The sequence below is a fragment of the Gordonia sp. C13 genome (assembly GCF_023218005.1).
GTDB classification, from domain to species: domain Bacteria; phylum Actinomycetota; class Actinomycetes; order Mycobacteriales; family Mycobacteriaceae; genus Gordonia; species Gordonia namibiensis.
Map to the genome: position 1 here is coordinate 1 of NZ_JALPSY010000015.1, position 57,671 is coordinate 57,671.

Annotated in this window: 46 protein-coding genes and 1 pseudogene (1 of these 47 running past the window's edge); 27 read left to right on the forward strand and 20 right to left on the reverse strand. The window is 68.8% G+C overall.

Annotation, left to right across the window (positions count from 1 at the left end; genetic code table 11):
• A pseudogene (locus M1L58_RS13260) lies at positions 1–366 on the forward strand (hypothetical protein); the annotation flags it as partial.
• A 494-nt stretch (positions 367–860) separates the two neighbouring features.
• Here M1L58_RS13260 and M1L58_RS13265 read toward each other — a convergent pair.
• Together M1L58_RS13265 and M1L58_RS13270 are read right to left on the reverse strand one after the other, a co-directional pair.
• Entirely contained in the window at positions 861–1,718 is an 858-nt protein-coding gene (locus M1L58_RS13265) for an alpha/beta fold hydrolase (protein WP_248659230.1), read from the reverse strand.
• A gap of 32 nt (positions 1,719–1,750) precedes the next feature.
• Positions 1,751–2,071 (reverse strand): ArsR/SmtB family transcription factor, encoded by a 321-nt coding sequence (locus tag M1L58_RS13270; protein ID WP_248659231.1) that lies wholly within the window; start codon positions 2,069–2,071, stop codon positions 1,751–1,753.
• Between the two features lie 93 nt (positions 2,072–2,164).
• Here M1L58_RS13270 and M1L58_RS13275 point away from each other — a divergent pair, with 93 nt between their 5' ends.
• Genes M1L58_RS13275 through M1L58_RS13295 form a run of 5 tightly spaced genes read left to right on the forward strand, consistent with a single transcriptional unit; the run spans position 2,165 to position 7,095 of the window.
• On the forward strand, positions 2,165–3,796 hold the full coding sequence (locus tag M1L58_RS13275; RefSeq protein ID WP_248659232.1) for an ABC transporter substrate-binding protein: 1,632 nt from the start codon (positions 2,165–2,167) through the stop codon (positions 3,794–3,796).
• Positions 3,793–4,869: an ABC transporter permease gene (locus tag M1L58_RS13280; protein ID WP_248659307.1), complete on the forward strand. Its 1,077-nt coding sequence runs from the start codon at positions 3,793–3,795 to the stop codon at positions 4,867–4,869. The genes M1L58_RS13275 and M1L58_RS13280 overlap by 4 nt, the downstream gene beginning before the upstream one ends.
• A complete protein-coding gene (locus M1L58_RS13285; protein ID WP_374112716.1) occupies positions 4,866–5,732 on the forward strand; it encodes an ABC transporter permease in 867 nt (288 codons plus the stop codon). Before M1L58_RS13280 ends, M1L58_RS13285 begins: the two co-directional genes overlap by 4 nt.
• Positions 5,729–6,487: an ATP-binding cassette domain-containing protein gene (locus M1L58_RS13290; RefSeq protein ID WP_248659233.1), complete on the forward strand. Its 759-nt coding sequence runs from the start codon at positions 5,729–5,731 to the stop codon at positions 6,485–6,487. Before M1L58_RS13285 ends, M1L58_RS13290 begins: the two co-directional genes overlap by 4 nt.
• Positions 6,484–7,095 carry an ABC transporter ATP-binding protein gene (locus tag M1L58_RS13295; protein WP_248659234.1) on the forward strand — a complete coding sequence of 204 codons (612 nt, stop codon included), beginning with the start codon at positions 6,484–6,486 and terminating at the stop codon, positions 7,093–7,095. Before M1L58_RS13290 ends, M1L58_RS13295 begins: the two co-directional genes overlap by 4 nt.
• A gap of 84 nt (positions 7,096–7,179) precedes the next feature.
• On the opposite strand, the gene M1L58_RS13300 is transcribed toward M1L58_RS13295, so the two are convergent.
• Together M1L58_RS13300 and M1L58_RS13305 are read right to left on the reverse strand one after the other, a co-directional pair.
• Complete coding sequence (locus M1L58_RS13300; RefSeq protein WP_248659235.1) at positions 7,180–8,136, reverse strand: R2-like ligand-binding oxidase; 957 nt, start codon at positions 8,134–8,136, stop codon at positions 7,180–7,182.
• A gap of 102 nt (positions 8,137–8,238) precedes the next feature.
• The gene (locus tag M1L58_RS13305) at positions 8,239–10,368 is read right to left on the reverse strand and encodes an MMPL family transporter (protein WP_248659236.1); all 2,130 of its coding nucleotides are present in this window, start codon (positions 10,366–10,368) and stop codon (positions 8,239–8,241) included.
• Positions 10,369–10,599: 231 nt separating this feature from the next.
• On the opposite strand from M1L58_RS13305, the gene M1L58_RS13310 reads away from it, so the two are divergent.
• Positions 10,600–11,727 carry an NDMA-dependent alcohol dehydrogenase gene (locus tag M1L58_RS13310; protein ID WP_248659237.1) on the forward strand — a complete coding sequence of 376 codons (1,128 nt, stop codon included), beginning with the start codon at positions 10,600–10,602 and terminating at the stop codon, positions 11,725–11,727.
• A gap of 33 nt (positions 11,728–11,760) precedes the next feature.
• On the opposite strand, the gene M1L58_RS13315 is transcribed toward M1L58_RS13310, so the two are convergent.
• Both M1L58_RS13315 and M1L58_RS13320 read right to left on the reverse strand, forming a co-directional pair.
• Positions 11,761–12,336 (reverse strand): ion channel, encoded by a 576-nt coding sequence (locus tag M1L58_RS13315; protein ID WP_248659238.1) that lies wholly within the window; start codon positions 12,334–12,336, stop codon positions 11,761–11,763.
• Positions 12,333–14,324 (reverse strand): M13 family metallopeptidase, encoded by a 1,992-nt coding sequence (locus tag M1L58_RS13320; protein ID WP_248659239.1) that lies wholly within the window; start codon positions 14,322–14,324, stop codon positions 12,333–12,335. The genes M1L58_RS13315 and M1L58_RS13320 overlap by 4 nt, the downstream gene beginning before the upstream one ends.
• An 85-nt stretch (positions 14,325–14,409) precedes the next feature.
• Here M1L58_RS13320 and M1L58_RS13325 point away from each other — a divergent pair, with 85 nt between their 5' ends.
• The 4 genes from M1L58_RS13325 (at position 14,410) to M1L58_RS13340 (ending at position 18,893) form a co-directional block, all read left to right on the forward strand.
• Complete coding sequence (locus M1L58_RS13325; RefSeq protein WP_248659240.1) at positions 14,410–15,870, forward strand: dihydrolipoyl dehydrogenase family protein; 1,461 nt, start codon at positions 14,410–14,412, stop codon at positions 15,868–15,870.
• 119 nt (positions 15,871–15,989) lie between these two features.
• Positions 15,990–16,733 (forward strand): FadR/GntR family transcriptional regulator, encoded by a 744-nt coding sequence (locus M1L58_RS13330; RefSeq protein WP_248659241.1) that lies wholly within the window; start codon positions 15,990–15,992, stop codon positions 16,731–16,733.
• The gene (locus tag M1L58_RS13335; RefSeq protein ID WP_248659242.1) at positions 16,733–17,452 is read left to right on the forward strand and encodes a sterol desaturase family protein; all 720 of its coding nucleotides are present in this window, start codon (positions 16,733–16,735) and stop codon (positions 17,450–17,452) included. Before M1L58_RS13330 ends, M1L58_RS13335 begins: the two co-directional genes overlap by 1 nt.
• A 49-nt stretch (positions 17,453–17,501) precedes the next feature.
• The gene (locus M1L58_RS13340; RefSeq protein WP_248659243.1) at positions 17,502–18,893 is read left to right on the forward strand and encodes a hypothetical protein; all 1,392 of its coding nucleotides are present in this window, start codon (positions 17,502–17,504) and stop codon (positions 18,891–18,893) included.
• A gap of 25 nt (positions 18,894–18,918) precedes the next feature.
• Here the strand turns inward: M1L58_RS13340 and M1L58_RS13345 are convergent, their stop codons facing one another.
• Positions 18,919–19,671: a pirin family protein gene (locus tag M1L58_RS13345; RefSeq protein ID WP_248659244.1), complete on the reverse strand. Its 753-nt coding sequence runs from the start codon at positions 19,669–19,671 to the stop codon at positions 18,919–18,921.
• 188 nt (positions 19,672–19,859) lie between these two features.
• Here M1L58_RS13345 and M1L58_RS13350 point away from each other — a divergent pair, with 188 nt between their 5' ends.
• A complete protein-coding gene (locus M1L58_RS13350) occupies positions 19,860–21,497 on the forward strand; it encodes an NTF2-like N-terminal transpeptidase domain-containing protein (protein ID WP_248659245.1) in 1,638 nt (545 codons plus the stop codon).
• 37 nt (positions 21,498–21,534) lie between these two features.
• Here the strand turns inward: M1L58_RS13350 and M1L58_RS13355 are convergent, their stop codons facing one another.
• Together M1L58_RS13355 and M1L58_RS13360 are read right to left on the reverse strand one after the other, a co-directional pair.
• Entirely contained in the window at positions 21,535–21,984 is a 450-nt protein-coding gene (locus M1L58_RS13355) for a DUF3054 domain-containing protein (protein ID WP_248659246.1), read from the reverse strand.
• 6 nt (positions 21,985–21,990) lie between these two features.
• Positions 21,991–23,148 (reverse strand): lysylphosphatidylglycerol synthase transmembrane domain-containing protein, encoded by a 1,158-nt coding sequence (locus M1L58_RS13360; RefSeq protein WP_040537146.1) that lies wholly within the window; start codon positions 23,146–23,148, stop codon positions 21,991–21,993.
• 76 nt (positions 23,149–23,224) lie between these two features.
• Here M1L58_RS13360 and M1L58_RS13365 point away from each other — a divergent pair, with 76 nt between their 5' ends.
• Genes M1L58_RS13365 through M1L58_RS13375 form a run of 3 tightly spaced genes read left to right on the forward strand, consistent with a single transcriptional unit; the run spans position 23,225 to position 26,472 of the window.
• Positions 23,225–24,505, forward strand: a complete 1,281-nt coding sequence (locus tag M1L58_RS13365; protein WP_248659247.1) for an AI-2E family transporter — start codon at positions 23,225–23,227, stop codon at positions 24,503–24,505.
• On the forward strand, positions 24,502–25,764 hold the full coding sequence (gene macS, locus M1L58_RS13370) for a MacS family sensor histidine kinase (protein WP_248659248.1): 1,263 nt from the start codon (positions 24,502–24,504) through the stop codon (positions 25,762–25,764). Before M1L58_RS13365 ends, macS begins: the two co-directional genes overlap by 4 nt.
• A gap of 12 nt (positions 25,765–25,776) precedes the next feature.
• A complete protein-coding gene (locus M1L58_RS13375; protein WP_248659249.1) occupies positions 25,777–26,472 on the forward strand; it encodes a response regulator in 696 nt (231 codons plus the stop codon).
• 43 nt (positions 26,473–26,515) lie between these two features.
• On the opposite strand, the gene M1L58_RS13380 is transcribed toward M1L58_RS13375, so the two are convergent.
• The 4 genes from M1L58_RS13380 to trmB all read right to left on the reverse strand — a co-directional run bounded on the left by M1L58_RS13380 (position 26,516) and on the right by trmB (position 33,003).
• Positions 26,516–27,862, reverse strand: coding sequence for an MFS transporter (locus M1L58_RS13380; protein ID WP_248659250.1), 1,347 nt, complete (start codon positions 27,860–27,862; stop codon positions 26,516–26,518).
• Positions 27,863–28,050: 188 nt separating this feature from the next.
• Positions 28,051–31,302, reverse strand: coding sequence for an MMPL family transporter (locus M1L58_RS13385; RefSeq protein ID WP_248659251.1), 3,252 nt, complete (start codon positions 31,300–31,302; stop codon positions 28,051–28,053).
• A gap of 229 nt (positions 31,303–31,531) precedes the next feature.
• Positions 31,532–32,218 (reverse strand): NYN domain-containing protein, encoded by a 687-nt coding sequence (locus M1L58_RS13390; protein ID WP_248659252.1) that lies wholly within the window; start codon positions 32,216–32,218, stop codon positions 31,532–31,534.
• Positions 32,215–33,003, reverse strand: coding sequence for a tRNA (guanosine(46)-N7)-methyltransferase TrmB (gene trmB / locus M1L58_RS13395; RefSeq protein ID WP_006868799.1), 789 nt, complete (start codon positions 33,001–33,003; stop codon positions 32,215–32,217). Before trmB ends, M1L58_RS13390 begins: the two co-directional genes overlap by 4 nt.
• A gap of 191 nt (positions 33,004–33,194) precedes the next feature.
• On the opposite strand from trmB, the gene M1L58_RS13400 reads away from it, so the two are divergent.
• The 8 genes from M1L58_RS13400 to M1L58_RS13435 all read left to right on the forward strand — a co-directional run bounded on the left by M1L58_RS13400 (position 33,195) and on the right by M1L58_RS13435 (position 43,497).
• Positions 33,195–34,070, forward strand: a complete 876-nt coding sequence (locus M1L58_RS13400; protein WP_248659253.1) for a hypothetical protein — start codon at positions 33,195–33,197, stop codon at positions 34,068–34,070.
• Positions 34,067–35,545 carry a hypothetical protein gene (locus M1L58_RS13405; protein WP_248659254.1) on the forward strand — a complete coding sequence of 493 codons (1,479 nt, stop codon included), beginning with the start codon at positions 34,067–34,069 and terminating at the stop codon, positions 35,543–35,545. The genes M1L58_RS13400 and M1L58_RS13405 overlap by 4 nt, the downstream gene beginning before the upstream one ends.
• Positions 35,542–35,988: a DUF6802 family protein gene (locus M1L58_RS13410; RefSeq protein ID WP_308221812.1), complete on the forward strand. Its 447-nt coding sequence runs from the start codon at positions 35,542–35,544 to the stop codon at positions 35,986–35,988. The genes M1L58_RS13405 and M1L58_RS13410 overlap by 4 nt, the downstream gene beginning before the upstream one ends.
• A gap of 184 nt (positions 35,989–36,172) precedes the next feature.
• Positions 36,173–37,999: a phosphoenolpyruvate carboxykinase (GTP) gene (locus tag M1L58_RS13415; RefSeq protein ID WP_248659256.1), complete on the forward strand. Its 1,827-nt coding sequence runs from the start codon at positions 36,173–36,175 to the stop codon at positions 37,997–37,999.
• Positions 38,000–38,061: 62 nt separating this feature from the next.
• A complete protein-coding gene (locus M1L58_RS13420) occupies positions 38,062–39,069 on the forward strand; it encodes an esterase-like activity of phytase family protein (RefSeq protein WP_248659257.1) in 1,008 nt (335 codons plus the stop codon).
• Between the two features lie 124 nt (positions 39,070–39,193).
• Positions 39,194–40,021 carry an ABC transporter ATP-binding protein gene (locus M1L58_RS13425; RefSeq protein WP_006868805.1) on the forward strand — a complete coding sequence of 276 codons (828 nt, stop codon included), beginning with the start codon at positions 39,194–39,196 and terminating at the stop codon, positions 40,019–40,021.
• 21 nt (positions 40,022–40,042) lie between these two features.
• Entirely contained in the window at positions 40,043–42,589 is a 2,547-nt protein-coding gene (locus M1L58_RS13430) for an ABC transporter permease (RefSeq protein ID WP_248659309.1), read from the forward strand.
• 95 nt (positions 42,590–42,684) lie between these two features.
• A complete protein-coding gene (locus M1L58_RS13435; protein WP_248659258.1) occupies positions 42,685–43,497 on the forward strand; it encodes a hypothetical protein in 813 nt (270 codons plus the stop codon).
• 128 nt (positions 43,498–43,625) lie between these two features.
• Here M1L58_RS13435 and M1L58_RS13440 read toward each other — a convergent pair whose 3' ends face one another.
• Complete coding sequence (locus M1L58_RS13440; protein WP_248659259.1) at positions 43,626–44,387, reverse strand: class I SAM-dependent methyltransferase; 762 nt, start codon at positions 44,385–44,387, stop codon at positions 43,626–43,628.
• Between the two features lie 68 nt (positions 44,388–44,455).
• Between M1L58_RS13440 and M1L58_RS13445 the strand changes: the two genes are divergently transcribed.
• Positions 44,456–45,604, forward strand: coding sequence for a glycosyltransferase family 4 protein (locus tag M1L58_RS13445; RefSeq protein ID WP_248659260.1), 1,149 nt, complete (start codon positions 44,456–44,458; stop codon positions 45,602–45,604).
• Here M1L58_RS13445 and M1L58_RS13450 read toward each other — a convergent pair.
• Together M1L58_RS13450 and M1L58_RS13455 are read right to left on the reverse strand one after the other, a co-directional pair.
• Positions 45,570–47,285 carry a hypothetical protein gene (locus M1L58_RS13450; RefSeq protein WP_248659261.1) on the reverse strand — a complete coding sequence of 572 codons (1,716 nt, stop codon included), beginning with the start codon at positions 47,283–47,285 and terminating at the stop codon, positions 45,570–45,572. The genes M1L58_RS13445 and M1L58_RS13450 overlap by 35 nt on opposite strands.
• A gap of 15 nt (positions 47,286–47,300) precedes the next feature.
• The gene (locus M1L58_RS13455; RefSeq protein WP_006868811.1) at positions 47,301–48,236 is read right to left on the reverse strand and encodes an HpcH/HpaI aldolase/citrate lyase family protein; all 936 of its coding nucleotides are present in this window, start codon (positions 48,234–48,236) and stop codon (positions 47,301–47,303) included.
• 111 nt (positions 48,237–48,347) lie between these two features.
• On the opposite strand from M1L58_RS13455, the gene M1L58_RS13460 reads away from it, so the two are divergent.
• Positions 48,348–49,538, forward strand: coding sequence for a polysaccharide biosynthesis protein (locus M1L58_RS13460; RefSeq protein WP_374112718.1), 1,191 nt, complete (start codon positions 48,348–48,350; stop codon positions 49,536–49,538).
• 56 nt (positions 49,539–49,594) lie between these two features.
• A complete protein-coding gene (locus M1L58_RS13465; protein WP_006868813.1) occupies positions 49,595–50,065 on the forward strand; it encodes an SRPBCC family protein in 471 nt (156 codons plus the stop codon).
• Between the two features lie 3 nt (positions 50,066–50,068).
• Here the strand turns inward: M1L58_RS13465 and M1L58_RS13470 are convergent, their stop codons facing one another.
• Positions 50,069–51,271, reverse strand: coding sequence for a DUF3068 domain-containing protein (locus tag M1L58_RS13470; protein ID WP_248659262.1), 1,203 nt, complete (start codon positions 51,269–51,271; stop codon positions 50,069–50,071).
• A 44-nt stretch (positions 51,272–51,315) separates the two neighbouring features.
• On the opposite strand from M1L58_RS13470, the gene M1L58_RS13475 reads away from it, so the two are divergent.
• Entirely contained in the window at positions 51,316–52,617 is a 1,302-nt protein-coding gene (locus M1L58_RS13475; protein WP_248659263.1) for an acyltransferase family protein, read from the forward strand.
• On the opposite strand, the gene M1L58_RS13480 is transcribed toward M1L58_RS13475, so the two are convergent.
• From M1L58_RS13480 to M1L58_RS13490, 3 genes are all read right to left on the reverse strand, one after another.
• Positions 52,533–56,921, reverse strand: a complete 4,389-nt coding sequence (locus tag M1L58_RS13480) for a DUF3367 domain-containing protein (protein ID WP_282578687.1) — start codon at positions 56,919–56,921, stop codon at positions 52,533–52,535. The two genes, M1L58_RS13475 and M1L58_RS13480, sit on opposite strands and share 85 nt — an antisense overlap.
• An 85-nt stretch (positions 56,922–57,006) precedes the next feature.
• Complete coding sequence (locus tag M1L58_RS13485) at positions 57,007–57,207, reverse strand: DUF2613 domain-containing protein (RefSeq protein WP_005196483.1); 201 nt, start codon at positions 57,205–57,207, stop codon at positions 57,007–57,009.
• A gap of 181 nt (positions 57,208–57,388) precedes the next feature.
• A protein-coding gene (locus M1L58_RS13490; RefSeq protein WP_248659264.1) for a universal stress protein crosses the window boundary here: on the reverse strand, positions 57,389–57,671 show its 3' portion. The gene runs 275 nt beyond the window's last position; 283 of the gene's 558 nt are visible here — the last part of the coding sequence; the start codon falls outside the window, past its right edge; it ends in the stop codon at positions 57,389–57,391.

Genomic DNA, 57,671 nt, shown 5'->3' on the forward strand with positions numbered 1-57,671 from the left:
GACAGATGCAAGGCGAGAACCGCCCCGACGTCGTGTCCATGGTCGACGTCGAATCGTGGGGCGGGACAGATCACCGGCGACAACAGCGACCCGATCAACCGGCTTGTCTGGGGCCTCAGCGACTGGCGCGGCCCCCAAGTCCACGGCAAGCCGCGGCGCGTGATCGGCTACCTCAACCCCCATGACGCCCATTTCTGGCCCACCCGCCCCCCGATCGGGTTCGTCGTCCCCTCCTACGGCTCACGGCCGAGGTTCACCGCCGACACCCGCGACCTGGCCGCACAGATGATCGCCCACCAGTACACCGACGGCCAGGGCTACGGAACGGCCTCCCCGAGGGCTACGGCACGGTCCGCTGCGACATGAACACCGCCAACGGCTACGACCCGAACAGCTACGCGCCGCCACCGGAATCGAACACGCGGCACGATCACCCGCCCGGTGGACCCGGGCCGCACCCGGCCCACCTCGACCCTCCCCGTTTGTCACCCCCACCCCCTACGGATCGCCCGCACGCGGATGACGGCATCGAGCAACTCGACACCGACGGCCGCGGCGACTTCGGCCGCCGCGACGCGGATCGCAATGTAGTCCAAGGTGAGGTCTATTGCGGCGGAACGGGAATGAGTCGGTCGCGCAGGTCGACGGTCACGGTCGACTCGGGGTTGGGAACCCGGTGACGGCCGGTTTCCGGGCACTGGACCTCGGTACCCCGGTAGGTCAGCACCGTGTGACCCGGTGGGATGGTTCGACGGCGTGCGGCAAAGCCGTTCCCGCGGAACCGCTTCCTTCCGGCTCATCGAGTTCTATCAGCAGGAAACGTATGGGGTGGAAGGAAAAGGCGCAGCGGGACCGGGCGGTCAGCGGGTCAGGAAGGAGGTGACCGTCGCCTCGAACGCTTCCTTGGCCTCGATCATCACCCAGTGGCCGCATTTCGGAAAGATATGCAGCTCGGCGTCGGGGATGAGGCGCATGGGGACCATCGCCATGTCGGGCGGGCTGACGCGGTCGTCGCGGCCCCAGGTGAGGAGCGTCGGGCAGGCGACCTTGTGCATCGACGCCCAATAGGGAGGAGTGTCGGAGGCGGCCATGAACTGCTGCTGCATCTCGAAAGCCGCTGAGCCGTACATCATCTGGGCGGTCTTCTGGGCGTCCGGGTTGATCGCGGCTTCCCAGCGCTCCTCGATGAGCTCCTCGGTGACGAGGGAACGGTCGAAGACCATGGAGTTCAGCCAGCGGACGAGCTTGTCCTTGTCGGGGGCGTCGGTGAACTCCTGCAGGAGACGCAGGCCCTCGCTGGGGCTGGGGCTGAAGACGTTCGGGCCGACGCCGCCGATGGTCACGAGCTTCTCGACACGGTCGGGCTTCTTGATCGCCAGGTTGACGCCGACGACGCCGCCCATCGAGTTGCCGATCATCGGGGCCTTGTCGATGCCGAGCGCATCCATGAACCGGATGACCGAGCCGCCGGCGGTGAGGACCGGGTGACCTTCGACCGCGTCGCTGACGCCGAAGCCGGGGAACTCGATCACGTAGCAGTGATGGGTCTGCGCGAAGTTGCCGAGGTTGCCGCGATAGTTGCGCCAACCGGTGACACCGGGGCCGGACCCGTGCAGGAGGATCAGCGGTGGCGCATCGGCGTCACCGGCCTCGTGGTAGCGCAGGGTGCCCTGGTCGGTCGTCAGTTCCCGTTTGGTCGCATCGTAGGAGACATCCACGCGACTAGACTAGAACGTGTTCTAATACGTTGTCACGGGTGTGCGTGATCGTGCCCGTGACCTGCGGAGATGTGCCCGACTCCGATGATGTCGTGGAGGATGCGATGCACGATCGCATCGCCGACGACCTCGTAGTGGACCCTCCGGCCGACCTTCTCCGACCGCACCCACCCCTGGTCGCGGAGTGCCCGGATCGACTGCGAGGCGGCGTTCTCGGTGATGCCGATCGCGGCGGCGAGCTCGGCGACCGTCGAGCCCGGATGTGCGTGCATCTCGGCGACGAGACGCAGGCGCGTCGGGTCGCTGAGCAGCGTGAAGCGCGCGGCCCATGAGTCCGCGTCGAAATCGGCCATCCGTGCCTCCTCTGCTCGTCCCGCCCCCCGAATTACACCACCGGGCATGAATGCCGGGGTCGAGTGGCGACCGATGTATGTCTGGGAGAACATATGTCTGTGACGACACGTATAGCCCACCGGCCCCTCGGACGCCGCGGACGGCCGGTGATCGTCGTGGTCGCGGCGATGGTGCTCGCCGGAGTGGCCCTCGGCGGATGCGCCGGAGAGCAGGATGCCGCGACGTCGGATCAGATCGTGCTCGCCGAGAGCCAGGACCTCGGCCAGTTCAACCCGATGCTCGGTTACGGGCAGTTGGGTGTGTCGCCGATCTACGACGGACTGTTGGTTCCCGCAGCCGACGGCGACGATCGCGTCCCCGACCTCGTGCCCGCGCTGGCCGCGTCGGCGCCTGAACGCATCGCGCCGCGGACCTGGCGGGTACCGCTGAAGGACGGCGTCACCTTCTCCGACGGCACCGCCTTCGATGCCGCCGACGTGGTCGCGACCTACCGCGCCGCGGTCGACCCGAAGGTGGCGTCGGGTATCTCCACCGACTTCGCGCCGATCGTATCCATCGAAGCCGATGGGCCGCAGGCGATTAGGCTGACCATGAACACCGACGCCGACCCCTCGCCGTACCTCCTTCTCGGCATCGTCCCGTCGGAGAAGGTGGAGGCCGCCCCCGCTGCGAGATGGGCACTGAACACCGAACCCGTGGGAACCGGCCCCTATCGCCTCGAATCCCTCGACCCCGACCAGGAGGTCCTCGTCGCGCGTGACGACCGTCCGGAGTCGCCCGCGGTGCGCAAGATCGTCTACACGCATGTCCCCGACGACAACTCTCGTGCGCAGCTCGTGCAAACCGGCGAGGTCGACGGGGCGGGCCTCCCGCCGCGGCTTGCCGATGGGTTCGTCGACCGTGCGGGAGTCGACGTCGCCGAGGTGGCATCGGCCGACTGGCGGGGAGTGTCGCTGCCGGCCCGCAACGCCTTCACCGCCGACCCCGCTGCGCGCCTGGCGATGAACATCGGCGTCGACCGGGACGCGCTGGTGGACGACGTGCTGCTGGGTAAAGGCGAGCCGGCGAGCACCCCGATCGCAAAGGTCTACGGCGACGCCTTCGACGCCGACGCCCAGTTCGCGCACGACCGTTCGCGGGCTGAGTCGATCCTCGACGACGCGGGCTGGCGCACCGGTTCCGACGGCATACGCGCCCGGAACGGGGTTCGCGCGTCGTTCCCGCTGCTGTACAACGCCGAGGACACCCTGCGCCGCGACCTGGCGGTCGCCTTCGCCGCGTCGATGAAGAAGATCGGCGTCGAGGTGCTCACACGCGGCACCAGCTGGGACGAGATCGACACCAAGATGGACACGGCCGGTGCGCTTCTCGGCGGAGGTGCGACCCCCTACAGCATCGATTCCCAGGTGTACGACGCCCTGCACACCCGCGTGCCGGATTCGTCGCCCTACTCCAACCCGGGCAACTTCACCGCCCCCGGGCTCGACGAAATGCTCGACGCTGCAAGGGAATCGGCGACAGGACCGGAGAACGACGAACGGTACCGACGTATCCAGCAGATATACGCACGCCAGCCGTCGCAGGTGTTCCTCGCCTTCGTCCACCACACCTACGTGGCCCGCAGCACGGGGTGGAACCATGATGCCCCGATCCTCGAACCCCACTCGCACGGCGTGACCTGGGGGCCGTGGTGGAACCTGCCATCCTGGGCGCCGGCGTCGTGACCACGCAGATCCGGTCGGACGCCGAGCGGCTCGCGGCGATCCCGCGTCCCGGTTCGGAAAGTCCGGTCGGCACAGGCAAACACGCACATCGCCCGGGTCGTTCTCGGATCGCCATCCAACTTCTCGGTCGTCGGTTCCTGGTGATGATCCCGACCGTGCTCCTCGTGTCGCTGGGGGTGTTCGCGGTCGCCGCGGCCTCGCCGTTCGACCCGCTGACGGCGCACCTCGGGGACAGGTACCAGTCGGCGACGCAGGCGCAACGGGACGCCGTGACGCAGGCATACGGGCTCGACGACCACTGGTTCACGGCCTGGTGGAAATGGTGGGGCGCGGTGTTCCGGGGAGACCTGGGGTGGTCGTCGACCATGCGCCAGCCGGTCGCCGAGGTGATCGGTCAACGGCTCCCGTTCACCGTCGGAATGTCGTTGGCGGCGTTGCTGTCTGCGGCGGTGATCGCCATCGTCCTCGGTGCGGTGGTCGGCATGCGGCGCGGCGGCCTGCTCGACCGTGCCTGCACATCTCTGGCTGCCATGCTCGCCGCGACACCGCCGTTCGTCGTGTCTCTTCTGCTGGTCAGCGCTTTCGCGGTGGGGCTGGGTTGGTTCCCGACCTCGGGCGCACGGCGCCCGGGTGACGACTATTCGCTCGACGGGCTGCTCACGCACGCGGTGCTGCCCTACCTGGCGTTGACCATCTCGATGATTCCGTGGTTGCTGCTGACGATGCGATCGGCGGTCGTCGACGCTGCGGTGTCCGACGCGGTGCGGGGTGCACGTGCCCGCGGCGTGGGTGGGTGGCCGTTGCTGCGCGGTCACATCGTGCCGGTGTCGGTGCTGCCGACCCTTGCGCTTCTCGGAACACGGCTGCCGGAGCTCATCGCCGGCGCCGCCATCGTCGAAACCGTCTACGGTTGGCCGGGACTCGCCGAGGCGCTCGTCGATTCCGCGGTAGCACTGGACTTCTCGCTTCTCGCGCCACTGGCCGTCGGGTCCGCGGTGCTCGTCCTCATCGGGTCGGCGCTGTCGGATGCGACCGCCGTCTGGATCGATCCGCGGATCGGGTTACGCGCATGACCGCGGTCCACCAGCCGATGACTTCCGAGGTGAGTCGTTGGGCCACGGTTCGCGAGCGCTTCACTCTCGTCGCGCCGTGGATCGTGCTCGGCGTGATCGCGCTCCTCGCCGTGGGCTGGCCTCTCGTCGCCGGCGATCAGACCGCCGACTTCGCACAGGCCTTGCACGCCCCCGGTGGCGGCGCACTGCTCGGTACCGATCATTCCGGCTACGACCTCGGGGTCCGCACTGCGGAGGCGCTGCGCATCTCGTTGCTCATCGCCGCCGCCTGCGCGGTCCTGGCCACCGTCCTCGGTGTGCTCATCGGGATCGCGTCGGTCACCGCCGGCGGGTGGGTCGACGCCATCGTCATGCGCGTCGTCGACGGCGTGAACGCACTGCCTCACCTGGTCGTGGGGGTTGTGATCGCGGCGATGTGGCGCGGTGAACCGGTAGCGATCATCGCGTCGATCGCGCTGACACATTGGCCAGCCGTGGCGCGGGTGGTGCGCGCCGAACTGCTCGAGGCGACCTCGGCCGGGTGGGTGGAGACCGCGCGCCTGGCCGGTGCATCGCGGACCTTCGTCGCGGCCTGCCACCTCCTGCCCGCGGTGTCCGGTCAGATGCTGGTCGCCATGACAGTCCTTCTCCCGCATGCGGTGTGGCACGAGACGGCGCTGTCTTTTCTGGGGGTTGGTCTCTCGCCCGATGCGGCGAGCCTCGGCACCCTCGTCGGGCAAGCTCGCGGCGACGTCCTCACCGGCGCCTGGTGGACGCTGGTGGTTCCCGGTGTGGCGCTGATGGTCACCGCGCTCGCGTTCTCCTGGGCCGCCGCCTCGCTACGGCGCGCCACTCTTCCGCCGACCGGGGAGGTGTGGCGGTGAGTGCTCGGCTCGAGGGCGTGACCGTCGACGTGACCGCCCGAAGCCGCGAACGGGTCCGGGTCCTCGACGACGTGACGATCGATCTGCCGACCGGCTCGATGACCGCCCTGGTCGGCGAATCCGGGTGCGGGAAGTCGATGGTCGCGGCCGCGCTCTGCGGGCTGCTGCCGCCCGGGTCGAGTGTGGCCGGGCGGCTGTCCCTGGGCGACGATGCTTTCCTCGACGACGAGATCAGCGGGCGCGACCCACGCTGGCGGGCGTTGCGTGGACGCCGGGTCGGGCTGGTGCCGCAGTCGGCGGCGACCTCGTTCACGCCGGTGCGCACGCTCGGTCCGCAGCTCGACGAGGTGATCGCCGGCCTCGACGGCCCACGCGACGCCGTCGAGCTGTGCCGAGCGGTGCATCTCGATCCCGACGCGCTGGATCTCTACCCACACGAACTGTCCGGGGGCATGGCGCAACGCGCCGCGATCGCCGCAGCCCTGGCCGGTGATCCGGACATCCTGGTGGCCGACGAACCGACGTCCGCCCTCGATCCCGACCTCGCCGCTGCGATCTGGGCACTCCTCGCAGACACGGCCCGACGCGGCGCCGCCGTCCTGGTGATCACCCACGACATGGACGCGTTACGAACGGGTGGGTGCGATTCCGTGGCGGTCATGCGTGCCGGCCGGATCGTCGAGCAGCGCACTGCCGCCGACCTCGCGTCGTCCGACGACGAGTACGTCGCCGCCTTCTTCGAGCCGGTCGCATGACTACGACACTCGTCGGCAGCGGCCTGACCGCACGTTTCGGCGACCGTGAGGTGTTCACCGATCTCGAAGTCGCCGTTGACGCGGGATCGATCACCGGGGCCGTCGGACGCTCGGGGAGCGGTAAGACGACGTTGCTTCGCATCCTCGCGGGGCTCACCGAACCCGCGGCCGGCACCGTCGAGCAGCGCGGTCTGGAACCACGGCCGGGGACCATCGGACTGCTCGCGCAGCATCCCCGCGTCGTAGCGAACCCGCGCTGGACCCTGCGGCGGATCGTGGCGGAACCCGCCGCGATCGGGCGACGGGACTGCGACACCGAGGCGATCGCCGCACGCGTCGGCCTCGACCCTGCACTCCTCGACCGGTTCCCGTCGCAGGTCTCCGACGGTCAGCTCCAACGTGCGTGCGTCGGACGGCTACTGGTCCAAGCTCCGAAGTTCGTGCTGTGCGACGAACCGACCGCCATGCTCGACCCCATCTCGGCGCGGGCCGTGATCGGGCTGCTCCAAGAGCTGGTCGACGACGGCGCCGGGATGGTGCTGGTCAGCCATCAACGGCGGATCATCGAGGCGCGGTGCGACCGGGTGGTGGATCTCGACGCGAGGTGACGGCTGGTTTCGATACGGCTCGTCGCAGGCTCCTCGCCTACTCAACCAGCGGGAGACGTCGCCTACTCAACCAGCGGAAAGGTCTCACATCTGCAATCGCACCGCGTCGTCCTCGCCCATGGCGTCTTCGAGGACCTCGGGGGAGTAGTCGACGTCGATGTCGGCGACCGAGCGTCCGCGGGCGGATTCGATGGCGGAGAGTCGGCGTTGGGCGCGGTCGGCGGCGTAGGTGAGGAACTCGTCGTTGTCGAGGCCGAAGGGTTGCTCGTCGAACTGCTGGTTGACCCAGTCGATCATGCCGAGCGCCAGCGGGAGGAGCTCGTCCATGCGTTCACCGACGGTGGCCCACAGCGAGTCGTCGGCGGCGACGTGCCGGCGGCAGGTGAAGGTGCCCCACGCCATGTGGCGACGCTCGTCGTCGCTGATGAAGCGGATCAACTTCTGCATGCCGGGGAAGATGTCGTAGCGCGTGCAGACCTTCTGCCAGGCGTGGTACCCCGTCAGCGCCAGGCTGCCCTCGATGACGTGGTTGTAGGTGACGCTGGCGCGAATCTGGTTGCGTGGCGACGCGTCGTGCTCGAGGGCGTGCAGCGACTCCGGCAGCTCCTCGTAGAACAGCCGGCGATAGAAGGGGTTCTCCGCGACGAACGCCTGGAGGTCGCTGCGTAGCCCGACCGAGTCCATCCACATCCGGAAGACCTGGGTGTGCTTGGCCTCTTCGAAGCAGAACTGGGTCAGGTACATCACGTCGCCGAAGCGCCCCTCGGCGGCCATCGCCTTCATGAAGGGCTGAATGTCCTCGGTGACCGCTTCCTCGCCAGCGATGAACTGACTCACGAGATACGTTGCGCTACGGCGCTGCTCGTCGGTGAGCTCGGCCCAGTCCTGCGCGTCCCGCGAGAAGTCGATCGCTACGGGGTCCCAGAACCGCGAGTTCCCTTTGATGAAGAGACGCAACGGAAATGAGTCCCAGTTGAGACCTCCTTGTCGCAATGACGAGAAGTCCTGGCGGCCCTCTTCCTTGTGCTCGATAAGGGTCATGAGATCACCAGCCAACTGCCGAAGAGAATATGAATACCTGACGCTAACGCTTTCCCTTGCGAACAGTGTCGGGTTCAGTGAATTCGCTTGCCGTGGCTAATGTTACGCCTTGTCGAGAACGGGCTCCGACGTCGTGTCCTCGTCCTCGGTCTTGGCCAGTGCACTCGGCCACCAGATCTTGTGACCGATGTCGAGGGTCAGCGCGGGCACCAGGAGGGTGCGCACGATGAGCGTGTCGATGAGGACGCCGAACGCCACCAGGAACGCCACCTGAGCAAGGAACAGCAGCGGGATCACGGCGAGCGCGGCGAAGGTCGCCGCCAGCACGACACCGGCCGAGGTGATGACTCCGCCGGTCGCGGTGAGGCCGCGGATCATGCCGATGCGGGTCCCGTGCCGGAGCGCTTCCTCGCGCACGCGGGTCATCAGGAAGATGTTGTAGTCGATGCCGAGCGCCACGAGGAACACGAAGGCGAACAGCGGGACCACCGGGTCGGCGCCGGGGAAGCCGAACGGACCGTTGAACAGCAGCGCCGCGACGCCCAGCGTCGTCGCGAACGACAACACCGTGGTCGCCAGCAGGATCGCCGGCGCCAGGACGCTGCGGAGCAGCGCCACCAGCACGAGGAACACCACGATCAGCACGATCGGGATGATCAGGTTGCGGTCGTGGATCGACGCCTCACGGGTGTCGAGATCGATGGCCGTGGTGCCGCCGACCAGGGCGTCGGCATTCGGTACCGAGTCGACCGCCGAGCGGATGTCGGAGACCGTGTCCTGCGCGGCGAGCGACTCCGCGTTGTCGGTCAGCGTCGCGGTGATCGCGACCTTGCCGTCGACCACCTTCGGGGCGTCGCCCTCGGTGATGAACGAGGCGTTGGCGACGCCGTCGGTCCCGCGAACCACGTCGAGGACGGCAGGTCCGGCCGCCTGATCGGCGATGACGTAGGTGGGTGTGCCACTACCGGCGTCGAAGTGCTCGGCCTGGATCTCGGCGCCCTCCACGGACTCGACGGTGCCCATGAAGAAGTCCGTCGAGGCGATGCCGTCGGCCTTGAAGGTCGGGGCGAACGCGGCACCGATGAGCAGCATGATCAGCGTGCCCGCCCAGATGGCGCGCGGCTTGGATGCGACCGTGTCGGCGATGCGCTTCCACAGGCGGTGGGTGGCGCCGCTGTCGGCCGAGGTCTCCGGCGCGTACTTGGGGCGCAGCGGCCAGAACGCGGTGCGGCCGAGCAGAGCGAGCGCGGCGGGCAGGAACGTCATCGACGCCAGGAACGACGCGACGATGCCGATCGCGGCGACCGGTCCCAGGCTTTTGTTGGAGTTCAGATCCGACAGCAGCAGACACAGGACACCGGCGATGACGGTGCCCGCCGACGCGGAGACCGGCTCGATCGTCGCGCGCCATGCCTGCTTGAGTGCGGCGTACTTGTCCTCGGTGGCCATCAGTTCCTCGCGATAGCGGGACACGAGCAGCAGCGCGTAGTCCGTCGCGGCGCCGAAGACGAGGATGAACAGGATGCCCTGGCTCTGGCCGTTGAGGTCGAGCACGCCCTGCTTGGTCAGGAAGTAGACGAGTCCGGATGCGAGTCCGAGGGCAAAGACCGCGGAGATGACCACCACGAACGGCAGGATCGGGCTGCGGTAGACGACGATCAGGATCAGGATCACGACGGCTCCCGCGACCAACAGCAGCAGACCGTCGATGCCGGCGAAAGCCTCGCCGAGGTCGGCAACCTGGCCCGCAGGACCGGTGACCGCGACCGTCAGACCGTCCGGTGCGTTCGCCAGCTTGTCGCGCAGGAGCTCGACCGTGTCCGCGGGCTCGTCGTTGCTCTGGATCGGGACGAAGACCTGGGCGGCCTGGCCGTCCTGCGACGGGATGGGCGGGGACACCGCCGGGCCGAAACCGGGTGTACCGGCCAGGTCGGAGGTGGTGGTGCGCAGGAAGTCGAGATCGCCGGGGGTGATCCCGTTCGAGCGTTCGGCGATGACGATGGCGGGGATCTCGTCGGTGTCCTGGAAGTCGGCCAGCAGATTCTGGACCTGCGTCGACTCGGCCGAGGCGGGGAGGAACGAGCTGTTGTCGTTGCTCGCGACGCTCGCCAGCTTGCCGGCGAACGGACCCGTGATGCCGCCGACAATCAACCAGCCCAGAAGGAGAAGAGCGGGGATCAGCCAGCGGAGCCTGCGGGTGGGACGGGGACTCGAAACGGTCTTGTCCGGCATTGGGTCATCGTTCCATGAGTCCTCCGTGCGCGCGGAGGAAGGGCTCGAGGGCGGTCGCATGCAGCCGATTCGGCGCCGAGCGCGCGCCGGATCGCCGCGCAGGCGCATGGCACGGATCACGTCAAATGGCTGCGGCAATCGGACATGTGGACCAACATGTGACCTACGTCGCATAAGCAGACGGCGATATCTGATGGCCCTGTCTCGGGGCAGCGCGAGCGAGGAGTACATGTGAAGACCAAGGGTGCAGTTCTCCGGAATCCGGGCGAGAAGTGGCAGATCGAGGAATTCGAGCTCGGCGACCCGGTGGCAGGCGAAGTCCAGGTGAAGCTCGTCAGCTCGGGTCTCTGCCACAGCGATCATCACCTCCGCACCGGTGACAGCCCGGCGCCGATGCCGGTGCTGGGCGGACACGAGGGTGCCGGCGTCGTGACCAAGGTCGGCCCGGGTGTCACCCGCCTCAAGGAGGGTGACCATGTCGTCACCGCGTTCATCCCGGCATGCGGAACCTGTGAGCCGTGTTCGCGCGGTCAGCAGAACATCTGCGACGAGGGCGCGCGCCTGCTGACCGGCTTGTCCATCTCCGACGACACCAACCGGGCACACACCCATGACGGACTGCCGCTCGTGCAGATGTGCATGCTCGGCACGTTCGCGCCCTACATCACGGTCAACCAGGCGTCGCTGGTGAAGATCGAGGACGACATCCCACTGCAGGCCGCAGCCCTACTCGGATGCGGTGTGGCCACCGGTTGGGGTTCGGCGGTCGAGATCGGCGGCACGCATGCCGGCGACACGGTGGTGGTGGTCGGCATCGGCGGTGTCGGTATCAACTCGGTCCAGGGAGCCGCGGCAGCCGGTGCACGCAACGTCATCGCCGTCGACCCGGTGCCCTTCAAGCTGCAGATGGCCGAAAAGCTGGGTGCGACACACACCTTCGCCTCCATGGAGGACGCGCTCGAAGCCATCGGGGACATCACCTGGGGCCGGATGGCCAACACCACCATCCTCACCGTCGGCGAGATCGACGGCTCGATGATCGCCCCCGCTCTGGCCCTCACCGGCAAGGGCGGCCAGGTCGTCGTGGTGGGCATGGGCAACTTCCAGTCGATGGACGCCCAGATGAACCTCTTCGAGCTCACCCTCCTGCAGAAGCGGGTCCAGGGTGCGATCTTCGGTGGTGCGAGCCCACGGACCCAGGTCCCGGCCCTGCTCAACGAATACCGCGCGGGCAAGCTCAACCTCGAAGATCTGGTGACCAACACCTACCGGCTCGACCAGATCAACGAGGCCTACGACGACATGCTGGCGGGCAACAACATTCGCGGCATGATCGTCTACGGGGAAGACGATTACTGATCGTTCTCCGACGCGCTGATCAGCGACGCCAGGTCACCCTGCGGTGGCCTGGCGTTTCTGATTGATCAACAGGTTGAGGAAACGGAGACCGAGCCCGAGGAGTATCAGCGTGCTGGCCATCTGGATCGACACCGCGATCCGTGCCCCCTGCGAATCCGCTGCGATGTCACCGAAACCCGTTGTCGTGAACACTGTCAGACAGAAGTACAGCGCGTCGACGCGGGTGAGTTGCGCGTTGAAGCTCCCCGGATCGTATTCGGAGAAAAGGAAGTAGGTGGCGGCGAAGGCGGTGACGTAGAACGTCGCCAGGGCCACGAGCATCTCCATCGCGGTCGCGACCGGGTGTACGGAGCGGGCGAACCTGTGCACCTCCCACAGGCAGAACGCGGTCAGAAGCCCGGCGCCCACCGTCATTCCGAGAATGTTGAGATCGCTCGCCTTGTTGATCGGCAGCAGGAAGTAGCCGATCAGCAACACGACCGCGGCACCGATGGGTCGAAGCAGCGCCACGGTCAGGTCGCGGCCCTTCGCGATGGTCACCGGTGGCGGCGCCCCCGGTGCCGGGGCGCCGTCGGGCACGCCGCCGTCGGCACCGGATGCGTCGTTCACCAGATCCGGACCCGCTGGTCCTGCTCGAGATACAGTGCGTCCCCGGGCTTCACGTCGAAGGCCTCGTAGAAGGCGTCCATGTTCCGCACGACACCGTTGCAGCGGAACTCTGGCGGCGAGTGCGGGTCGATGGACAGACGGCGGATCGCCTCGGCGTCGCGGGTCTTGGTGCGCCAGATCTGCGCCCAGCTGAAGAACACGCGCTGGGTCCCCGTGAGCCCGTCGATGACCGGCGGTTCGGTGCCCTCCGTCGCGATCTCGTACGCCACGAGTGCGATCGAGAGTCCGCCGAGGTCGCCGATGTTCTCGCCGATGGTGAAGTCGCCGTTGACCTTGTGCTCCGGGTCGAGGCCCGTCGGGGTGAACTCGCCGTACTGGTCGATGAGCTTGCGTGTACGGGACGAGAACTCGGTGCGGTCGGTGTCGGTCCACCAGTCGACGAGGTTGCCGTCGCCGTCGTACTTCGCGCCCTGATCATCGAAGCCGTGCCCGATCTCGTGACCGATGACCGCGCCGATGCCGCCGTAGTTGACCGCGTCGTCGGCCTCGGGGTCGAAGAACGGGGGCTGCAGGATGGCGGCCGGGAAGACGATCTCGTTCATGCCCGGGTTGTAGTAGGCGTTGACCGTCTGTGGGGTCATGAACCACTCGTCGTGGTCCACCGGTCCGCCGATCTTGGCGAACTCGCGGTCCTGCTCGAACGACGAAGCGCGCGCGACGTTCCCGATGAGATCGCCACGGTCGACGCTCAGCGCGCTGTAGTCGCGCCACTTGGCCGGGTAGCCGATCTTGGGGGTGAACTTCTCGAGCTTGGCGAGCGCCTTCTCCCGGGTGTCCGGGGTCATCCACGGGAGTTCGGAGATGTTGCGGCGGTAGGCCTTCACCAGGTTGGCGATCAGCTCGTCCATGCGCGCCTTCGCCTCTGGCGGGAAGTGCTTGGCCACATAGAGTTTGCCGACCGCGAAGCCCATCGCGCCCTCGACGAACCCGACGCCGCGCTTCCAGCGGTCGCGGATGGTCTCCGCGCCGGTCAGCGTGCGGCCGTAGAAGTCGAAATTCTCGTCGACGAAGTCCGACGACAGGTACGACGCGGCGGAGCGGAGCAGTCGCCACGTCAGCCAGGTCTTCCACTCGTCGAGCGAACGAGAGGTGATCAGCGCCGACGCCCCCGACACGAAGGAGGGTTGCGCGACGACGACCTCGGCGAAGGTCGGGTCGCCGGTGGTGCCCAGTCCGCCCAGCCACTCGCCGATCGGGAAACCGTCAGCGGCGGAAGAGAACTCGTCCAGCGTCATCAGGTTGTAGGTGAGTTCGGCGTCGCGGCGCTTCACCACGTCCCAGTGCTCGGCCGCGATGGCGGTCTCGAGGTCGAGGATGGTGGCGGCGCGGGCGGCCGCGTCGTCGAAGCCGGCGAGGGCGAACATCCGCTCCACATGTGCCACGTAGGCGGTGCGGGTCTCCGCGTGCTTGTCCTCGCGGTAATACGACTCGTCGGGTAGGCCCAGTCCGGACTGGGTGACGTGCACCAGGTAGCGGTCGGACTTCTTGGCGTCGGTGTCGACGTAGTAGCCGAACAGTCCGCCGGCGCCGTGGCGTTGGAGCCGCCCGATGCGCCGGGCGAGTGCGTCCACCGAATCGATGGCGGCGATCTTCTCGAGCTCGCCGGTGATCGGGCCGATGCCGAGCGCCTCGATGTGGTCGGTGTCCATGAACGAGGCGTAGAGGTCGCCGATCTTCTGCGCGTCGGAGCCGCTCGCGGGGCTCGACTCCGCACACTCGGTGATGATGTCGCGGACGTTCTCCTCGGAGTTGTCGCGCAGCACGTGGAACGCTCCGTCGACCGAACGGTCGTCGGGGATGACGTGCGACTCCAACCACTTGCCGTTGACGTGGGCGAACAGATCGTCCTGGATGCGGACGGAATCGTCGACCCACTCGAGGTCGAGTCCGGACTTTAGATCGGTATTCGAAGCAGTCACGCGCTCCATCCTGTCACCGGATCGGCGATCCGTCAGCAGCGTTCGGTACCGGCGAAATCACGCGAGGTCCCGGTGAGGTCCCTACGGTGGATCCATGGTGGAAGAAACCAGCTACGACGTCGTCGTGATCGGCGGCGGGCCGGTCGGCGAGAACGCCGCCGACTATGCGATACGGGGCAGCGATCGCACCGCTGCGATCGTCGAACACGAACTGATGGGCGGGGAGTGTTCCTACTGGGCCTGCATGCCGTCCAAGGCGCTGCTCGGACCTGGGAACGCGCTCGGCGAGGCGCGGGCGCTGGGCGGGTCCCGGGAACGGGCGTCGGCGTCGAACCCGGAACCCTCCGGCGTACTCGAGTGGCGCGACACCGTCACCGGCCGTCTCGACAACAGCAGCACCACGCACGACGACACCGGTCAGGTGCGATGGGCCAACGGTGCCGGCATCGAGGTGATCCGCGGCCACGGGCGGATCGTCGGGGAGAAACAGGTCCAGGTCGGTGACCGGCTCCTGACCGCCCGCGAGGCGGTGGTCGTCGCCACCGGGAGTACCGCATCCGTCCCACCGATCCCGGGATTGCGCGAGGCGCTGCCGTGGACCTCGCGCGACGCGACCAACATCCTCGACATCCCGGAACGGGTGGTGGTGCTCGGTGGTGGGGTCGTGGCCTGCGAGGCCGCGACGTGGCTGCTCGACCTGGGGGTGCGCAGTCTCGTGATGGCGATCCGAGGAGACCGGCTGCTGCCGAAGATGGAACCCTTTGTCGGAGAACGGGTTGCCGACGCGCTGCGGGAACGCGGCGCCGACATCCGCTTCGGGACGACGATCGAATCCGTCGAGAGGTCCGACGCCGCGGCCACCGGATACGGACGACTCCACGGCGGCCCGGCGGTCGTCCGGCTCACCGGCGACGGGGCCGGCGAGCTCACCGTCGACGAGATCCTAGTCGCTGCCGGAAGGGCGCCTGCGACAACCGATCTGGGACTGGACTCGCTGGGGTTGGAGGCCAAGGGGCCGCTCCGGGTCGACGATCACCTCACGGTGCCGGGCCATCCCTGGCTCTACTCGGTCGGGGATGTGAACGGCCGCAACGCGTTGACCCACATGGGCAAGTACCAGGCGCGGGTCGCCGGCGACGTCATCGCCGCGCGGGCCGAGGGTCGGGAGCTCGACGGCCCGCGGTACGTCGCGAGTTCCGACCATGCGGCGGTGCCGCAGGTGGTGTTCACGCGACCGGAGATCTCGTCGGTCGGGCTCACCCGACAGCAGGCGACCGAGGCCGGCATCGACGTGCGTGTCGCCGAGGGCGCGATCTCGGTGGCCGGGTCGTACCTGTTGGGGCCCGACTACTCGGGGTACGCATCGCTGGTAGTCGACGCCGCGAGGGACGTTGTCGTCGGTGCGACCTTCGTCGGCTCGCAGACCGGTGAACTGGCGCACTCGGCGACGGTCGCGATCGTCGGCGAGGTGCCGCTGTCACGGTTGTGGCACGCGGTCCCGTCGTATCCGACGGTCAGCGAGGTGTGGCTGCGGCTGCTCGATCAGCTGCGCTGACCTGCGCAGAACCGCGACTCCACTACTCGGAGACGGCGCTTCTGCATCCCGGTCGCGACATTGGCTGTGAGTGGTCTGACCACTTGACCACCTGGCCGACTGTGGTTACGGTCACAGGTATGCCCTTCCAACCGGTGACCCAGCAGAGCGCGCCCGAGATCGTCTTCGACCAGATCGTCGAAGGTGTGCTGTCCGGCGATCTGGCCGCCGGTGAGGCGCTCCCCAGCGAGCGGGAACTGGCGCGAATGCTGGGGGTCTCCCGGCCGACGGTCCGCGAGGCGCTCAAGCGGGTCGCGGCGTCGGGGCTCGTCACCATTCGGCAGGGTGACGGCGCGCGGGTCCAGGACATCGCCCGGACGGGCGGCCTCGACCTCCTGCCGCGTCTGCTCATCCGCAGCGGTGCGCTCGTGCCGAGTGTCGCGCGGTCGATCGTCGAGGCGCGCGCCGTCGTCGGCCCGGAGGTCGCTCGCCTCGCGGCGCAGCGTGCCTCCGACGATCACCTGGTCGCGATCCGATCGGTACTCGACCGTCTCGCCGTGGAGCCCGAACCCATCGGTCAGCAGGTCGCTGCGCTGGAGTTCTGGAGCGCCGTCATCGACGCAGCCGACTCGATCGCCTTCCGGCTCATGTACAACTCGCTGCGCGCCGCCTATGAGCCCGCGGTCCCCGCTCTCGCCGGGGTGCTGGAGCCCGAGGTCGGGAACATCCAAGGCTACCGCGCACTCGTCGACACCATCGCTGCACACGATCCCGAACGTGCCGAGGTCGCGGCCCGCGCTCTGCTCGAACCCGCGACGTCGGCACTACTCGCACTGTGCGAGGCGCTCGAAAAAGCAGAAACCACACCGGGGGAGGGACACTGATGTCCGCAGACGAGATCGACATCCGGGCACGCCGACAGGTGGCGGCCGAGGAGCGGAGAATGCGGTCGCGGCACTCGATGTCGTTGCGCGACGCCTCCGCCGAGTTCATTCGACATCCGTCGCCGTGGATCATGGCGGCCTTCCTCGCCACCGCGCTGGTGGCAAGGATGTGGCTGGGCGGCTGGGGTCTCGCCGACCTGCTCGTCCCGGTGGTCATGGTCGCGAGCTTCCCGCTGGTGGAGTGGCTGATCCACGTGTTCGTCCTGCACTGGCGCCCCAAGCGACTGGGCCCGGTCACCATCGACCCGCTGGTCGCGCGCAAACATCGTGAGCATCATCGCGACCCCCGCGACATCCCGCTCATCTTCATCCCGTGGCAGGTGCTGATCGCGGTCGTGATCGCCGCCGTCATCGTCGGGTTGTTCGTCTTCGCCAGCGTCGAGCGTGGGCTGACCTTCCTGGTCGTGCTCCCGGCGATCGGGCTGGTCTACGAGTGGACGCACTACCTGATCCACTCCGACTACCGGCCGCGGCATGCGTTCTACCGCCGGCTCTGGCGCAACCACCGGTTCCACCACTACCGCAACGAGCACTACTGGTTCGCGGTCACCACGGCCGGAACCGTCGACCGTTTGCTGCGGACCGACCCCGACCCCGACACCGTCGAGAAGTCGCCGACCGCGAAGGATCTCCACGCGTTGTCGCGGACGTCGCACTGATCGCTACCGGTCCGTTCCGGGTCGCCATCGTGTGAAAACATCGGAAGTCGTGCGCGACAACCCCATCGAAGACAACTCGAGGGCCTTCCGCCCCGTCCCCGACCTGGTCCGATTCACCGTCGGCGACGCGCCGTGGTGGCTGCTGTACCGGGCGGCTGGCTGGTCGGTGGTCCAGCAGATGGTGTGGGACTTCCCGGAGGAAGTGAACCCGGAGAGTCTCCGACGGTTCAACGACGCGCTGTGTCACGGTCGGCTGCACCGGCAACTTGTCGAGCCACGAGTGCGTGGCGCCCGACCGTATTGGGTCCGGGCACCTCGGCCGGTGCCTCTCGTTCTCGACGAGCAGCGGATCGCCGACGACGCGGTGGCTGACTGGGCCCTGGACGAATTGCGCGGCGTCCGGCTCGACCCGGACGAGGGGCGCTGCTGGCGTCTGCGTGCCGCCGTGACGGAGACCGGCCGCACCGTGGTGTCGCTGTGCACGTTGCACATGGTCGCCGACGGCAAAGCACGTGTCGCCGCGGTCGCCGAGGCGCTGGCAGCCGTCGAGCGGGGCGATCGGATGATCCCGCCGAAGGTCCCGCACCCGGTCGCGTCGCGATCCTCCGACGTCGTCGACGCCGCGCGGCACCTCGGCGCGGCCTGCGCCGGGATTCTGCGAGCGGTGAAGGCCGACATCCGGACGGTCGAAGACGAGAGACAACCCCTTGACTCGCGGGCGCCCCGTTCCCCGCTCGCTGAGCGGGCACCAGCGGCGACCCCGGTCTGGACGACCGCGACCGTCCCCACTGCCGACTGGGACGAGGTCGCCCGCAGTCACGGAGGCACCGCCAACTCGCTGTACATCGCGGTCGTCTCGGGCCTGCTCCGGGCCAGCGGTTACACCGCACCGGACAATCAGATCAAGGTCGGCATCCCGGTCGCGGCCCGAACCGACGAGGATCACGACCGGGGTAACGCGGTGGCGGGCGTGTCGATCTACCTCTCGCCCGTACCCGCCCCCGTGATGGATCTCGGCGTGATCCGCGAGGAATGCCGAAGGGCCTACAAGGCGCTGGCGGGCGGCCGACGCGCGACCGAGGTACACCTGGTGCCCCTGGGGTGGTTCCTCCCGCCGTCTCTGATCGCGAAGAGGGGAGCCCCGGAGGCCTCGTATCCGGACGCTATGGCATCGAACATCGGCGACCTTCCACCCGAAGTGTGCACCGTCGGAGGGGTCCGAGCATCGGCGGTCACGGTGCGGGGCGTCCCGCAAGGCGTCGACTCCGAGGGTCGACTTCGCTACGGCGAGGGGATTCACGCCTGGATGGCGCGAACGGAGACGAACGTGACATTCACCCTGTGCGGCTTCGACGAGCAGCACTTCGTCGACGACGACACACTTCGGCGGCTGCTTGCCGAGGAGTTGACCGCCTGGGGCCTGCCGCACCGGATCTGGTGACTGCGGCCGGGTCCGCTCGCAGGCCTCAGGAACCCCCGAGCCCCGTTGCCATCGACCAGACCAGGATCTCGGCGCCGGCGTCGGACGTGACCGACATCAGTTCGGCGTCGACGGCGCGCACGGCGTCCCCGGCACGCAAGGCTGCGGGCTCCGCGTCGACGGTGGCCTGAGCCCGGCCCGCGACGACGAAAAGCAGCGTGAAGCGGGCAGTCGGGATCTCGGACTTCCCGCCGGGGCTCAACCGCACGGCGTAGAGGGTGGCGCCGGCGTTGGCGATCGAGATCGCGGCCCCGCGGCCGGGGTCACCGGAAGCGACGGGGATCAGCTCGCCGGCGGCCAACCGATCGGCGACGTCGGCCTGGTCGTAGGACGGCTCGAGGCCGTGGCGGTCGGGCATCAGCCACATCTGGACGTAGTGCACCGGTTGGGTTCCCGAACCGGCCAGGTCCGGCCATGCGTCGTTGCGCTCGGAGTGTTCGACCCCGGTCCCGGCGCTCATCCGTTGCACCAGACCCGGATAGAGCACGCCCGCGTGTCCGGCCGAATCCCGGTGCACGAGCGACCCGGACACCACCCAGGTGACGATCTCGCTCTCCTGATGGTGGTGGAGGTCGAAACCCTCGCCGGGTGCCACCTCCTCGTCGTTGAACGCGAGGAGGGCGCCGAAATGGGTGTTGTCGGGATCGTAGTAGTCGCCGAAGGAGAACCCGTGCCGCGAAGTGAGCCAGTCGGTCGTCGTGACCATACGATCGTCGCCGGGGATCACCGTGAAAGCCATGGGTCCATCATCGCAGTCGGTCGACCCCGCCTTCGGTCGAGATCGCCGCGGTTTCGTGAACGAAACCACACCCGGTCGTCGGCTGTGGTGTGAAGATTACAGGACGAGACGCGTTCGTGACCGGCTTGATTCCCGAATGGAAGCTGAGAGCGTCGATTTCGAGTGTGACAAGAGTGAAAATTGTCGTCATGAAGATCTGGGTCAAGCGCGCAACGTCCGCCGCTTGTGCCGCGGTCACCTGTGCCGTCGTCGTGAGCTCCTGTTCGCTCACCGGAACGTCGAACTCCGGTGCCGCCGCCGCCATCGATGCGTTCGCCACCGCGCTGAGCCGCCAGGACGCCGGCGGTGCCGCGCAGTTCACGACTGCCCCTGGTCAAGCCGGTGACAGTCTGACCACGACGCTGAAAGAGATGTCAGCACAACGGATCGACGTCGACATCGAGAAACCCGTCGAGTACAGCGACGGCACCGCGACCTTCGCCCTGACCACCAAGTGGAACTGGGACAAGGGACGCGTCTACGAGGCGAACAGCGAGGGAACCGCACGGAAGCTGTCGTCGGGCTGGAAGGTCACCTGGGATCCGGCGATCCTGCATCCGGGACTCGGCGCCGGCGGACACCTCCGCGAGATCCGGACCGACGCGACGCCCGCGCCGTCGGTGCGCAGCCGGTCGGGCAAGGTCTTCATGTACCTCCAGCCGGTCAACGAAATCGTCATCGACCCTGCACAAACCCGCGATCTGGCCGCGACGACCCGGGCGCTGTCCGGGGTCATCGCGCCGATCGCCCCGCTGATCACCCCCGCGGTCATCAGCGAGAAGCTGGCCGAGGCGCCCGGCAAGCCGGTCATCGCCGTGACCCTGCGCGATCCGGACATGCAGGTTCTCGCCGGTGATCCCGCCCGCGTGCCCGGGGTGAGCGTGAACCGCACCGACCAGCTCGTCATGGCCGACCGACGTCTGTCGTCGCCGCTCGAGGACGGCCTGACCAACTACTGGCAGGCGATCCGCGACGCCACCGCCGGCTGGCAGGTCGAGATGGTCAATCCCGGCCTCCGGCCCCGCCGTCTCGCCGGTGAGCAGGGACCGCCCGGACCCGACGTGTTGTCGACCGTCGACCAGGGTGTGCAGCTGACCCTGGGCGACGCCGCGGTCGAGGTCGGGCAGCCTGCCACGATCCTCACCCTCGACGCCCAGAGCGGTGCGATCCTCGGCATGGCGCAGAACACCTACGCCGCCGAACGCAACATCGAGATCGATCGGGCGTACCCGGTCGGCTCGACGCTGAACCCGGTTTTCGACGAGGTCGGCCGCGTCTCCGGCGCACAACCCGAGCAGGCGGAGACGCTCCTCGACCGCCTGGGCCTCGGCGTGCAGTTCACCGTCCCCGGTGCCAGCGTCCCGACACCGGGACAACCCGGTATCGCGACTATCGGCTTCCGTCCGGGCCAGACCAACATGTCGATGACCAACATGGGTGCGCTCGGCGTCGCCCTGGCACGGGCCGCCGCGGGTCAGCCGTCGTCGGTGCCGCCGTTCGTCCTCAAGAACGTGCCCACCAAGGTCGCCGGCGGTGAACTCGGAGGCCTCGACCCTGCGCTGGTCGGACCGATCCTGCGGGCGATGACCACCACCGCGACCACCGGCGATGCGAGCGACCTGACCCGTGCTCCCGGCCTGAAGGCGCTGGTCGGGACCAACGGTCCCGAGGGGCCGGGCTGGTTCGTCGGCATCCAGGGTGGGCAGGTCGTCGTGATCTACACCGAGGGTCCGAAGTCGGGTACCGCGGCGCTCCAGGTGGCGCAGAAGTACTTCACGATCAAGTAGGCGCGAACGTCGGCCGTCGGGGAGGCCGTGCGAAGAGTCAGCGGGTGGCGGCGCGCCGGCCCAGGTAGGCGAACACCGCGCGCCACCCGAGCAGGAACAGGGCCAGCGTCACGGTCGCGACGATGACGAAGCTGACGGCCACGCCCTGGCTGAGGATGAAGCGCAGGATCATCGCGACGGTCACGGTGCAGAACCAGATGACGATGCCGACCGGCACGACGCGGTCGGGCCGGAAGTCGTGGCCGAAGAAGTCGCTGGAGCGCACATGGGCGTACACGTAGGTGATCGACCAGCCGGCCGCACAGCCGACCAGGAACGGCCACAGTGTGTGCAGGAAGGCGACCGGGGCGTACCCCTCTTCGTGGCTGGCCCGGCCGATCGCCACGAAGATCGTGATGGCCACCGCGTCGAACAGGGCGGCCATCGGCCCGGTCGCGGTTCCCCGCACCGGTGAGGTCCCCTCCTCGGTGGGGTTCGGGATCGACATGGTGGATTACCGTACCGGGTCCGGCGGCGGATCAGTGTCGGAACCTTGACCGGGTTCCATGCCGGAGGACTCCTGGTGCGCAGCCGCGTCGACGTCGCGTTCCACCTCGTCGATGAAGGTGTCGTCGCGCCGGATCCGGTTGCGGAACATGATCGCGATGACGACCCAGCCGACCACCGCGACGAAGACGTAGCTGATGATGCGGTAGATCAGGACGGCGGTGATGGCGTCGGCGGCGGGCATGCCGGCACTGGTCAGGGCGGGGACCAGCACGGCGTCGACGACGCCGATACCGCCCGGGAGCAGCGGGATCGCCGTGCCGACGGCCTTGCCGGCCGCGTACGCGACCATCAGTCCCGCGATACTCGGGTGTGCGTCGACGGCCCAGCAGGCGAACATCAGGCAGGCGACGTCGGCGACCCAGTTGAACAGGCTCCAACCGAACGCGATCGACGTGTCGCGTTTGGTGAGCTGCACGGCCCGGAGCTGTTCCAGCAGTTCGAAGAGCTTCTCGGTGCCGTGGTCGTCGGGCTTGTTGCGGAGCTGATTGATCCACCCCAGCACCCGGATCCCGGTGCTCTTCAGCGACTCGGGGTGGCTGGCGAGGTACTGCAGGACGATGGCGACGGCGAGCAGCCCGGCGACCGAGAAGACGACCGAGAACGGGCTCGTCTTGGCGCCGGCGAGCATCGCGCCGCCGAAACCGAGAACCGCGAGTCCGACGCCGGCGAGCAGACCCGACATCACGACCTGCCACGACGCGACGACCGGCGTCGCGCCCCACTTGCGGGTCTCGCGGTAGGTGAAGGCCGGCGCCAGCACCTGGCCGCCCGGCATGGTCTGGCTCAGCGAGTTGGCGGCGAGGATGACCGACAGCGACTTCCACTGCGTCACCCGGACGCCGGCCGAGCGCAACAATGCCCGCTGGACCTGCGCGAAGCTGTCCATCGACAGCATCGCGGCCACGACACACGCGAACACCCAATGCCATTTGATGTTGTCGATGCGCAGCCAGGCCTTCTTCAACTCGGGCCAGATCAGCACGATCTCGACACCGAGGATCACCAGGACGACGGCAAGGAGGACCCAGCGCACCCACCAGAAGCGGGGGCGGGTGGCGGGGCGTGCGGTCACATCCCCTGGTGAGCCAACATCCTCCGACATAGGTGACACCCTAGGCCAGGGTGCGCTCCCGCATGTCCACCACCGTCCGCTGACCGGACTGTCTACTGTTGCTCTCGTGAGCGAAGCCGAACCGGCCGGTCGGCCGCACGTAACCCCCGACCTCGCGTCCATCGACCGTGCCAGGGTCCACCCGCAGGTGCGGGCCGCCGCCGAATGGGCGTGGCGACTGCTCCTGCTCCTCGTCGCCGCCTACGTCGCCGCGAAGCTCTTCGTGGAGTTCGAAGAGGTGCTGGTCCCGGTCGCGCTGGCGATCCTGGTGGCGGCGATGCTCGTACCCGCGGTCGACGCCCTCGACCGTCGCGGGGTACCGAGGTCGCTGGCGGTGCTGCTCAACATCCTCCTGGCGCTGGGCTTCATCGCCGGGGTGATGACGTTCGTGGTGCGCGAGTTCATGCGGGGTGTGCCGCAGCTGGTCGACGAGGTCAGCGACACGGTCGAGCGCACCAAGCAGTGGCTGATCGAGGGGCCGCTCGATCTCGATCCGGAGCAGGTGCGTAACGCCGGCTCGGACGTCGTGAACTTTCTGCAGCACAATCAGGATCGCGTCACCAGCGGCGCACTCGCGACCGCGACCACCGCGAGCGAGATCATCACCGGTGCACTGTTGACCCTCTTCCTCCTCATCTTCTTCCTCTACGGCGGGGCGGAGATCTGGCGGTTCTCCACCGGTCTCGTGCCGTCGGGGAGTCGTGACCGGGTGTGGCGAGCGGGGATCGCCGGGTTCGGGACGCTCGTCGGATACGTGCGGGCGACGGTCGCCGTGGCCTTCGTCGACGCCTGCGGTATCGGTGTCGGCCTGGCCATCCTGCAGGTGCCACTCGCGCTTCCGCTGGCATCGCTGGTGTTCCTCGGTGCCTTCATCCCGATCGTCGGTGCGCTGTTGAGCGGTTCATTGGCGGTGCTGGTCGCCCTGATCACCCAGGGGTGGATCGCGGCCGTGGTCGCACTCGCGATCGTGGTCGGCGTGATGCAGCTGGAAAGTCATGTGCTGCAGCCGTTCCTGCTCGGTCGTTCGGTGCGGTTGCATCCGGTGGCCGTGGTCCTCGGCATCGCCGCGGGCCTGGTCTCGGCCGGGATCATCGGCGGCCTGCTGGCCGTGCCGCTGATCGCCTTCCTCAACACCGCGATACGTCACCTCAAGGGCGCGGCCGACGCCGAGCGCGACACCGAGGTCCACCCCGGCGGATATGTCGCCGAACCCAACGAACCCATGTGGGACACCGCCGATCCCGACGCGACCGCGGAGGCCGTGGGCGAGGGAGGGACGAAACCGCACGCAGCGACCCCGCCGGAGCGCGACCCCGAGACAGGCCCGCAGGACCCCGGGACGTCATGAGCGCACAGCCGTCGACGCGGTGGGTCGCGCAGATGCGGGACACGGAGGCGGGGCGACTGGCCCGCGCCGTCGACGTCGATCCGGTCGGCCCACTGTGGCGTGGTGCGCAGATCTTCCGGGTGCTGTCCTATCTCTACGCACTCGGCTTCCAGATGGCGATCAACGACGACCTCCAACATCGGGCCGTCGCGTGGGCACTCTTCGGTCTGCTGACCGTCTGGACAGCGGTCAGCGGGATCGGATACTTCGTCGGATTCGCCCGTAGCCGCTACTGGGTGACCGCCGAAGTGTTGTTGGTCTGCGGCCTGATGCTGTCCACCTCCTATGTGGCCGACGCCGAGTGGGCGTGGAACAACCAGACCTGGCCGACGACGCTGTGGGCCACCAACGCGGTCATCTCGGTCGCGATCCTGGCGGGGCCGGTCGGCGGGATCGTCACCGGACTCGTCGTCGGCGGGACGAGCACGTTCGTCAAGGGCGAGCTGAACCTGAACTTCGGGCGCAACGCCACGATCATCGTGATCGTCGCCACCGGGATGGCGGTGGGCCTCGCGGCGGCGAATGCCCGACGCTCCCATGAGAAGCTCTCGGCCGCAGCGCGAATCGCGGCGGCCGCGGAGGAACGCGAACGCCTGTCTCGCGAGGTGCACGACGGTGTGTTGCAGGTGCTCGCACTCATCGCCCGACGCGGCCGTGAGATCGGCGGGCCCACCGCAGAATTGGCCTCACTGGCCGCCGAACAGGAACGCGCGCTACGCCGGTTGATCTCCGACGCCGGCGACGCGGGCTCCGAGTCCGTGCTCGACGGCGCGGGAGAAACCGGCGAACTCGACCTCGCGGCCGCCCTGCGGGACTTCGCCGACGACCGGGTCTCGGTGAGCGCGCCGGCCGACCCGGTTGCGGTACCCGCCCACATCGGGCAGGAGATCCGCGCCGCGGTGCTCAACGCCCTCGACAACACCCGCCATCACGCGGGGCCCGATGCGCGCGCCTACATCCTGGTGGAGGATCTGGGGGACGACGTGGTGGTCAGCGTGCGCGACGACGGTATCGGGATCAGTGCGGGCCGGCTGGCGCAAGCGGTGTCGCAAGGGCGCCTCGGCGTCGCGAAATCCATTGTCGGACGGATTGAATCGCTGGGCGGGAGCGCTGTCCTCGACACCGAACCCGGTGGCGGGACCGAGTGGGAGTTCACGGTTCCGCGGCAGCCGCGCCGGCAGGGCTTCAGCGGGAGCAGTACTGAGGGCCGGCGGAACTGATGGGAGAAACGGATGGGCACGGGCGGATCGGAGGGCGGGGGCGTGGTGGACGGTGAGGCCGGAGGGTTGCGGATCATGGTCGTCGACGATCACCCGATCTGGCGTGATGCGGTCGCCCGCGACCTTGCCGACGAGGGATTCGACGTCGTCGCCACCGCCGACGGGGTGGCCAGCGCAGGCCGACGTGCTGCCGCGGTCACGCCGGACGTCGTGCTGATGGACATGCAGCTCCCCGACGGTTCGGGCGCCGATGCGACCGTGGCGGTGCTGGAGGTCTCGCCGCGAACCCGCATCCTCGTGCTGTCGGCCTCCGGGGAGCGCGACGACGTGCTCGAGGCCGTGAAGGCCGGTGCGAGTGGGTACCTCGTGAAGTCGTCGTCCCGCGAGGAGTTGGTGTCCGCGGTCCGCGCGACCGCCGATGGTCAGGCGGTCTTCACGCCCGGCCTCGCAGGACTCGTCCTCGGTGAGTACCGCCGGATGTCGCAGCAACCGGATGCCTCACCGGCGACGCCGGTCCTGACCGAGCGGGAGACGGAGGTGTTGCGTCTCGTGGCGAAAGGGCTGAGCGCCAAGCAGATTGCCCGACGGCTGTCCCTCAGCCATCGCACCGTCGAGAACCACGTCCAGGCCACGCTCCGGAAGCTGCAGTTGGGTAACCGGGTGGAACTGACCCGGTATGTCATCGAACACGGCCTGGAAGAGGACTGAGTCCACTTCCAGGCCGTGTGAACGAAAAACCCGGTGCCGGAGTCTATTCGGCAGTGGCGAGCACGCCCGGCGTGGTCGGCGTGGAAGGTTCCGCCTTCGGTGCGACGACCCGCAGCGTCGCCGCTGCACCGGCCAGCGCGATGCCGGCGAACAGGTAGAACGCCGTGCCCGAGGAAATCCCGGCGCCGATCAGCAGGCCGCCGATGACCGGACCGACGATCCCACCCAGCCGACCGAACCCGGCACACCAGGCGACGCCCGCGCCGCGCGCCTCGGTCGGGTAGAAGTTCGACACGAAACCGTAGATCAGCACCTGGGTTCCGATGGTGCCCGTGCCGGCAACCGCGACCGCGGCCAGCAGGATCGGCAGCGGCAGACCGAAGGTCAGGCACACGAGCGCGAACGTCGCCAGACAGAACGAGGTCGCGACCACCTGCTGCGGGCCGCGGCGATCGGCGAGCCGGGCGGCGATCAGACCGCCGACGATCGCGCCGCCGTTGAGGACCAGCAGGAACGACAGCGATCCCTTCGCGTCGAATCCGTTGGCCTTCATGATCTGCGGGAGCCAGGTGTTGAGACCGTAGGTCAACAGCAGTCCGACGAAACTCATCATGCCCAGAAGCAGTGTGGGGACGGCGAACCGGCGCGTGGCGAGTGCGGCGAAGCCGAGCTTTCCGGGTACGGGTTCCGGCGCGACGCCGAGGTGACGTGCGCGCAGGTCCACCGGGATACCGGTGCGCGTACTGATCTCACGGGCCTCTTCGTACCGTCCGCGTGCCGCGAGCCACTGTGGCGACTCGGGCATCTTCAACACAGCCAGCGGGAGCAGCGTGACGAGGGGCAGCGCGCCGATCCAGAACAGGCCGCGCCACCCGATGTGGTCGGCGAACAGCATCGCCAGCACCGAGGCGAGGACACCGCCCGCCGGGACCCCGCTGTAGACGACGGCGTTGAACAGATTCCGCTTGGAGGTCGGCGCGAACTCCGCGACCATCGCACCCGCGGTCGCGACCAGGCCGCCGATGCCGATGCCGGTGAGACAGCGCAGGACGCCGAAGGAGACGAGGTCGGTCGCCAGCGCGGTGGCCGCCATGCCGACCGAGAACCAGACGATGTTGAACAACATCATCCGGCGCCGGCCGACCCGGTCGCCGAACGCCCCGGCCACCAGGGCGCCGATCATCACGCCGATGAGGGCGTACGAACCGAGAGCACCGGCGGTCGCCGGGGTCAGCTCGCCCAGTTGTCCCGGGTCGTCGAGCAACGTGGGCAGGACCGTGCCGTAGACGACCAGGTCGTAGCCGTCGAAGACGATCGCGACGGCGGCGAGGGTGACGATCCAGAGCACGCTGCGGCGATGCTCCGGGGACGTCCAGGTGGAAGAGTTCATGCGGGCTGTACCTCCAGCGTTTGTGGGCTGGAAGTCATCCTGCGCGGGGTGTGTGCGCAGTCACATCAGGGCAATGCCCAGTCCTGGCCAAGCCGCGATTGATGAACATCGACGCCGGATCAATAACGAGAACGGCCGGTGGAGGCGAACCCCCACCGGCCGTCGAGTGCACTTGTCCTTGTCCGTGACTACTTCTCCGAGCGGCTGCGCTTCAGCAGCTCCTGCACGCTGATCTGGGCGTCGTCACCGGTCTCGTCCGAACGGGCGTGCCGGTCGGACCGCGGGCGGCGACGACCCGAGTCGGCGTCCGCGGACCGCGGGCCGACGGGTCCGGTTCCCGGGCGGGGCGTGGCCGCCGGGGTGGCGTCCGGACTCAGTCCCCGCTCCATCGGAGACGGTCCCGAGGTCCGGCGACCACGGGTCGTCGGCGTCGAGTTCTCCGGCGACACCGAAGCGGCCAGCGGTCGACGGCCCGCGTCGTCGAGGCTCGGGCGTCGACCCAGTGGGGACCGCGAACCCGCGTCACGCGCAGGTGCGTCGGTCGGCGCAGACGTACGGACCGGCGGCGCCGGCGGGGGAGTGGTGCTCGTCGGGCGGTCACCGCGCGGGGCGGGATCGCCGAGGCGGATACCGCCCTCGCCGAGGGTCCACCCACCGGTGTCCGGGCGATCGCTCTTGGGCAGCGCCGACCGCCGGTACGGCGCCGTCGGGCGACGCTCGGGGCGGGGTGCCTCGGTCGGCTGCGCGGTGGGCGGTGCCGACGGACCGACACGGCCGGGGACCGCGCGACCGGGGGTGTCCCCGGGCACGGGTGCCGACGGGACCGGCCCCGGGCCGCCGTTGCGGACAGGCGGACCGGGCTGCCTCGTCTTCGACAGCGGCGCGTTGGTCATCGGTGCACTCGGCTGCGGTGCACCGGACTGGGGTGCATTGCCCTGTGGCTGGGGTGGTGCGGGACGCGGAGGGACGGGCCGGCGACCATCCGGTCCCGGGGCTCCGCGGCGAGCGGGTGCGGCTCCGGCGGGGGCGGTGCGCGGCCGGGCCGCGGCCATGACCGAGGTCGGGGCCTCCGCGACCAGCGTGCCCGCACTCATCTTGCGTGCCGCGCTGGAGTCGCGCTGCTCGTCGGGCTCGTCCTCGAGCACGGCCTCGCCGAGACCGATCTTGCGCTGCACGGTCTGCATCCAGCGAGGTGCCCACCAGCAGTCATCACCGAGCAGCTTCATCACCGACGGCACGAGCAGCATGCGGATCACGGTGGCGTCGAGGATAAGCGCCGCGATCATGCCGTAGGCGATGTACTTCATCATCACGATGTCGGACAGGCTGAATGCGCCCGTCACCACGACCAGGATGGCCGCCGCCGCGGTGATGATGCCGCCGGTGTGGGCGATGCCGCTCCGGATGGACTCGGTGGTGCTGGCTCCCCGCTGTCTGGCCTCGACCATTCTGGAGAGCAGGAACACCTCGTAATCGGTGGAGAGACCGAAGATGATCGCGATGATCAGGACCAGGATCGCCGCGAACAGCGGACCCGGGGTGAAGTTCGCGAGTCCCGCGCCGTGGCCGTCGACGAAGATCCAGGTGAGGATGCCCAGCGTCGCGCCGAGACCGAGAGCGGTCATCAACGCCGCCTTGATCGGCAGGACCAGCGATCCGAACTGCAGGAACATCAACAGGCCGGTGATGAGGACCAGCATGATCGCCATCAGCGGCAACCGGTTCATCAGCGCGTCGATCGAATCCTGGGTGAGCGCCGGGGTACCCGTCACGTACATGGTGAGGCCCTGCGTGTCGATCGCCCGGAGCTGGTCGATCGCCTTCGCCGCCTGGGTGCGGTCGACCAGGCCGGCCGAGACCTGGTAGACGCCCACGTTCGGGTACCGCTCGGCGTCGTAGGAACCGAAGCCGGCCTTGTCGGGGTCACTGAACTTGTTGGTGAAACCCGGGACCTCGTCGGCCTGACGGGCGATGGCCTCGAGCTTGTTCTGGTCTTCCTGGTTCGTCTCGTCGTAGACGATGACGAGCTTGACCGCCTCGGTGCGCTCGCTGGGGAAGTACTCGTCGAACTTCTCCTGGGCGACGCGTGCGGAGTTGTCCGGCGGCAGGAACTTCTCGCTGATGCCGCCGAACTGGATGCTGCCGAACGGGACCGTCAGGGCGAGGAGGAGGAGCACCGTCGGAATGGCCGTCTTCAGCGGGTTCTTCATCACCCACGTGGCCAGGCGTCCCCAGAAGCCGTTCTCGACTTCTTGGCTGGTCTTCATCCGGCCGGAGAACCGGTTCTCCAGCGCGACGGCGCGTTCCTCGGTCGAGAAGCGTCGGACCAGCGGGATCGCCGTGTACTTGAGGATCGAACTGATCGACAGCATGTTGACCCGCGGTCCGAGGATGCCCAGGATCGCCGGCAACACGGTGATCGACAGGATCGCGGCGAGGGAGACCGATGCGATGGCGCCGTAGGCCACCGACTTGAGGAATCCCTGCGGCATGATCAGCAGGCAGGCCAGGGCGGCGACGATGATCGTCGCCGAGAAGACCACCGTCTGACCTGCGGTCATCACGGTTCTTCGGACCGCTGCCTTCGTGGAGTAGCCCTCACCGAGTTCCTCTCGGAACCGAGAGACGATGAACAGGCCGTAGTCGATGGCGATGCCCAGACCGATGAGCGTGACCACCGACTGCGCGAAGATGTTGAGTTCGGTGGTCAGGGCGAGCATCTTCATGATGCCCAGCGAGCCCGCGATCGTCAGGCCGCCGATGAGGACCGGCAGACACGCCGCGATGACGCCGCCGAAGACGAAGAACAGCATGAGTGCGACAACCGGCAGCGCGATCACCTCGGCGCGCTTGATGTCCTTGTCCATGCCGTCGGCCATCGACCCGGCGACGGGTTGCAGACCGGCGAGTTCGAAGGTGGCGCCGGGGATGTCGAAGCGTTCGGCGATGTCGTCGAAGAACGGTTCGATGGTGTTGTAGTTCTCCAGTACCGACGTGTCGTCGTCGCCCGCGACGCCGATGCTGATGAAGGCCTGGCGTTTGTCGGGGGTGAAGAGTCGCTCCTGGACCGCGCTCTGGGCGGGCTGGACGAGGAACGGGTCGTAGAGGCCGGGGTCGCTGCGCCCGACGATGTCGGGGTGGGTCGCGATGAGGTCTTCGACGAAGGTCTCCACCTTCTTGCCGAAGGCCGGGTCGTCGACCGTCGTGCCCTCCGGCGGGGTGACCAGGAGGATGACATCAGACGTGTGATCGCGTCCCAGGGCCTTGTCGGCGTAACGGGCACCGAGATCGGATTCCGACGTGGGGTCGAACCAACCGCTCTGACTCAGATGCTTGCTGAGGTCGAGACCGTATAGTCCGAGTCCCGCCATCAGGGCGATCATCACCGCGATGACGAGGAAGCGCATTCGATACACGAATGTGCCGATTACTCGGAACACGCTGATGTCCTTTCTTGTGCGACGTGTCGGGCGCCGGCCACGATCGGGGGTGTCGGGCCGTCGGTGCGCTCGGACGGGACGCCGTCCCGGGGGTGAACGGTGCCGGTCGCGATTCTGTCAGTTCTCCGTGAGATCTTGACAGTGTTGCCTGAGTGATCCCTGAGGTATCGGAATCGGTGACGCCCTCAGTGAGCACCTCGGCGTCCTGCGACGAGGCACCGCGTGCCGGTCAGCGCAGTAGCGCGCTGAGCGGCCGGAACGGTGTGAGCCAGGCGCCTTCGTCCGGGAGCGAGTCCAGCCCGATGCGGGGCAGGGGCTCCCGGAACACGCCTGGGATGTCCTCGAGGTCGATGAACTCCAGTTCCTCGGTGGTGAGGGCCCAACTGGCGTGTTCGCGGAACCCGATGACGGTGACGGGCACCCCGTCGGCGGCCGCTTCGAGGAGCGGCTCGCGGAATGCCTGGCCGTCGGCGGACGCCACGATCACGCCGGCTAGTCCAACAGTGTGCCTGCGAAGTTCGATGTGGTCGAGCATGTCGGAGTCCACATCGCTGTCCTCGGACAGCTTCGGCTTGGCGAAAACCGCAAAACCGACGTTCCGCAGGGCATCCACCCAGGGACGCACAACATCGGCGCTACCTGGGGCGATGTTGGTGAAGACGGTCGCCTCGGGTTCGACGACGCCGCCGTTCTCCGTGAGAGCTGACACATCTGCCGTGCGCTGCAGCAGCCAACGGCCCAACGCGTCGAATCGAGGCCGGTGTGCGGCGGTCGGACGGCCGCCGAGCAGGGCGCCGAGACCCATGTCCATGTTGGGCGCGTCCCACACCAGCAGCATCCGGCGTGTGCCGGTCTGACCCGAGATGGTGTCCGCGAAGCCGGTGGTCGTTCCGGCCGGGGTGGTCTGGTCGGTCATGCCGGGCTCCCGTCAGGGGTGTCGCCGGACGCGGAAGCCGGCGGGATGGGCCGCGTGTACACGAACTCGCTGACGAACCGGCCTTCTCGTTCCGCCCGACCCTCGAACTTCGTCGTCGGCCGTTCCAGCAGGATCGGCGACTCGCGGGTGAGCTGTACGACGTGGGGGCGGTCGGCGTCCTGGGTGGCGAGCTTCTCGGCGATCCACTCGGCGTAGTTCGCGTGGTCGGTGGCGATGTGGAGCACGCCGCCGGGGACGAGACGGTCGGCGATCAGCTCCAGTGTGCCCGTCTGGACGAACCGGCGCTTGTGGTGACGCGACTTGGGCCAGGGGTCCGGGAAGAACAGTCGGACGCCGGTGAGGCTCGACGACGGGATCAGTTCCCGCAGGACGATCGACGCGTCACCGCGGATCAGGCGCACGTTGGTCAGCCCGTTCCGGTCGATGAGACCGAGCAGCTGGGCCAGGCCCGGCTTGTAGACCTCGACGGCCACCACGTCGACGTCGGGTTCGGCCTCGGCCATCGCCGCGGTCGAGATGCCGGTGCCGCTGCCGATCTCGAGGACCTTCGGGTTGTCCCGGCCGAACATGGCGTTCAGGTCGAGCTGGGGCTCGGGAATGCGTTCCGGACCGATCTCGAGGTCGCGGCCGAGGACGGGCCAGAGGGTCTCCCAGTTGCGTTGCTGTCCGGTCGTCAAGGTCCCCCGGCGGAATCGGAAGCTCGTCACGCGGGGGTACAGCCGTGACCTGTCAGCGCTGTTGTTCACCCGTCCATCGTTGCGCATCGTGGCGTTTCCGCGAAGTCGCGGGTGATCGTGTCCGTCAAGTGGTCGGGGATTCTCCGGGACTCCGACGCGCTCTCGGCGGGGATGTGGAGGTCCGAGAGCCATCGGGGCGAATCCGGATTAGTCTCGGGCCAGCCGCGGAGCACGCGGGGTGCCGGGCGGGGAAGGGTTGTCGAGACGTGGGGGCGAACGTGCGTACACCGACGAACCCGCCGCCCGGGTGGCGGCCGTCCCACGATTCCCTCTCGGCGGCCGCGGAGCAGGGCGGACTCGCCGATCTCGTCGAACCGTCGTCTCCGCTGGTCCCGGTCCTCGCTGCGGCCGGACAGCGTTTTCTGCGTCCGCTACATGTGCAGGTGGTCGGCCGACCGGGAGCCGGTCGCGACACGATGGCGCGCGCTCTGCGCGAGCGGCTCGCACTGACCGTGACCGGCCCTGGCGAGGATCCACGCGCTGCCGCCGACGCCGACCTCTGGCTTCACGTGCTGGCCGGGCCCCCGCGTCGCGCCGACCACGAACTGCTGGGCTCGCTGCCTGCCGACCGGGTCATCGTCGTCCTCGGCAAGGCCGACACCCACCCGGACTGGGAGGCCGCGACCGATGTCGCCCGGCGGTCTTCGACGCACCTGGGCCTTCCGGTGCACGTCGTCTCACAGCTGCTCGCCTGTGCCGATCTCGACGCCGCGGAGTTCGACGCCCTCACCCGGCTGGCCGCCGAACGAACCGAGATGCCGTCGATGGCCGGCCGGTTCCTCGTCGGTGCGCCGGGGTCGGCGGAACGTCTCCTGCGGCAAGGCCTGCTGCGCCGCATCGACGCCCATGGCATCAGTACTGCCCTGCGGCTGATCGCGGAAGAATCCGCGGAGGCGGCCGACGCGGACGCGCTCAACCGCGCTCTGCACGCCCGAAGCGGGGTTCCGCAGCTCGGTGCGGCGTTCGGTGACCGCGTGGGCCGGGTCCGCTTCTGGCGCGAGGTCGAGGTCCGCGCCGAGCTGGAACGTGCGGCTGCCAGAGGCTGCGACCGGGTGAACGCCGAACGTCTGCTCGCGGCCGGAGGTGTCGGATGAGTGCGCGGGCACTCGACGCGGCGCGAGAACTGACCGGGTTCGACGCCGCGACCGTCGGAACCGGCTCCGGAGTCCTGGTCGTCGGCACCGAGGGTGTCGGCGTGCACACCCTCGTCGACGCCCTTCAGGGATTGGCCCCTGATCTCGACACCCACATCCGGGACATCGAGGCCGGAGCCCGGCCCGGAGTCGCGCTGGTCGTCGTCGATCCCGCGTCGTCGGTGGGTGATGAGGAACTCCAGCTTGTCGCGCGGGTGCGTGCGACGGTCGGGACCGTCGCACTGGTGTGCACCAAGATCGACGCGTTCTGGGAATGGCCCCGGATCGTTCGCGACCATCGCAAGACCCTCGACCCGTTCGGGACGATGCCGTTGTTCGGGGTGTCGGCGGCCGCTGCGCTCGGCGGCGCCGTCGAGGACTCCGGGCTCGACGCGCTGGTCGACTGGGTACGCGAAGCGCTCGAGGCCCCCGACGCGGTGCGCGTCGAGCGTGCCCGTCTCGCTGCAGGCGTCGGCGTCGTCGAACACCTGCTGGACGACACCGACAACGGAACCGACGCATCCGGATCGCAGGACGAGTTGATGAATGCCCGGCGCCGGCTGCTGTCTTCGCGAGATCGTGGCCGCGCGGATCGGCTCGCAGCCGTGCGCGCCGGCCTGACCCGAGCCCGGGCGCAGTCCTCAGCCGAACTCCAGGCACGTGTGCGTGGACTAGCGGCGCTGGCAGCGGGGGACGCGCCGGACAACGTTCCCGAGCATCAATCGTGGCTCGGCAGGCGCTGGGACGACCTCGCCGACGGCATCCGTCGGGATGCCGACGAGCGCATCGAGGAGGTCGCGGCCACTGCCCTGGTCGGACTCGACCCCGAACCTTCCCCACCGGAGCCGTGGGCGGAAACCCCGCTTCCCGCCGACGGCCCGGGCGATGGCCGTCGGCGCGGTGGTGCCGAGGATGCGCTGCTCGTCGTCATCGGCGCCTCGACCGGCCTGGGCATCGGGCGCCTGATCGTCGCACCGATGGCGTCGGTGCAGACGCTGCAGTGGATCAGCATGCCGCTGACCCTGCTGCTGGGGATCGGCGTCGCGGTCTGGGTGATCCGGGTCAGGCGGGGTGCTTTGGAACGCGCCGAGCGCACGGCCCGCAGCACCGAGCGGCTCAGCGTTGCGCGCTCCGCACTCGATCATCAGCTCGGCTTGCGGTTCGCCGCGGCCGAGACCCGGATCGCGGGGCAGATCGCCCGGGCCCACGAACGCCGCGCACGACGGACGAGCGAACAGATCGCGCAGATCGACGACGAGATCCGGAGGTTGCGCGGGGGCGTGACGAACCGGGACGTGCGTCTTCGCCGGGACCGCGCGGAAGTTGTGCACCGCGAGCTCCTGGCCCGCTCCGAGCAGTTGTGGGCGGATCGCGACGACGAGAACCACCCGAGCACGGACGAACAGGCCGGCTCCGGCGAGGACGGGACAAGGTGAACGAGATGGATTCGATCTTCGACGGTGACCACGCGGGAGGCGATCCGTTCGGCGCCGGCCGGCCCGACGCAGCGGCCCTGTCGGGTGGGCCGTTCGAGACCGCGGCTCTCCCCGGCGCCGGCCCCGGATACGACCCGCACGTCGAATCGGTCGCCGCGGTCCATGCGGAATCGGCCGCCGACGACCTGGACGATCACCTGTGGATGCACGAGGACGGCCGCATCTGGGATCTCGGCCCGGCGGAGGTCGACACCGACGACGACGGGGTGAACGACTCGCTCACCCGGAACGGGCCGGACGGGTTCACCGTGTACACCGACAGCGACCGGGACGGGCAGGTCGACAAGATCACCGAGATCGGGGCCGACGGCGGCTTCAGCTCGGCCGTGCTCGACCCGGAGACCGGCGAATGGATCCCCGGCGGCTCGGGGCGTATCGGCTGAGCAGGCCGAGGATCGGCCGACGGCCGTCTTCCAGGGACTTTGGTCCCATATCCCCTCGGTGTGGGATAAGCCGCAGTCGCCGACCCCCACACCTAGCGTCCGCTCGGTGCACGTATCCTGGACACCTAGACGACTGACCGGTGACCATTCCAGCAGGTCACACGCTCGCCAGGAGGCCCCAACGATGACCGCAGCCACCATCCCCGGACTGGACCCGAGCAGCGCGCCGACCAACCACCAGGGTCTGTTGGCCTGGGTTGCCGAGGTCGCGGAATTGACGCAGCCCGATCGGGTCGTGTGGTCCGACGGCAGCGACGAGGAGTGGGAACGCCTCACCGACGATCTGGTGAAGGCCGGCACCCTCGTGAAGCTCAACGAGGAGAAGAAGCCGAACTCCTTCCTCGCCAGCTCCGATCCCGCCGATGTCGCCCGCGTCGAGTCGCGGACCTACATCTGCTCGGAGAAGGAAGAAGACGCCGGCCCGACCAACAACTGGGTCGAGCCCGCCGAGATGCGCGCCACGATGACCGATCTGTATCGGGGCTCGATGCGCGGCCGCACGATGTTCGTCATCCCGTTCTGCATGGGCCCGCTCGACTCCGACGACCCGAAGCTGGGCGTGGAGATCACCGACTCCGAGTACGTCGTCCTGTCCATGAAGATCATGACCCGCGTCGGCCCGCGCGTGCTCGAGATCCTCGGCGAGGACGGCTTCTTCGTGAAGGCACTGCACTCGGTGGGTGCGCCGCTGGAGCCGGGCCAGGCCGACGTGCCGTGGCCGTGCAACACCGAGAAGTACATCACCCACTTCCCCGAGACCCGCGAGATCTGGTCCTTCGGTTCGGGTTACGGCGGCAACGCCCTGCTCGGCAAGAAGTGCTACGCCCTGCGCATCGCATCGGTCATCGCCCGCGACGAGGGCTGGATGGCCGAGCACATGCTCATCCTCAAGCTCACCAGCCCGGCGAACAAGGTCTACTACGTCGCCGCGGCGTTCCCGAGTGCCTGTGGCAAGACGAATCTCGCGATGCTGCAGCCCACCATCCCGGGCTGGAAGGCCGAGACCGTCGGCGACGACATCGCCTGGATGCGCTTCGGCGAGGACGGCCGCCTCTACGCGATCAACCCGGAGTTCGGTTTCTTCGGTGTCGCACCCGGCACCAGCTACGACTCGAACCCGAACGCGATGAAGACCATCGAGGCCGGAAACACCCTGTACACCAACGTCGCTCGCACCGACGACGGTGACATCTGGTGGGAGGGCATCGACGGCGAGGCCCCCGCCCACCTGACCGACTGGCTCGGCAACGACTGGACTCCCGAGTCCGGAAGCAATGCGGCGCACCCGAACTCGCGTTACTGCACCCCGATCTCGCAGTGCCCGTCGCTGGCCGACGAGTGGGACGACCCGAAGGGCGTGCCGATCTCGGCGATCCTGTTCGGCGGCCGCCGCAAGACCACCGTCCCGCTGGTGACCGAGGCCCGCGACTGGCAGACCGGTGTCTTCATGGGCGCCACCGTCGGCTCGGAGCAGACCGCCGCAGCCGAGGGCAAGGTCGGCACCGTGCGTCGCGACCCGATGGCGATGCTGCCGTTCATGGGCTACCACGTCGGTGACTACCTGCAGCACTGGGTGAACATCGGCAAGAACGCCGACGAGTCCAAGCTGCCGAAGGTGTTCTACGTCAACTGGTTCCGTCGTGGCGACGACAAGCGCTTCCTGTGGCCCGGATTCGGCGAGAACAGCCGCGTGCTGAAGTGGATCATCGGCCGCATCGAGGGTGAGGCCGAGGGCATCGAGACGCCGATCGGCATCGTCGCCAAGCCGGAGGACATCGACGTGTCCGGTCTCGACGTGCCCGCCGAGGACGTCGCCGAGGCGCTGGCGTTCAAGGCCGACGAGTGGCGCGAGGAGATCCCGTCGATCGAGGAGCTCTTCGAGTTCATCGGCCCGAAGCTGCCGACCTCGCTGCGCGACGAGCTCGAAGGTCTCAAGCAGCGTCTGGCCTGATCGGCGATCGGTCCGGTAGTTCGGCCTGAGACTGATGTGACGGTTGAGGTATCGTGCCCCTCATGAAGCTACGTTTGTGGGGGGCCACGATCGCCGGTGCATGTGTACTCGGGTTGTCCTCTCCGCTCGCAGTTCAACCAGCCACGGCCGCACCGGCTTCCGGCGCCGGCGTCAGCGCGTACTACACCGACACGACGACGCTCGGCGACTTCGTCCCGACGTTCAACCGGATCACCGGCCTGGACCGGACCGGTAACGGTCAGTACGCCCTGATCGCCGAGGACGTGCTCCCCGCACGGTTCTTCACCGCTCGGATCGGATACTCCTCGGAGACCGCATCATTCGTGGGTCGGCCGACACTCAACGGCGGCGGTACCGTTCTCGGACCGTGGTTTGTGCCGCTGCTGCCCGGCGGCGCGCAGTTCGAGGGCATCCGCAAGACCAACGGCGGCTACACCGTCGTCAGCGGCGGCAACAACCAGTTCGTCCGACAGATCGGCCCGCTGGGCCAGTTCACCCGCGACCTCCCGCTGCCGGCCGCGTGGCGTCCCTCGTCCAAGTCGGGCGTCGCCGGGCAGCGCGGGCTCACCGGCGTCGCGGTCGGTCCGCAGGGGCAGGTCTCGGTGCTGACCGCGGGCGGACTCAAGCAGGACGGCCGCACCTCGGCGCGTCTGCTCACCTTCGGCAAGCCCAACCGCGAGTTCGTCTACCGCACCGACGCCAACAAGGTCGCGGCCGACGTGCTGGCGATCAATTCCACCGACTTCTTGGTCCTCGAGCGTGGTGCGGGCAAGCTGACCAACATCTTCTGGACGACCACCCGCGGCGCGACGTCGGTGGCCGGTACGAAGAAGCTCTCCGGCAAGGAGAAGGTGATGCCGAAGCGTCGCATCTTCTCCACGACCGGCACGCCGCGCCTCGTCACCGGCGATATGTCGGGCCTCGCCTGGGGCAACTGGCATCCCGACACCCCGTTCGCCAAGGCACGCAGCCGGACCCTGCTCGTCGTCTCCCAGAACGCCGGGGCGCCCACCCGCGTCCACTCGTTCGAGGTCCAGCTGCCGAAGTAGACCCCCTCCGCGGGCTCGGGGCCACTCGGGGAGCGGATGGGAGGGTGTGACAATTCCCGCCTCAGGGTGGTGTCAGGGGGTTACCTGATAGCCATTCGGCGTCGGATTTGGCACCGTTGAGGGCATGACGACGACTGATGCGGCCGCCCGCGATGCCGGAGCGCCGAAACACGGAGTGGCTGCGGGTGCGGAGAACCTGTCCAAGCGGTACGGCACGGGCGACACCGCCGTCGAGGCACTGAAGAGCGTTTCGATCCAGTTCCGCGAGGGCGAGTTCACCGCCATCATGGGTCCGTCGGGGTCGGGCAAGTCGACGCTGATGCACTGCCTCGCCGGCCTGGACGTCGCGAGCGAGGGTCGTGTCCACATCGGCGACACCGATCTCACCGCGTTGTCCGACAAGGCGATGACGATGCTCCGCCGCGACCGCATCGGGTTCGTCTTTCAGGCGTTCAACCTGGTGCCGACGCTCACCGCGAAGGAGAACATCACCCTCCCGGTCGACATCGCCGGCCGCACCGTCGACACCGAGTGGTTCGACGCCGTCACCGAGCGACTCGGCATCACCGATCGCCTCGGGCACCTGCCCAGCGAACTCTCCGGCGGTCAGCAGCAGCGCGTGGCGTGTGCCCGCGCGCTGATCGGCAAGCCCGCCATCATCTTCGGCGACGAACCCACCGGCAACCTCGACTCGCGGTCCTCCGGTGAGGTCCTCTCGATCCTGCGTGCCGCCACCGACGAGTTCGGCCAGACCGTCGTCATCGTGACCCACGATCCGCGTGCGGCGTCGTACGCCGACCGTGTGGTGTTCCTCGCCGACGGCCAGATCGTGCAGGAGCTCGCCCGCCCGAGCGCCGACGACGTCTTCGAGGTGATGAAGAACCTCGACGGGGTCCATCACACCGACGCCCCCTCCGAGTCGGCTGCGGCCGAGACCTCCAAAGCGCTCTGAGCCGTGGCGTCATCATCGGTGATGCGCCGGGTTTCGCTGCGAAACCTGCGGGCGCACAAGCTACGTCTGTTCCTGACCCTCTTCTCGATCGTCCTCGGCACCTCCTTCGTCGTCGGTTCGATCGTGTTCACCAGCACCATCTCGAAGGCCTTCACCGACATCTTCGACAGTGCCGCGCAGGGCGTGGCCGTCGAGGTGACGCCCGCTGACCGGCAGTCACCGGGCGTTCCGCTGTCGGTGGTCGACCAGTTGCGTGCGCAGCGCGCCGAACTCGGCATCGACAAGCTCGTCGTCAACAACAACGGGTTGATCACCGTTGCCGACGCGGACGGCAAGGCCATCCAGACCGGGGGCGCCCCGAGCGTCGGCACCACCTACATCCCGGAGAACGAGGCGCTCGATCCCGACGAGTCCCGGATCCAGCCGGGTGGTCGCGGTCCGGCCAGCGCGGGTGAGATCGCGTTGAACACCTCGGCCGCAGACGAGGCCGGCCTCAAGGTCGGATCGAAGACCAAGGTCGTCGTGGGCCAGGGCAACTCCGAACCACTCGAGGTCACCGTCGTCGGCTTGATCGACCTGCCCTCCTCGACCGGTGGCTACGTCAACGCACAGTTCGACGCGGCGACCGCGTCACGCCTGTTCACCGACGGTCAGCACGTCGGGCTCGTCGACATGTCGGCCGTCGCCGGGGTGTCTCCGGAGCAGCTGCAGGAGCGGGTCCGTACCTTCCTCGGCGCCGACGCCGATCTGTACAAGGTTCGGACCGGCGATCAGGTGCGCGAGGACCAGAAGGAACAGGTCAACGAGTTCCTGCAGATCTTCCAGTACATCCTGCTGGCCTTTGCCGCGATCGGTCTGGTCGTCGGCACGTTCATCATCTACAACACCTTCTCGATGATCGTCGCGCAGCGTAACCGCGAGTTCGCGCTGCTGCGGGCGGTCGGGGCGAGCCAGCGCCAGGTGTCGCGATCGGTTCTGTTCGAGGCGTTCGTCGTCGGCGTGCTCGGCGGTGCGCTGGGTCTGGGCATCGGCATCGGCCTCGCTGCCGTGCTCAAGGCCGTCATCAGTGCGACGTCGGGTCTTCCCGAGGGCGAGTTGACGGTCGGGGTGGGCGCGGTGCTCGCGGGCATCCTGGTCGGCGTCGTCGTGACGATGATCAGCGCCTGGGTGCCCGCCGCCCGTGCGGCACGGGTGCCGCCGGTCGAGGCGATGCGGGCGTCGGCAGCAGAGGGCTCGGCGTCGTTGCGCAACCGCACCATCATCGGCGCGGTTCTCGGCGTGGCCTCGATCGTGGCGATCGTGGTCGGCGCGATGGGCGAGGGCACCGGACCGGCACTGACGGTCGGTGCGGGCGCGGGCGGCGCGGTGTTGGCCGCGGTGCTGGTCGGACCGGCTGTCTCACGTCCGTTCGTGGGGGTGCTCGGCCGCGCGATCGGTGCGCCGTTCGGTACGATCGGACGACTCGCACGCACGAATGCTGTTCGAAATCCCCGACGTTCGGCCGCCACGGCCTTCGCCCTGACGCTGGGACTCATGCTGGTGGCGATCATCGGCACGCTCGGCCAGTCGTTCAAGGGCACGGTCGACGATGCCGTCGACTCCGGCATCACCGCCGACTACATCCTCGCGGGCACCAACCAGGGGCCGTTGCCGCCCACGGTGGGTCCCTCGGTGGAGAAGGTGCCGGGCGTCGGCGAGGTGGTCTCGTTCGGCGTCGTGCAGGCGAAGGTCGACGACCAACCGGTGCAGGGGTTCTCTGCGCTCGGTGGACCGCTGAACGACGTCACGGTCATGGACATGGAGGACGGCGCGTCGTCGACGCTGCCGGCCGACGGGATGCTGATCAGCCACCGCACCGCCATGACGAAGGGTTGGGAGCGCGGTCAGGTCCTCAACTTCACCTCACCCACCGGTGAGCAGGTCCAGGTCCCGATCGCCGGCATCTACGCCGACAACGAGGCCCTCCAGCCGTGGGTCGTCGGCCCGGCGGTCTACGACCGACTGGTCCCACCCCCGGCGCGTTTCGACGTCACGGTCTTCGTGAAGGCCGAGGCCGGCGCCGACCTGGAGACCCTGCGGTCCGGGCTCGAGGACGCGACTGCCGGGTTCCTGACCGTCCAGGTCAAGGACCGCGACCAGTTCAAGGGCCAGATCTCCGCGCAGATCGACCAGATGCTGGGCACGCTCTACGCGATGCTCGGTCTGGCGTTGCTGATCGCGGTGCTCGGCATCATCAACACCCTGGCGTTGTCGGTGGTGGAACGTAAGCGTGAGATCGGCATGCTGCGTGCGATCGGCATGGTCCGGGGCCAGGTACGTCGTTCGATCTACCTGGAATCGGTGCTGATCTCGATCTTCGGTGCCGTGGTCGGCGTGATCCTCGGAACGCTGATCGGTGTGGCCCTCGTGCGCACGCTCGCAGCGTGGGGGCTGGGCGCGCCGGTGATCCCGTGGTCGCTGATCGCGATCACGCTGGTCGCCTCGGCGGTGGTCGGTGTGCTGGCCGCGTTGTGGCCGGCGGTCCGTGCCGCCCGGACCGGGCCCCTCGAGGCGATCGCCGACCTCTGACGCCCCGCTCCTGATCTGTGTTCGCGCGGCCCGGGTTCTGCCCGGGCCGCGTGCTCACAGACCGATATCAGGAACCGGATGACAGAATCGTCCGCATGACGCGACCACCCCAGGGCGATCCGAACGACCCGCGGAACGATCCGCCGGAGACCCGACAGTTCGATCCCGACTTCGACCCCTCGGCGCCGCCGTCGCAGGCCTACACCCAGCCGCACGCCGGTGAGCCGTATCCCGGTCCGTACACCGAGCCGCACCCCGGGCCCCAATACGGAGAGTCTCAGTACGGCGAGCCCCAGTACGGTCAGCCCCAATACGGTCAGCCCCAGTACGCCGACCCCCAGTACACCGGTGGCTCGCCGTACGCGGCATCGCCGTACGACGCACCCCAGGGTGGCGAGCCGCCGCGCGGCGGATCGTCGAAGGGACGCACCATCGGTCTCGCGCTGGTGGCACTGGCCGCTCTGGTGATCCTCGGCCTGGTCGTCGCGCTGGTCTCGAGGTCCGGCGGTGACGACGGCTCGTCCGCGGCAGCGGCCTCGTCCTCGACGACGACCACCAGCAAGGAGACGACGACCAGTTCGTCCCCGACCACCACGACCACGACCGAGGAGACGACGTCGACTCCGACCAAGAAGCCGGGTCCGGCGACGGTGATCTACCAGCTCACCGGCAACGGTGACGTCGTCGCTCTCAGCTTCAGCAAGGGCGGCGGTCCGCCGACCGTCATCGCGGCCACCGGTTCGCCCTGGTCGCAGCGCGTGAATGTGAAGGGCAACAAGGCGACCCTGTCGGCCATCGTCGTGCGCGGCCCGGTCACCTGCAGCATCCTCGTCGACGGGGAGCAGCTCGCGACCGCGACGAGCAACGGCGGCACGCTGAACTGCACCGCGGATCTGTCTGCGGAGTAGGACCTCGCACAAACCCACCCTTTTTTGGCAGATCCACCACCCGAGCGGGTGCTGGGTTTGCCCAAAAAGGGTGGGTCTGCTGGTTGAGTAGGCGAGGAGCTTGCGACGAGCCGTATCGAAACCAGGGGCTACCGCTTGCGCAGCACCAGCACGAGGTTGGTGCCCAGCACGTCGCGGAGGCCGGGGACGCGCATGACCCACCACATCCAGCGCGGGATGTAGCGGGGGAACGCGGCCAGGAGTTCGGCCCGATCGGTCACCGACTCCGCCCAGCGCAGGCCGTCGGTCGCGTGGACGGCGAACAGCGACGTCCCGAAGAGGTTCTTGGGCGGATGGCCATGGCGGCGCGTATAGAGACGCGCCGCGCGGTGTCCGCCGAGGTAGTGGGTGAGACCCATCTCGTGGCCGCCGAACGGACCCCACCACAGCGTGTAGCTGATGATGACGACGCCGCCCGGGCGGGTCACGCGCAGCATGTCGTCGGCCATCTCCCACGGCGTCGACGTGTGTTCGACGACGTTCGACGACAACGTCACGTCGATGCAGTCGTCGGCGAAGGGCAGGTTCTGGCCCGACCCGCGAACCGACCCGCGGTGTTCGAGACCGCCCGCATGCATCTCCGTCGGGTCCGGTTCGACCGACATGTAGTGCGCACCCCGCGCGCGGAAGGCATCGGCGAAGTAGCCGGGACCACCGCCGACGTCGAGGATGACGCCGCCGTCGAGGTCGGGGACGAACGCCTGCACCATCTCGGCGGTGTCGGTCGCCAGGGCCCCGTAGAACCGGGCGGGATCGGACTGCTCGTAGCGGAAGTCGTTCAGCAGCCCGGCCGCACGCCGCAGAGTGGCCAGCCGGGCCATACGGTCGCGGCCGGAAGTCGTGGTCGTCATCGTCGGGAAACTCTAATCGACCGGAGTCTCGGCAGATCATCAGCTACTCGGCGGTAGGCTGTCGTGCGATGCGCGTACCTTCCGACGTCCTGCTGCTGTGCTGGCGGGATACCCGCCACCCTCAGGGTGGTGGCAGTGAGACCTATCTGGAACGCGTCGGCGCCGAACTGGCCCGACGCGGCGCACGCGTGACCTTCCTGACCTCCGCCTATCCGGGCGCGGCCGACGAGGAGTACCGCGACGGCATGCGGTTCGTGCGCGCCGGCGGGCGGATCAGCGTGTACCCGCGCATGCTGGCGACGATCCTGGCCGGTCGCCTCGGCTTCGGGCCGCTCCGGGACTGCCGTCCGGAGGTCGTCGTCGACACCCAGAACGGGGTGCCGTTCTTCGCGACCGCCGTCGCCTCGGCGCCGACGGTGGTGCTGGTCCATCACTGTCACCGCGAGCAGTGGCCGGTCGCCGGTCGGTTGCTCGGGCACGTCGGCTGGTTCATCGAGTCGCGGCTCTCGCCGAGGATTCATCGCCGGAACCGCTACGTCACGGTGTCCACGCCGTCGAAGACCGAACTCGTGGCGCTCGGCGTCGATGCAGATCGGATCTCCGTCGTGCGCAACGGCATCGACCCCGTACCCGCAAAGGCGGTTCTCGCCGCGCAGTCCTCCGACACCGGTACCGAGGCGGTGCGTTTGTGCGTCCTGTCGCGCCTGGTGCCGCACAAGCAGGTCGAGGACGCGTTGACGGTCCTGGCGCAATTGCGACGTTCCGGGATCGACGTCGAGCTCGATGTCATCGGCGGTGGTTGGTGGTCCGACGAACTGCGCTCGGCCGCAGCCGAACTCGAGGTCGCCGACGCGGTCACCTTCCACGGCCATGTCAGCGAGGAGCGCAAGCACGAGGTGCTCTCGCGGGCCCGGGTCCACCTCATGCCCTCCCGCAAAGAGGGGTGGGGTCTGGCAGTCGTCGAAGCCGCGCAGCACGGGGTCCCGACCATCGGCTACCGCAGCTCGGTCGGTCTCACCGACTCTATCGACGACGGCACCACCGGTCTCCTCGTCGACGGGGTCGACGAACTGGTCAGCGCCACAAGGAAACTCATCGACAACCCGGACGAGGCCCTGCGCCTCGGGGACAACGCCCGGGTCCGCGCGGGCCGCTACTCCTGGGCCGCCACCTGCGACGGGTTCATCGAGACGTTCGACGCCGTTCTCGCGCGCTGACGACGACCGCCCCCGCGACGCCGGCGAGCAGCATCGTCGCCCACAGAAGATGTGCGGCGATCGCCAGAGCCCGATCGGCGGCTCCCGCTCCACGATCGGCCGGGGCGTCGACCCGGTACAGCCGTAGATCGTCTCCGTTGTGGACGAGCCGCGCGTCCGCTGCGAGCCGGGTGGGCGGGGAATCGTTCTCGACGAGAACCCAACCCACGCCGAGCGCCGCGAGATCGTCGGGGGAGCCGCCGGCCTCGAGCGCCGACGCCACAGCCGCAGCGTGCTCGTTCGGTGGATCGACGACCTCGCCGTCGACGGTCAGTGCACCCGACTCGATCACCGGGGCCCGCAGCATCCGCGCCGCGGGATCGAGTGAGACGCCGCCCGCGAAACGGTAGTGCCGCACGGTGTCCGCGGGCCACAGCGCGACCGATCCCTGGTCGCCGGGCACGATCTCTGCCACCGCGGCCCAGTCGTCGGGGTAGGCCACCGGCCGCACCGAACCGCCCGCACCCCAGGCGAGATCGGGCAGCGGCGCCACGGCGAGCAACACGACCCCGACGAACGCGAAGCCCGCCGGCACCCGCCTACAGGCCGCCGCGACCGCACCGGCCACGGCCAGCGCGACCCCGGGGACGAGCAGCGCGGAGAACTTCTGGGTGTCGCGGAGCAGGCCGGCACCGGGAACGTGCTCGACCCCGAACTCCAACAACCACTCTCCCGGGCCGAAGGAGCTGAAGATCAGCACGAGTACGACGGCGACGGTCAGCGCGCCGATACCGCGGACCAGCGGATCGAGTGATGTCCGACGCCGCGCGAGGTAGATGACACCGGCCGCGATCACGAGGAACAGGCACAGCGTCGCGATCGCCGCCCACCAGATGGTGCGACTGGCGGGCACGGCATCGGCGTTCCAGATCCCGCCCAGGGACAGCACGGTTCCCACCGGACCGAGTCCCGGCTCCGACCGGAGGCCGAAGGCTTCGACACCGACGCGGGCGGAAGTGGTGGTGGCATCGCTGATCATGGCCGTCACGACCCACGGCAGCGCGCTCAGAACCCACAGGCCGGCGGCCACGAACGAAGGGTGCAGTCCGACCGGACGGCAGCTGAGCCCCGCGGCCAGCACGACCCCGGCGAGTACCGAACCTGTTGGCGTCAGTCCAGCGGCCGCCAGCAGTCCGCCGAGCCGGAGGAACCGCGCCGTGTCGCGTCGGTCCCGAAGTTCCGACGCCGCAACGAGAATCCAGCCCAGGGTGGCGTATCCGACCAGCAGACTCCAGTGCCCCTGCAGGAGCCGTTCGGCGACGTAGGGGTTCCAGATCGCCGCAAGAGCTGCGGCGACCGCACCTGCACGTCCGGCACCGGGGACGAGCCGGAACGCCAATCGGCCGAACCCGACCCCGGCGAAAATCAAGGCGGCCAGCAGAATCGCGGTGACCACCGTGCCGCCGTCGACCGCCGTCGACGCCATCGCGACGAACCAGTCCTGCGGCACCGCGCGCGGGGGCAGGTCACCGATGCCCAGCGTGGTGTCGGTGACGTGGGTGCGCGGCGTCGACACCGCGTCCCGGTACAACAGGTAACCGGGTCCGACGCCGATCAGTCCGGGAAGCAGTGGTGCCAGGATCGTCACGGACGCAACCACACTCGCCAGGTAGAGCGTCGGGAGCAACCGTCCGGAGAACACCGCGACCCGTGCGGCTCAGAAGTGGTGGGTGTCCGACGGCGCGGGTGCGTGCACCGGGTCGTCGTCGAACTCCGACTCGGTGATGCCGTAGGCGCGCGCGAGGTCGAGGATCTTGGTGGCGCGTGCGATGCGGGGAAGGTCCGAACCGTTGCGGATCTCCCCGCCGTCCCGCTCGAACTCGGCGAAGAACTCCCGCGCCCAGGTGATCTCGTCCTGGGACGGCGACAGGCCCTCGTTGACCGGGGCGCACTGCGCGGGGGTCAGGCAGATCTTGCCGGTCATGCCGAACTCCGCACTCACCGCGGTGGCCTCGCTCAGTTTGAGGGCGCTCGAACCCACGGTCGGGCCGTCGATGGCGCTGGGGAGGTGAGCTGCCTTGGCGGCGATGGTGAATCGCGACCGGGCGTAGGCGAGGGTCTGCGGGTTGTCGCCGAAGCCGGTGTCCCGGCGGAAGTCGCCGATACCGAAGGCGAGGCGGAAGGTGCCCTTGGCGGAGGCGATCTCGCTGATCCGCTCGAGTCCGCGGGCGGTCTCGACGAGGGCGACGATCGGGAGACCCGGTAGGCGCTTGGCGGTCTCGGTCACGTGGTCGACGGACTCGACCATCGCCAGCATGACGCCGCCGATCGCGGTCTGCGCGAGTGCTTCCAGATCATCGGCCCACCACGGGGTGCCGAAGCCGTTGATGCGGACCCATTCACCGGCGCCGGGACCGGAACCGTCCTTGGGGCCGATCCAGCGCACGACGTTGTTCCGCGCCTCGACCTTGTCCTTGGGAGCCACCGCGTCTTCGATGTCGAGCACGACGATGTCGGCGCGCGAGCGAGCCGCCGGCTCGAACTTCGCGTAGTGGGCGCCGTTGACCAGGAGCCAGCTGCGGGCCAGCACCGGATCGATACGCGAACCGACATCGGTCGATTCGGCGTCGTAGGTCGTGTTCTCGTCGTACATCGGTATCTCTCGTCGGTGAATTCTGCAGCCTACCCATCGTTGCCTATGTCCGACGACCGGTGCAAAGCACCCTGTGCGCGTGAGCCGGTACCAACTCGGCACACTTGATCCATGCAGCAGATCCGTCCGACCCGGCGGCAACAGGCCTCGTCGGGGACCGTCGGGGCTGTCGGGTCGGTGGCCGTCGGATCGATGGTCGCCAACATCTGCATGTACGTGGTCCATCTCGCGGCGAGCGCGCGGTATCTGGATGTCAGCGAGTACGGCGAGTTCGCGGTCCTGCTGTCGGCGATGCTGGTGCTGGGTGTGCCCGGACTGGCGCTGCAGAACGTCGTAGCCCGCGAGGTCGTCCTGGGGCGCGACGAGCGGCGACTCCGCCGGGTGGGCATCCAGACGACGCTGTACGTGGTGGTCCTGGTCGCCGTCGCGACGCCGCTGGTTGCGTTGCTCATGCGTACGGGCGTGATGACGACACTGGCCGCTCTCGGTGCGGCCCCGCTGCTGGCGCTGATCGCCGCAGGTCAGGGCATCCTGCAGGGGCGCGGCGAGTTCCGGACGTTGTCGTGGGTCCTGGCCGCGGTCGGGATCCTGCGCTCGATGCCGATCGTCGGCGCCTTCGTGCTGGGCGCCGGTCCGGCGGGTGGGCTGCTGGCCGGGACCATCGGTGCCGCGGTGTCGGCGGTGGTGGTCTGGGCGGTCGTCGGGAAGGTCGGGGAGCGTGTCTCGGATGCGGGCACGGTCGGGGTCCTCAGCGTCGTTCGCGCATCACAGGTGCAGCTGGTGCTGATCGTGGCGTCGTCGGTGGATCTCCTGCTCTCGCCGCGGGTTCTCGACGCCGAGTCGGTCGGCGTGTACGCGCTCGGTGCGATCGCCACCAAGGTCGCGTTCTGGCTGCCGCAGGCCATCGGCGTGGTCTTCTATCCGCGCCTCGCCGACCCCGCCCGGTCTCGTGTCTCGCTGCGGCAGGCGGTGGCGGTGGTCGCCGGCGTCGGCGTGGTCCTGACTCTCGGCGCCGGACTCGCGGGACCGCTGGTGCCGATCGTCTTCGGCGACGGCTACGACGAGCTGGTCCCGCTCCTGTGGCTCTTCGCCTACATCGGCGCGGCCCTGGCCGTGCTCCAGGTGGTGCTGCTGTCGGCGATCGCCCGCGACCGCACCCGGGTCGCCTTCGTGACCTGGATCGTCGTGGCGACCGAGGTGGTGGTCATCCTTACCGTCGCCGGCTCGATGGTCGGGGTGGCGGCCACCGCGGCCGTCGCGGTGACGATCGCGGCCACCGCCACGTGGGCGCTCACCCGCTGATCATCGGGCTCAGCAGGAACGTTGCCGAGCTCCGGATGTTTCGGCAGGGTGGACAGATGAGCGACAACGGAGTCACCAAGGTCACTGTCCAACGAGTCATCGAGGCGCCCGTCGACGCGGTCTTCGACATCCTCTCCAATCCCGAGAGGCATCAGGCCATCGACGGCTCGGGGTTCATCCGCGGCGTCGACCACGCCGATCGCATCCAGAACGTCGGTGAAGTGTTCACGATGAACATGGAGGGCGACCACATGGGCGGCGAGTACAAGACCGACAACCACGTGACCGGGTATGCCAAGGACAAGCTGCTGGCGTGGAAGACGACTCCCGCCGGCACCGAGCCTCCCGGGTGGGAGTGGTTGTGGGAGCTGGAGTCCCAGGGTCCCAACGAGACGCTGGTCCGCCACACCTACGACTGGTCGAAGGTCACCGACAAGAAGCTCCTCGAGCAGGTGAAGTTCCCGCTGGTGACCGAGGCCCAGCTCGAGGACACCCTCGGCCGTCTCGCGGCCCAGGCTGCTTCCTGAGTTCTATCCGTCGGTTCCGGCGGTGATCTCGCCGCCGGAGCGCCGGAACCTCGCGGGCAACCACGCCGGGTTGATCAGGAGAGCTCCGACGACCAGTGCGGCGACGCCGAGAACGCCGGTCGCGATCGGCACGATGCGACCCCAGATGGTGATCGGGGTCGCGAGATCCGAAGCCAGACGCGACATCCGGGACTGCGTGGTGTCGTCGTAGGCGAAGGTCGCCTGCAGGTGCGGCAGCCGGAAGTCCGCGGGCACACCGGGAGTGCCGTCGGGGAAGGCGTAGAACTCGTCGACGGTGATCTTCGCGTCGACGATCGTGCCCGTTCGCGGTTCGACGGCGAGGTCCCACGAACTGCGGTGTCGCAAAGTGGCAGTCAGGTCGCGACGCGGGCCGTCGAGGCCGAACCACGACGCCGAGCGGGTGATGACGACGTCGGTACCGACCGGCCTGCCGAACGCGGCGCGGGCGAGGTCGGTCTCGGGGACCTCGGCGCGGAACCGGGCGACGTCCTTGCCGACGACCTCGGTGTCGCCGTCGTATTTCAGGGGCACGGTCGTCCGGGTGACCACGTCGAAGAACTCGTGGTCGGTCAGGCTGATGTCGAACGGCATCAGGTAGGTGAAACCGCGGCGGTCGGGGACCAGCACCGGCGCCTCGTTGCTGTCGTACTGGATCTCCGACGCCCCGCGTGCGGAGAGCTGCGGTTCGGCGGTCTCCCGGTCGAGCGTCACCCGGTCCTTGACCGCGTCGATCGTGGCGTCGTTGCAGGCATCCGGCGAATCGGCGTCGGCGTCGCTGCCCGGCCGCGGATCCTCCGGCTCCACTGCCCGGTCGTCGATGCGCAGCGTCTCGGCCTGGACCGAGGTGCCGGCCTGCAGCGTCACGCGGTGTTCGTCGGACGGCTGCACCGCGACGACCCGCTGTTGGCGGACCAGATCGGCGTCGAGTGTCCGTGCCGCGGGCGTGGCCAGCGAGCAGCGGTCGAGGATCGTCGCGTCCTCGGCGGTGGCGACCGTGGTGAAGTCGGTGCTCAGCGGGATCTCGCGGAAGTTGCCCACGAGCAGCGTCGGCAGGGCGATGGTCACCGCGATGAGAAAGCTGCCGATGAAGATGAGCGTCGGTCCGGCCAGGTCCGCGGTGGACCAGCGGTGAGGTGCGGACTGTTCCTCCGCGGGGGAGGGCACCGGGGACGGCTCCGAAGACATGGTGGCGAGGGTAGTGGATGCCACCGGGCTACCCTGTCAGCAGCATGACCAGCACCGACTCCGCCCGCGACTCTGTCGCCGCATCGAACACTGACTCTGTCGCCGCATCGAACGCCGCCGCCGTCGCGGCTTCGGACCCCGATGCCCGCTCCGGGGCGTCGTCGCACTCTGACGCGGCCGCCCCGGCCGTCACCTCGCGACGCTTCTACCCGCAACTCGAGGGCATGCGTGCCCTGGCCGCGATCGGCGTGCTGATCACGCACGTGGCCTTCCAGACGCGGGCCGTCGAGATCGCGGTCCTCGGCCCGGTGCTCGGCCGCCTCGACCTCGCCGTCGCGCTGTTCTTCGGGCTCTCCGGGTTCCTGCTGTGGCGGCCGTGGGTCGCCGCCGCCCATCGAGGTGCCGGCCATCCGTCGATCCCGCGCTATCTCAAGCACCGCGTCGTCCGCATATGGCCTGCGTACGTGGTGGTCGTCGTGCTGGTGCTGCTCCTCCTGCCGGAGGCCCAGGGTGCTGACTTCGACGTCTGGCTCGCCAACCTCACCCTGACCCAGGTCTTCGTGCCCCTGACGTTGACCGCGGGACTCACCCAGATGTGGAGCCTGTCGGTCGAGATCGCCTTCTACGCGCTGCTCCCGCTCATCGGTCTCGCCCTGGTGCGATTGCGGGGCCGACGGGCGGGCGCGCGCATCCCGGTGCTCCTGATGCTCGGCGCGGTCAGCCTCGGTTGGGCCTGGGTGGGCACCTCGCTGCCCGTCGCCGATGGTGTGGAGACCAAGAACTGGGTGTTCGGTCACCTGCCGTGGTTCGTCACCGGTCTGATCCTCGCCGAGGTCGCGGGCGTGCTCGACACCGCAGGCGCGCCACGCGGGCGGTGGATGAACCTGGTCGTACGACTCAGCGCGAATCGGTGGCTGATGCTCGCGGTCCTCGTTGCCGCCTACGGGCTGGCGTGCACCCGACTCGCCGGCCCGACCGGACTCGGTGACGTCACCAACATCGAGTTCGTCACCAAGATGGTCCTCGGTGCACTGTGCGGCTACGCGCTTCTCGCACCGCTCGTCTGCAACCCGGGCCCGTTCCGCTTCCTCACCTCACGCGTGATGCTCGCGCTGGGACGCTGGTCCTACGGCATCTTCATATGGCACGTCGCAGTCCTCGCGGTCGTCTTCCCGCTGTTCGGCATCGTGCCGTTCAACGGCGACACCCTCCTGGTCCTGGTGATCACACTGGGACTCTCGATCGGGATCGCAGCGGCGTCCTACGCGTTCATCGAGGAACCGGCGCGGAACTGGTTGCGTAATCGCGAGACACGACGCCGGAAGCGCGCCCCCGCCGCTCCCTGAGGCGCGAGCGAATCCGGCCCTCGCGCTCCCTGAGGTGTGAGCGAATCCGGCCCTCGCGCTCCCTGAGGTGCGAGCGACGCGAGCCTCGAAGGGTCGTCCTCCGCAGCCGCGTCGACCGTCGACCAGAACACCAGCCAACCGGTCATCAGCACGGCGACCAGCGCAGGCAACTGAACCCACCACTCCCAGCCGTGATAGCCGCCGGAGGCGTGCCACGGGCCGGCGGTGAGGCCGACGGTGGCGAGCATCATCGCCGCGAAAGTCGTTGTCACCCCGGCCTTCGGCGGGATCGCCGCGGCGACCACCCCGACCCCGATTCCGACAGCCAGACCCCACCATCCCGACAGCAGCCACGACGCACCGAGAATCCCGAGACCGGCAGCCGTCAGGGTGAACCGTCCGGTGGTCACGGTGCGCCGTTCGTCGACGGTGTCTCGTCGCGAGGACGGCCACCATGCGGCGACGAGGAGCAGGGCCATCAGCACGAGCCCGATGACGAGCGACCAGCGGTACAGCGAGTCGAACCGGTAGGTGAGCTCGACCGTCCCCGACGCCCCGGCGGGCACGATCCAGCCCTGCTGCCAGCCGTTCACGACCACCGGCGACAGCTCCCGTCCGTCGATGCGCGCGATCCAGCCCGGGTTGGTGGACTCGGGGACCACGAGTAGGCGTTCGGGACCGGGATCGACCTGCACTGCACGACTCGCCGCGGTCCATTCGACGACGTCCGGCGTGGTCGTCGCAGCGCCTTCCACGGGTGCCCCGGCCGTCAGCGACAACGCGTCGACGGTGAACGCCTGACCGGGGTTGACGGATACCTCCTGCTGTCCGGCGGGCAGTCGCAGTTCGCCGGGCGCGCAGGCCCGGGCGACCACCGGTTCCCCCGAACGCAGTGCGGCCGTGGTGGTCCGCGCGGAGATGCCGACCACCTGGCCGGCGGCGGTGATGCCGAGGCCATCGCTGCACTCGATCTCGACGACCCGGTCACCGTCGACCGGCGCGCGCGGCGCCGGGATGACCTCGACCTCGGCGATGCCCGGCGGTGCAGGAGTGGCGAAGCCGAGACTGTTGACGTCGATCAGGTCGCCCTGTGCGCGGATGGTGATCTCGATGCGGTCGGTGATCGCAGGGTCGAGTCGCAGGATGCCGTCCTTGCCGACCTCGCGGATCTGCTCGCCGGTGCCGAGATCGACGGCGACCTCGGTCGGGGTGGCCGGGTAGTCGCCCGGCGCAACGAGTTTCAGCGATTCGACGAGTTGCTCGGCAGGTAGGCGGAGGACCAGCGTCGGCGTCGCATCGTCGGCAGACCCCTCGTCGTCGTCTTCGCGATCCTTTGACTTCTCCTTCTCGGGGATCTGCGGCGCGGTCCATGCAGTGCCGGGGTCGCCGTCGACGGCGGCGGCCGGACCCCCGCGGGGATCGGTGACCGGTCGCGGACCGGTGGCCGTCACGCCGCCCGGTGTGGCTAGCAGTCGGTCGAGTGCGTCGCCGGGGCGTGGCCGCAGGACCACCGACGGGGTGACCGTGGTGTCCTCGGGGACCGACAGGGCACGGCTGAACACCGACGACGTCTCCGGTGACAGGCCGAGTCCCGGTGCGCAGCGGGTCTTCTCGCGGGCGGGATCGGCGACGCACCAGGCCCGGCCGTTGAGTTCGGAGTACAGCAGCCACTGATCGACCGTGGTGCCCGCCTCGACTTCGGGCAGCACGACGCGATGCCTGATCTGCAGAGGCGTGGAGGTCCGCAGGTTCGACACCTCCACCTCACCCAGGGCGAACTGGTTTCCGGCGGTGCCGTTCTCGGTGCGCAGGGCGCGGATCTGGATCCAGCGGGTCGGGCCGCTCGGTGCGGTCACCGTCATCGGCTCACCCGGTCGGAGTCCCGATGCCACGGTGCTGCCGGCCTCGGTGGTGATCAGCACGCTGGTCACGTCCGAACCGAGGGCCTTCGCGGTGGTCAGCGACAGTGCGAGATCCGTCTGGGGTGTGGTGAACCCGATCCGCATCCATCGGCCGACGGCCCCTTCGAGTCCGCCACTCACCCAGGCGGTCTGCGGGTTGCCGTCGAAGGCCGCCGCGGGGGAGTTCGCGGGGGAGGTCTGTCCCGGTTGCACCGCGTCCGAAGCCGAGCCCGACGTCGTCACCTCGATCTCGCCACTCCGGTTGTCCAGCAACCATTCCCCGCGGACGAGCGGCTGGTCGTCGACCGGGTAGTCGGCGGCCGCGTTCTGCGTGCGCCGCGGGTCGTTGGCCGATCGGATGGCGGAGCTGTGGTCGTCGACCCGTCCGAAATCGGTCTCCCGGTCGGTCGGGGTGTCGGTGACGATGAGCGGGCCGTCGGTGATCCCGGCACGCCGGGCATCGGCGTCGAGCAGGACCGGCCCCAGTGGTGGAAGACCCTGCCGTGCACGCACTTCGGCGAGCGCGGCGATGGCCTCGGGGCCACCGGCCACGCGCGGGACGCCCTGCTTGTCGACGAGGAGGGGACCGGTGCCGTCGAATCCTCTGGCCTCGACCGCATAGATCTGGACGGCGGGCATGGTGGGTCGTAAACCGTTGTCACGCTTCACGCCCCGGACGCTCGGTGGCCCGACCTGGGGACCGAACTGCGCGACCCGCGTCAGCCCGGGAGAGGTGTCGAGGGCCTGCTGGGCGAGGAGCGGTCGCGCCGACCGGGATGTCTCGGGAGTGAGATCGGCGCGCAGCACCACGAAGCCCACGCCCTGCTGGGCGAGGGTCTCGGCCAGGCCTGGTGATCCACGACCGGCGGCGATCTCGCGTTGCACGGAGTCGAGCGCGCGGATCGCTCCGGGCGGGGTCAGCGGTATGGCGTCGCGCACGGCCCACGGGGCGTCGGCGAGCGGTTGCAGGGGCTCGTCGCGCGTGAGACCCCACAGCTGGTCGGCGAACGGGGCGCCGGGGACGACGAGGGTCCGCGCGGGTGGCGAGCCGTCGGGGCTGGTGCTGTGTTCGGCCAACCAGTCCGCGGTCTGCTTCCAGTGGTTGGGGATAGCGGTGTAGGTACCGGCGGGAGCGAGCTGGCCGGTCCAGATGAGCGACCCCGCGCCGATGACGGCCACGAGCAGCACGATGGCCGCGGCCACCGGCCGGGATCGCTGGGGGTGCGCGAAGGCCGAGAGCGTCTCTCGGACGGAGACGGTGCCGGGCAACGGGACCCGGGCCAGCAGGTGCGCGACACCGAGTACCAGCGGGATGCGGATGAAGGGTTCGAACTTGTGGATGTTGCGCAGGGGCGCACCGGAACCGTCGAGGAACACGCGGATCTGTTCGGCGATCGGCGACCCGAGACCCCCGTCGAATCCGACACACATGATCACCAGGCCGACGCCCAGGATCGTCACGAGGCGACCGCGGAACGGCATGTGGCGCATGCACAGGCCGGCGAGACCTGCAGCAGCGATCGTGCCGGTGGCCAGCACCGCGGCCGGCTGGGTGACGAGGACTGCGCCGGCGACGCGTTCGGTGGAGACGAACGGCGTCCACGAACTCGCGCCGCGCAGGACCTCGGTCAGCGACGTCCACTGCGTCGTGACGCGGGCGGACTCGATGTAGTCCAGGAAGGGTGGGCTGACGCGGGACAGGATGAGCAGTGGAACGATCCACCACGCGCACGCCAGGAGCAGTCCCAGCGCGGTCCAGGCACCGAATCGCCACCAGCGGTGGTCTCGGGGCCTATGCAACAGCCACCACACGGCCGCGACGCCGAGGGCGGCGGCGGTCGCCACCGCGTTGACCGCACCCATCAGGGCGACGGCGGCTGCGGATCGGGCGGCCTCCCGCCAGAGCGGTCGGCCATCGGAGGCGGGGGCATCGAGCGCCCGGATGACGGGCAGGAGGACCCACGGCGCCAGCATCATCGGCAGCGTCTCCGACGAGATCGAGCCGAGGGTCGTGAGGACGCGCGGACTCAGGACGAAGACGACGCCCGCGATGATCCGGGAGGCCGGCGAGCCCAGTCGCAGTGCCTCCGCGACACGCACGATGCCGACGAAGCCGACGGTGAGGAGCAGCGCCCACCACAACCGCTGGACGATCCACGGCGGGATCGACAGCAGATCACCGAGGGCGAAGAAGGCGCCGTGTGGGAAGAAGTACCCGTATGCCTGGTTCTGGACCTGCCCCATCGGGGCATTCGGGGTCCACAGGTGTGCCGCACGCGCAAGAAATCCGAGCGGGTTCGCCGTCAGGTCGAGCTTGGTGTCGGCGGCGATCCGGCCCGGGGACTGCAGCAGGCAGACGAGAAGCGCGATCGCGGCAGCGGCACCGACCCCACGTGCCGACAGGACACCTGTGGGAGCGGTGGTCGTTGTACTACTCAGTTGCTGCTGCCGTCAGAAGAGCCCCGACGCCGAGCATCGGGGGCGGGCGTCAGTTGGTCTCGCCCGCGCCGCCGCGCGATCCGTAGTCGACCGAACCCTGGACGAATCCGCTGTTCGGATTGATGTTGTTCAGGTCCGTCGACGGGCTGTTCTCGGAGGCGAGGAACCCGCCGAGGAACACCGCGCCGAGTCCCACCAGGATGCCGGCCACTCCGGCGACGGCGCCGGCCACAAGGCGGTTGTTGGTCATGGCGAAGAAACTACCATCGCGCGGTGTCCCACCCCGGTGTCACCCGGGCATGTCCGGCGGTTCGGGCACGGGATTCGTCGACACCGGCGGGAGCGGGCGTCGACGCCGCCGGGGAATCGTCGGTCGGGACAGTCGCGAGATGGCCGGCGCTCTTGAGTGTGAAGTAGCGATCCTCGACCGACTAGAGCGTTACCTGCGGTTGTTCCTCGCATTTGGCCGGGACGATGAACACCGGCCGGTGGCAGTGTTTGAGGACGCGTTCGGCGACGCTGGACCGCAGCAACGCCTTGAGGCCCGATGCCCCGCGGGTTCCGGTGACGAGCAGATCGACGTCGAGCGCCTCGGCGGCTGCGACGAGCGCGCCCCACACCGTCGACTCGACCTCGACGAGCGCGCCCTTCGCAGACAGTCCACATTCGCGGGCCAGGGCCACGCCGCGCTCGTTGATCTTCGCCGCCTCGTCC

Bases quoted from the DNA above. Each gene is read 5' to 3' on its own strand.
- M1L58_RS13420 (WP_248659257.1), top strand. From the start codon at position 38,062: ATGAAGCTACGTTTGTGGGGGGCCACGATCGCCGGTGCATGTGTACTC.
- M1L58_RS13440 (WP_248659259.1), bottom strand. From the start codon at position 44,387: ATGACGACCACGACTTCCGGCCGCGACCGTATGGCCCGGCTGGCCACT.
- M1L58_RS13470 (WP_248659262.1), bottom strand. From the start codon at position 51,271: ATGTCTTCGGAGCCGTCCCCGGTGCCCTCCCCCGCGGAGGAACAGTCC.
- M1L58_RS13350 (WP_248659245.1), top strand. From the start codon at position 19,860: ATGAAGATCTGGGTCAAGCGCGCAACGTCCGCCGCTTGTGCCGCGGTC.
- M1L58_RS13345 (WP_248659244.1), bottom strand. From the start codon at position 19,671: ATGGCTTTCACGGTGATCCCCGGCGACGATCGTATGGTCACGACGACC.
- M1L58_RS13415 (WP_248659256.1), top strand. From the start codon at position 36,173: ATGACCGCAGCCACCATCCCCGGACTGGACCCGAGCAGCGCGCCGACC.
- M1L58_RS13485 (WP_005196483.1), bottom strand. From the start codon at position 57,207: ATGACCAACAACCGCCTTGTGGCCGGCGCCGTCGCCGGAGTGGCCGGC.
- M1L58_RS13435 (WP_248659258.1), top strand. From the start codon at position 42,685: ATGACGCGACCACCCCAGGGCGATCCGAACGACCCGCGGAACGATCCG.
- M1L58_RS13325 (WP_248659240.1), top strand. From the start codon at position 14,410: ATGGTGGAAGAAACCAGCTACGACGTCGTCGTGATCGGCGGCGGGCCG.
- M1L58_RS13475 (WP_248659263.1), top strand. From the start codon at position 51,316: ATGACCAGCACCGACTCCGCCCGCGACTCTGTCGCCGCATCGAACACT.
- M1L58_RS13330 (WP_248659241.1), top strand. From the start codon at position 15,990: ATGCCCTTCCAACCGGTGACCCAGCAGAGCGCGCCCGAGATCGTCTTC.
- macS (WP_248659248.1), top strand. From the start codon at position 24,502: ATGAGCGCACAGCCGTCGACGCGGTGGGTCGCGCAGATGCGGGACACG.
- M1L58_RS13405 (WP_248659254.1), top strand. From the start codon at position 34,067: ATGAGTGCGCGGGCACTCGACGCGGCGCGAGAACTGACCGGGTTCGAC.
- M1L58_RS13275 (WP_248659232.1), top strand. From the start codon at position 2,165: ATGTCTGTGACGACACGTATAGCCCACCGGCCCCTCGGACGCCGCGGA.
- M1L58_RS13455 (WP_006868811.1), bottom strand. From the start codon at position 48,236: ATGTACGACGAGAACACGACCTACGACGCCGAATCGACCGATGTCGGT.
- M1L58_RS13430 (WP_248659309.1), top strand. From the start codon at position 40,043: ATGCGCCGGGTTTCGCTGCGAAACCTGCGGGCGCACAAGCTACGTCTG.
- M1L58_RS13320 (WP_248659239.1), bottom strand. From the start codon at position 14,324: ATGGAGCGCGTGACTGCTTCGAATACCGATCTAAAGTCCGGACTCGAC.
- M1L58_RS13445 (WP_248659260.1), top strand. From the start codon at position 44,456: ATGCGCGTACCTTCCGACGTCCTGCTGCTGTGCTGGCGGGATACCCGC.
- M1L58_RS13295 (WP_248659234.1), top strand. From the start codon at position 6,484: ATGACTACGACACTCGTCGGCAGCGGCCTGACCGCACGTTTCGGCGAC.
- M1L58_RS13460 (WP_374112718.1), top strand. From the start codon at position 48,348: ATGCAGCAGATCCGTCCGACCCGGCGGCAACAGGCCTCGTCGGGGACC.
- M1L58_RS13465 (WP_006868813.1), top strand. From the start codon at position 49,595: ATGAGCGACAACGGAGTCACCAAGGTCACTGTCCAACGAGTCATCGAG.
- trmB (WP_006868799.1), bottom strand. From the start codon at position 33,003: ATGCGCAACGATGGACGGGTGAACAACAGCGCTGACAGGTCACGGCTG.
- M1L58_RS13270 (WP_248659231.1), bottom strand. From the start codon at position 2,071: ATGGCCGATTTCGACGCGGACTCATGGGCCGCGCGCTTCACGCTGCTC.
- M1L58_RS13305 (WP_248659236.1), bottom strand. From the start codon at position 10,368: ATGCCGGACAAGACCGTTTCGAGTCCCCGTCCCACCCGCAGGCTCCGC.
- M1L58_RS13380 (WP_248659250.1), bottom strand. From the start codon at position 27,862: ATGAACTCTTCCACCTGGACGTCCCCGGAGCATCGCCGCAGCGTGCTC.
- M1L58_RS13355 (WP_248659246.1), bottom strand. From the start codon at position 21,984: ATGTCGATCCCGAACCCCACCGAGGAGGGGACCTCACCGGTGCGGGGA.
- M1L58_RS13285 (WP_374112716.1), top strand. From the start codon at position 4,866: ATGACCGCGGTCCACCAGCCGATGACTTCCGAGGTGAGTCGTTGGGCC.
- M1L58_RS13360 (WP_040537146.1), bottom strand. From the start codon at position 23,148: ATGTCGGAGGATGTTGGCTCACCAGGGGATGTGACCGCACGCCCCGCC.
- M1L58_RS13390 (WP_248659252.1), bottom strand. From the start codon at position 32,218: ATGACCGACCAGACCACCCCGGCCGGAACGACCACCGGCTTCGCGGAC.
- M1L58_RS13375 (WP_248659249.1), top strand. From the start codon at position 25,777: ATGGGCACGGGCGGATCGGAGGGCGGGGGCGTGGTGGACGGTGAGGCC.
- M1L58_RS13335 (WP_248659242.1), top strand. From the start codon at position 16,733: ATGTCCGCAGACGAGATCGACATCCGGGCACGCCGACAGGTGGCGGCC.
- M1L58_RS13300 (WP_248659235.1), bottom strand. From the start codon at position 8,136: ATGACCCTTATCGAGCACAAGGAAGAGGGCCGCCAGGACTTCTCGTCA.
- M1L58_RS13425 (WP_006868805.1), top strand. From the start codon at position 39,194: ATGACGACGACTGATGCGGCCGCCCGCGATGCCGGAGCGCCGAAACAC.